This is a genomic window from Legionella sp. W05-934-2, assembly GCF_964199965.1.
Taxonomy (GTDB): Bacteria; Pseudomonadota; Gammaproteobacteria; order Legionellales; family Legionellaceae; genus JAFIFT01.
Window position 1 is genome coordinate 1 of record NZ_CAXMZT010000004.1, and the last position, 57,671, is coordinate 57,671.

Sequence of the window (57,671 nt, forward strand, 5' to 3'; positions counted from 1 at the left end):
TCTGTTCAATTTTTGTAGGGATCACTTAGCCCCAACCCTCTCCCGCGAGCAAGATTTTACCCCTGGTTAAAATTCTAGCGCGGGCGAGGGTCTCTTTGGTTTTGCCAATTTTTTCTTATTGAACAAAAATATATCAGAATTCCTCAGAGTGAAGCGGAATGCGGGAAATAACGCTATGGGCACGGGCACGGTAAGTTTAGTGATTTTCTGTCCGTTTAAAGCCTACGCCTTTTCATGCTTTGCGCCACTCTGTCCCATTGGGCGTATCTTCTAATATGACCCCCATTGCGGTTAGTTGGTCGCGAATTGTATCGGCTTTTTGATAATTTTTTTCTTGTTTTGCCTGCAGCCGTTCTAAAATGAGATTGTCGATTGCTTCTTTATCATCGCTACTCACCCCTGCTTGTAAAAACTGGGCTGGGTCTTGTTGTAATAAGCCGAAAATACCCGCTAAATATTTCAGCGTATTCGCCAATTGACCTGATTTTAATCGGTTGACTTCATGACTTAATTGAAACAGCACAGCTAATGCCTCTGGGGTATTAAAATCATCGTCCATCGCAGTATTAAAATCTGCTAACCATTTTTCATCAACTTTTGCATCAACAGGAGGAACTTCTTTCAAACAGTTATACAAACGCGTCAACGCTTTTTGTGAATATTCAATCGTGTCTTTTGAATAATTTAATGGACTTCGATAATGACTGCTTAATAAGAAATAGCGAATGATCTCTGGATTAAACTGGCTAAGCACATCGCTCAAGGTAAAGAAATTACCCAATGACTTAGACATTTTTTCTTCATTTACTTGTAACAAACCAAAATGAATCCAGTGATTGGCAAATGGCTTGCCTGTTGCAGCTTCACTTTGAGCGATTTCGTTTTCATGATGGGGGAATTTGAGATCCATCCCGCCTGCATGGATATCAAAATGATCGCCTAATTCTTTTGTTGCCATTGCCGAACATTCTATATGCCATCCAGGACGCCCCTCGCCCCAAGGCGATGGCCAAGCTGGCTCATCGGGTTTCGCCCTTTTCCATAAAACAAAATCAAGCGGTGAGCGTTTAGAAGCAACGACATCAACTCGCGCTCCCGAAAGCAATTTGTCGATGTCTTTATTGGAAAGTTTACCGTAAGTTTGATATTTACTCACCTCAAAGCAAACATCGCCATCATCCGAGAGGTAAGCATAGCCTTTATCCAACAACGATTGAATCATGGTTTGAATTTCAGCGATATATTGAGTTGCCCGAGGTTCAATGTCAGGCGATAACATACCCAGTTGTTTTATCTCACCATGCATTTCATCGATAAAATGGCTCGTAAGCTTTTCAATGCTTACCCCTTTTTCATTTGCTCGTTGGATAATCTTATCGTCAATATCGGTGATGTTGCGTACAAATGTCACATCAAAACCACAATGTCTTAAATAACGGATAATCACATCCGTGCATACCATTGAGCGCCCATGACCTAGATGACTATGATCATAAACCGTGTTGCCACACACATAAAAACCAATTTTACCCGGCACCAGGGGTACAAAGGGTGCTTTTTCACCAGTTAAAGAATTATAAATCGTTAACATTTGTTTTTAACCTTAGGCGATTTTTCCCCAACTATCTCTTAAATTGACGACACGATGAAAGACCTTCGCCACCCCATTGTCGCACTGATTGACACAATAATAACCCGTTCGCTCAAATTGGCATACATCACCCTCTTGCCAGTTTGCCAGATCGGGTTCAGCCAGTGCTTGTTTAATTTCAATCGACTCTGTATTTAAAAATTGTAAAAAATCCGTTTCTCGGCCTGGGTTTTCATCGAGAAACAACCGATCGTATTCGATGACTTTAATCGGGTGCGCATGCTTAGCAGATACCCAATGGATCACTCCTTTGACCTTACGATCAGGGGGATTCTTCCCTAATGTGTCTTTGTCATAGTGGCAATGCAATTCAATCACTTCGCCAGCTGCGTTTTTGATGACTTGTTCACAGCGAATAACATAAGCATGGCGGAGTCTGACTTCTTGGCCAGGTGCTAACCGGAAGAATTTTTTGGGTGGATCTTCCATAAAATCAGCCTTTTCAATAAAGATCTCTTTCGAAAAGGGTAAAATCCTCGAGTCCTCACCTTCGTTTTGCGGATAATAGCCAGCGTTTAATTGCTCAACTTGATCCTCTGGATAATTGGTAATAACCACTTTCAGGGGATCTATTACACAAAGAGCACGCTTACTCGTTCGATTTAGCTCATCACGAACACATTCTTCCAAAACACCAACATCAATCACAGAATCTGCTCGTGAAATACCCACTTGCTCACAAAAATTACGGATTGCCGCCGGTGGATATCCTCTTTTTCGCATGCCACAAATGGTTGGCATTCGCGGATCGTCCCACCCTTCAACGTGCCTTTCTTCGACGAGTTGTCTTAATTTACGCTTGCTAGTGACTGTATGTGATAAATTCAAGCGGGAAAACTCAGTTTGTTCTGGCTTTGAAGGCACGGAACAATGCTCAATGAACCAGTCGTATAATGGTCGATGATCTTGGAATTCCAACGTGCATAAAGAATGAGTAATATATTCTTCCGCATCGGATAGTGGATGGGCAAAATCATACATGGGATAAATGCACCACTCATCACCCGTTCGTTGGTGATGCGCATAGCGAATGCGATAAATAACCGGGTCACGCAGGTTAATATTCGCAGCGTTCATATCAATTTTTGCACGAAGCACATGTTGACCTTCCTCAAACTCACCGGCGCGCATTCGCTGAAATAAGTTTAAGTTTTCATCCATACTGCGATCGCGATAAGGACTATTTTTCCCAGGCTCTTGCAAGGTGCCACGCGTTTGTCTGATTTCTTCAACCGTTTGACTATCAACAAAAGCCAACCCTTTATTGATTAATTCAATTGCATATTGATACAGCTTTTCATAATAATCCGATGAATAGGTAATATCACACCATTCATAGCCTAACCAAGCCACATCGTTGATGATTGCTTTAACAAAGGCATCTTCCTCCTTCATTGGGTTGGTATCATCAAACCGTAAATAGCATTTCCCTTTAAATTCATCAGCCAAACCAAAATTTAAACATATTGATTTGGCGTGGCCAACGTGTAAAAATCCATTTGGCTCAGGCGGAAACCGGGTTATCACCTCAGTATGCTTGCCCGAAGACAAATCTTGTTCGATCATTTGTCGTATAAAATGAACTCGTTTTTCTGTGATTTCTGACATTCTATGATTCCACTGCATTCATTGAATGACGCATGTCAGCCATGAGACGTTTTGCCGCAGCACAGGGATCGTCTCCTGCTTGCCAAGTGTCATAAACTGTTTCAATTAGCGCCGCACCTACTATCACACCATCAGCAAATGAAGCAATTTCTGCCGCAATTTCTGGCGTTTTGATTCCAAACCCAACCAATAAGGGTAATGAAACTTGCTGCTTACGGCGCTGGTAGAGATCGCGAACGTTATCGATTGATAACGTCGACGCTCCTGTGACGCCCTTTAAAGAGACATAGTATAAATAACCACTCGCCACTTCGGCAATGGCATTTAGCCGCTTATCGGAAGTAGTTGGTGAACAGAGTAATATGGCATGGAGTTTGTGCTGTTGCCATATGGGTAATATTTCCCCTGCCTCTTCAGGCGGCATATCTACTAATATGGTGCCATCCACACCGGCTTTATTTGCATTCTTTGCAAACCGCTCATACCCATACATTTCAATGGGGTTTAAATAGCCCATGATGACAATAGGCGTTTGATTATCCTTTTGGCGAAATGCCGTGATTTGCTTAAACACATCATCCACACTAACGCCTTGGGCTAATGCTCTTTCCATCGCATGTTGTATCACGGGACCTTCTGCCATCGGATCGGAAAAAGGGATACCGAGTTCAAGAATATCGGCTCCTCCTTCAACCAAGGCATGCATCAAAGGCACCGTTAATTCAAGGTTCGGATCACCTGCCGTCAGATAAGGGCTTAATATTTTTTGCTTATTTTTCGATAGCTTTGCTATGGTTTGATCAATGCGATTGCTCATCTATACCACCCCTAATCTAATTTGATATTTTCAATGGCAGCGACGGTATTCATGTCTTTATCCCCTCGCCCAGATAAATTCACAACAATAATTTGATCCGGTTTCATTCGTTTTGCCAGGGTCATCGCATAGGCAACCGCATGCGAGGATTCAAGGGCAGGTATAATGCCTTCAACGCGAGTCAACTGATGAAATCCATACATGGCTTGCTTATCGTCACAGGGCACATAATGTGCCCGACCAATGTCTTTTAAATAGGCATGCTCTGGACCGACACCAGGATAATCAAGACCCGCAGAAATCGAATGGGTGTCTTTCACCTGTCCGTTTTCATCACAAAGTAAATAAGTGCGATTACCATGCAGTACACCGGGTTTGCCAGCAATTAAGGAGGCTGCATGTTCGCCCGTTTCAATACCTTTGCCCGCTGCTTCTACACCATAGATAGCGACGTCTTTATCTTCAATAAAAGGATAAAATAGGCCAATCGCATTGGACCCCCCTCCCACACATGCAACCAAGGCATCGGGTAAACGATGAAAGCGTTGTAGGCATTGTTCTTTTGCTTCCCGACCGATAACCGATTGAAAATCGCGTACCATTTGCGGATAAGGATGCGGGCCTGCGACTGTGCCAATGATATAGAAAGTGTCATCCACGTTGCTAACCCAATCTCGCATCGCTTCGTTTAGGGCATCTTTCAATGTTTTGCTGCCGCAGGTTACTGGCACTACTTTGGCACCAAGCAATTTCATGCGATACACATTGGGTGATTGGCGTTTGATGTCTTCTTCGCCCATATACACAACACATTCTAACCCCAATTTAGCCGCCACCGTTGCCGTTGCAACACCATGCTGCCCTGCCCCTGTCTCAGCAATAATGCGTTTTTTTCCCATTCGTTTTGCAAGCAATGCTTGACCAACCGTATTATTGACTTTGTGAGCACCTGTATGGCATAAATCTTCCCGTTTTAAATAGATTTGCGCGCCACCAATTTGTTGTGAAAGCCTCTGAGCATGGTATAAAGGGGTAGGACGACCGACAAAATCCTTCAGCTCTATCTCTAATTCGGCAAGAAAACCCGGTTCGTTTCGATATTGCTGGTAAGCTTGATTCAATGCTTCCAAAGCATGGATTAAGGTATCGGCAACAAATACACCACCGTATATGCCAAAATGACCGTGCTTATCTGGCAAGTCGTACATGACTATTCCCCTCGAACTTGTTTAATAAATTGTCGCATTAATGTTTCATCTTTTATGCCGGGCGCTGATTCAACACCACTACAGCAATCGACCATCTTTGGATTCACTTGCTTTATCGCTTCCAAAACATTTTCCACCGTCAAGCCCCCAGCTAAAATAACGGGCTTGCTTGTCTTGTTTGGGACAACCTGCCAGTCAAATGACTGACCTGTTCCCCCGTAATTCTCTTGAGCGGGCGTGTCAATTAAAATTGCTTTTGCCAGAGAATAGCGATGGCTAGCATCGATGATTGACTTCGTTGACGTGGCCGCAATTGCTTTGATATAAGGATAGCCAAATTGTTGGCAAAATTCAGGTGTTTCATCGCCATGAAATTGTATCACAGTTGGCTGAAAATCCTTTAGCATTTGTTTTAGCCATTGAGGTGATGGATTGACAACTACGGCGTATCTTGCAATGGAAGAAGGCACATTTTGACTGATTTTTATGGCCGTTTCTATATCAATAGCACGCTTGCTTTTGGGAAAAAAAATAAAGCCAAGTGCATTGACCCCCAATTGGCATGCCATTTCAACATCTTCCGCTCGCTTCATGCCACAGAATTTTATCTCAGTATCAATGCTCATTTTACACCCATCAGCAGTAAACTATGATGCTTCTCTTCAGGAAATTCTAGGTGTTCTGGGTAGATGACTTTTGTTAAGTAAAGGCCATAAGGTGGCGCCGTTTCAGCGCCTTTCTTTCTATCTTTGGCTTCAAGGACTTCCGCTACCCACGTAGGTCCTTGTTTACCTGAGCCCACTGCAATAAGAACCCCCGCAATATTTCTCACCATATGATGTAAGAAAGCATTTGCTTCGATGTCAATAAACACAAAATCACCTTGTCGTGAAACTGACAATGTATTAATGCATCTCATGGGCGTATTGGATTGACATTCGATGGAACGGAAGGATGTAAAATCGTTTTCACCAATCAAGCATTGCGCCGCCTCATGCATAATATCATGATTCAATTCACGGTAATGCCAGGTCACATTCGCTCGCAGCAAAGCAGGCCGAATCGGCTTATTGTAGATGATGTATCGATATTGCCGAGCAATGGCTGAATAACGTGCATGGAATTCATCATCCACAAAATGAGCCCATTTCACACAGACATCTTTGGGTAGATTCGCATTGGCACCGTGTGCCCAAGCACGGGTTGTCCTATCCTTGTTCGTATCAAAATGAATGATTTGATTAATAGCATGCACACCCGTATCAGTGCGACCTGCGCAGACAATCGAAATCGGTTCATTGGCGACTAAGCTTAAAGCATGTTCTAGGACAGATTGAACGGTATGTAAGCCAGTTTGTGATTGCCATCCATGATATTGACTGCCGTCATATTCCACATTCAAGGCAATACGCATGGAAACCTCTTTATAAAAGGTTCAATGTATAATACATTATGGCGAAAGTCTAGGGTCCAATGGCATTTTACCCCGGGCAATCGCTCTAAAAACTGGGCAAGAGCACGCACCTCTTCACGTGAGTGAGCACACAATCGCGTGCCAAGTTTTTAAATTGTTTAAAGGGTATTAAGGAATATCCCTAATTCAACCTGTCGCTTAGAGCCTTTCAAAAATAGCTGCAGCGCCCATACCCGTCCCAATGCACATGGTCACCATGCCATAGCGACCTTTACTGTGTTTAAGTCCATTTAATAACGTTGCAGTACGAATCGCACCCGTGGCACCTAGTGGGTGCCCCAGGGCAATCGCTCCGCCATTAGGGTTCACTTTTTCATGCGGTAAATGCAGTTCCTTCATCACAGCAAGCGCTTGGGCGGCAAAGGCTTCATTTAGCTCAATCCAATCAATTTGTTCCAGCGTTAGTCCAGCCTGAGCTAACGCCTTGGGAATGGCTTTGATTGGGCCAATCCCCATAATCTCGGGCGGTACACCAGCCACAGAAAACCCTAGGAAGCGACCAATCGGTTGTAGTTGATATTTCTTAACCATTGCTTCACTGGCTAGAAAAGCAAGGCCAGCGCCATCTGACATTTGCGAACTATTGCCTGCTGTGACAGTTCCTTTGGCAGCAAACACTGGTTTTAACCGTGAAACTGCTTCTATCGAGGTATCTGCTCTTGGGCCTTCATCGTTGGTAACCACAACTTCAGATATCGCGACTTCATGGGTTGCCTCATTGGCTCGACGATGATGCACCGTAAATGGAACAATTTCATCCTCAAATAAACCTGCTTTCTGTGCCTTAAGCGCACGTTGATGACTTTCAACAGCAAACTCATCTTGCATCTGCCGATTAATACCCCATTGTTTAGCAACATTTTCTGCTGTAATCCCCATCCCATAGGCAATCGCAACATGTTCTTCACAAAAGATAGCTGGATTTGCGGTATATTTATTGCCCCCCATGGGCACCTTTGACATGCTCTCAACGCCCCCTGCAAACGCCATATCGATTTCACCGTTGGCTATTGAGGATGCAGCGGTAGCAATGGTTTGAACGCCCGAAGAACAAAAGCGGTTGATGGTCATTGCCGGAACGGTATCTGGCAATCCACCGAGTAATGAGGCAATGCGAGCAACATTCATGCCTTGTTCTGCTTCAGGCATCGCACAGCCAATGATCACATCACCTAGCTGATTCCAATCCACTTGAGGATAACGTTGGCACATTGAACGAATACAATGCGCAAGTAAATCATCTGGCAATACTTGTTTAAATACTCCGCGTGGCGCTTTGCCAACTGGCGTTCTGAGTGCATCGATTATATAAACGTTGTTGAACATAAATGAATCCCCTATTAATTACGCAGTGGCTTACCAGTTTCTAAAAAGTGCTTAATCCGTGCCTGTGTTTGTTCCTTATGGAGTAAGTCCATGAATAATTGACGCTCGAGATTTAAGTACCACCATTCATTAACAGATTGTCCCGCATCAATATCACCACCACACATTGCTTCGGCTAAATGAGACGCTAAGGTATAGTCGTATTCAGAAATAAAGCCACCTTCCAACCAATTGACCAATCCTACTTTTAACCGAGCAACGCCATCTCTTCCCACTGGTTGAATGGAGGTCGGTAACGGGGGACGATAATTTGCTGCGTGCATAAATTTGACTTGCTCACAAGCCACTTTCAACACCTCATTGGCATGCATCACGACGGTATCTTTTGGTTGCAGAAAATGACGTTCCCTTGCCTCCAAAGCACTTCCCGCAACGGCGGCCATCGCCACTTGCTGGTAATAAGGCTGTAGAAAGGTCATTAAATCGGAGCCCACCTGGTTTTCACTAGCGCGGAGAGCAAACTCCTTGCACCCACCACCTGCTGGTATCACACCAACACCTAATTCCACTAAACCAATATAGGACTCAAAAGCTGCAACAACGGATGCACAGTGCAATAACAACTCGCAGCCGCCTCCTAATGCTTTTCCTCTCAACGCAGCCACAACGGGAATTGGCGAATATTTAATGCGCATCATCAACTGTTGAAAACGTTCTATCATGCTTTCAATTTTTCCAAACTGATTCGTCATGATATTTTCGGCAACCCCTTTCAGATCAGCACCCGCGCAGAAAAGGTCGGGATTGTCCTGATAAATCACGAGCCCTTGATAATCGTTACCAATTTTATTTAATGCTTCATCAAATCCATCAATTACCGCATTACTAATGCTATTGGCCTTACTATTAAACCCTAATATAGCCACATTATCGATTGCCCAGACACTAACGCCTTCATGCTCAAACACCGTGGTCTTTTGGGGGGGCTTAGACATGATGTTATGCTCAGGGAAATACTGGCGCTTATATACTGGTAGGTTAGAAGGTGCTTGATAGTCGTTGAGATGCGCTGAAAACGCCATGCCTTGATGATAGAAACTTTCGAGCTGATTTGTCCATTGGGGCAGCGAAACGGATGCTAACGTTTGCCCTGCTTCAATCTGATGTCTTAAGTAGGAATCAACCTCTTTAACACCTGCCATTTGCCAACTCACAAACGGTCCTTGTTTCCAGCCAAATCCCCAACACATCGCCAAATCGATATCTCGGCAATTATTGGCAATCGTTTGTAGATGGTAAGCACTGTAGTGATATAAATCACCGAAACAGGCACTCAAAAACCGCGCTTGTTTACTATCACATCGGGCTAGTTTATCTAACATGCCATGTTGATTTTTATCCTTTAAAATAGCGAGCACGGCTTCGTCCACTTTCGCGGTTTGTGGACGATATTCATTTTGGTGGTAATCATACACTTCGATGATTTTACCTTGTTTACGATATAAGCCTTGCCCTGTTTTTTGGCCAAGATGCCCAGCGTCGATCATCGCATCTAACCATTTTGGCAGATGAAATAAGTGATGCCATGGATCATCTTGTAGTTGTTCTGCCATCGTTTGGATAACATGACGCATCGTATCAAGGCCAACAACATCCATGGTACGCATGGTTGCTGACTTTGGCCGTCCTAACAATGGTCCCGTCAAGGCATCCACTTCATCGAGACCTAAATCAAAGTTGACCGCATGATGGAGCGCAGACAACAGCGAGAAGACACCGATACGATTGGCAATGAAATTGGGTGTGTCTTTCGCTCGAACAACCCCTTTTCCAAGGTACTGCGTTAGCCAAGTTTCCAAATAATCGAGTAATTCAACGTTTGTGGTATTGGCAGGGATTAGTTCAGCTAAATGCATATAGCGCGGCGGGTTAAAAAAGTGCACCCCACAGAATTGATGACGATGTTTTTCCGGGACGGCTTGTGCCAAATGATTAATGCTTAACCCGGATGTATTGGTCACTAAAATAGCGTTTTTATGCAGGTGTGGACTAATTTTTTCATATAAAGATAGCTTCCAATCCATGCGCTCGCCGATAGCCTCAATGATTAAATCACACTGCTGTAATTCAGCCAGATTTTCTTGATAATTTCTGGGCTGTATACCACTTGCGATATGCTTATCCCCTAAAGGTGATGGCTTTAACTTTTCTAACCGCTTAATTGCCTCATTCACTATTGCATTATGATTTGAACCTTCTGCAGGCAGTTCATAAAGCTTCGTTGGAAAGCCAGCATTGACACAATGCGCAGCAATTTGCGCACCCATTACACCTGCTCCTAGAACAGCAACTTGTTCAATCTGATAAGTACGTGCCATATATCTATCCTATAGGGTTGTGTTTAAAAGGGAGGATTGATCTTCCTGTTGATGATTAAAGCTATCCTGCTTTATGAGTAATTGAGTAAATCGATTGGATAACCATGATTGAAAATCGAGTGTTTCTTGGGCGATTAAGCCTTGATAGCGGTGAGGGCTTTGGCAAATCATATCAACAACGGAAGCAATGCCAATTGCCGTACTAATTTGCAGGGAGGAAAGTTGATAGTGAGCAATTGAGATTGGCTGAATGACTTGTTTAAAGCTTAAGGTTTTAGGTAAGGACTGGCTCTTTCCTGTGCATTTAATACGAACCCAAAGCGCATCCTTAGGCTGGCGATTAAACACTGATGCCAACAGTTGGCGCATATTTTCGGCTTGTTCATGCAAGCGTAATGCCTGGATTAAAAATTGAATCTTTTCTGCCATACCCACTGGCATCAAGGTTTGATAAACAAGGTTGGACGCTTTGTTTTGCCATAAAGACATTAAATGACCATACCCATTCGCTGCATGAGTCGTTTCAAAGGTCCGGCCATCAATTTGAAGCATGCTTACCTCACTTAATGGCATCCGCTGTATTAACCGACCTTGCTCAATAATAGAAGCGTATTCAGTGAGCTCATGGATAAACCGCTTGGCAGATCCAGACAGACTATGCGTCATCTCATCGGCAATAACACCCACTTGTACCTGGCAAGAAATTGCTTCTTCCATCTGTTGCATAAAGGCGTTAGCAATGATCCCTGTCCAGCCTGGTGCAAGACCACAATTAGGCAAAAAAGCTGACTTGCTGTTTAGAATATCCCCATGTTTTTGCTCATCAATGTCAACGATTTTTGGACTGCAATCCACATAATGAATTTGGCAAGCGATAGCTGTCTCAATGATGGATTTGTTCATCCCTGCGACCAGCGTCGAAACGATCACATCGATGGCATGTTTTTTACAGTATTCAATCAACGACTCTGTTTGTTTGACATCGATGGCAATGGTGCGAATTTTCGCTTGTTTCTGCAACCACTGATTGACGTCAAGGTCATCAAATTGGTTGTCAGCAAGATAGACATCATAATCAGGAAATTGGGAAAAAACCGCCGCGGTTGCAACCCCAACTTTTCCAGCCCCACAAATTAATACGCGTGTCATTCCTTAACCCCCTGATGTTCTTGAGCGTCGATATGTCAGACCTCGGCCATATCCTACACTAATTTCCAGCTATGGTCATCTCATTCACCAAAATAGAGCCACACCGCGTTGAGTAGTTTGGATTGATATCATTGCCGATTGCTTCAATACCTTGGAAGATAGCGCCTAAATTACCAGCAATTGTCACCTCTTCAACCGGGTGAATAATTTCCCCCTCTTCAATCCAATAGCCAAATGCACCGACCGAATAATCGCCCGTTAAAATATTCACACCCTGCCCCATTGTTTCAGTCACTAACAGCCCCTTTTTCAACGATTTAGCAATCATGTTGACATCCCCGGTGGTAGCATCGACTGTCATGTTATGAACACCATCCGCATTGCCTGTTGTTTTCATCTTTAGACGATTAGCTGAATAATGGCCTAATACGTATTGCTCAACTTTACCATCGACCACAAAGTGATTATCTCGGGTGTTGACTCCATCCGAATCCATGGGTGTGCTACCCAATCCACCCAAGAGCAAGGGCTGTTCATATACTTGGACAAATTGAGGAAAAATTACCTTACCAAGGCTATCCAGTAAAAAAGACCGTTTTCGGTATAAATTACTACCACTGATAGCTGAGATGAAATACCCCATTAACCGCGAGGATAAGCGGTTCGAGAACAACACAGGTGCCTTCTGGGTTTTGATTTTTCGTGCGCCTAATCGACTTAACGTTCTTTCAGCAGCACTTTCGCCTAATTGATTAACCGAGACTAAATCCTTTGGTTTTCGGGCTGTTGTGTAGTCATAGTCTCGTTGCATTTTTCCATCTTGCTCTGCGATTAATGAACAACTCATGCCATGACGGGACGAATAAATGACCCCCTTAGCACCCGCCGTGTTCATATAAGCAGAACAATGACTCACGGTCGATAGCCCAACTCCATCAGAGTTCACCAAGCGTTTATCAAGCCCTAAAGCATGCTTTTCGCATTGCAAAGCTCTTTCAATCGCCTCGTCGGTTTGGATATCCCAGGGATGAAACAGATCTAATGAATCCGGGTTGGAGCACATTAACGACTTATCCGCTAACCCAAAACAAGGATCTGAGGCGCTTACGGAGGCAATATCACATGCTGCATTGACCATGTTATCAAGGGCTGCTTCACTGGTATCTGTACTACTCGCAGATCCTTTCTGCTTTCCAATATACACTGTGACACTAACCCCTTTATCCTCATTAAATGTTACGGTATCTACTTGTCCCATACGCACTTCAACACTGATTCCTTGGCTATGACTAAATGATACTGCAACATCCGTTGCCCCGCCTTTCGTTGCTCTAACCAGCACTTTATCCAATATTTCCAAGGCCTGTTCAGGCGACTTCAATAATAGATTTTTATCTTTTTTTGTTATTTGCGTCATGACAACCCTTTTATTCATGGTGGTGTTTTGGTTTAATGGTTAAGATTAACCTGAAAGCTAGTGAACGTCTTTTAAATTTCGCTTGTGCAAAAAAATGAATATTGAAGCTAAATTTATCACTTTTTGCCCTGCGATCTCATGATGGTGATGTTTCCTAACTTCAAGCATTAAAGGATACAGAGAATGGTTGCTGCATACAATAATATGCGTTACTTTAAGCCCTTTTTTTTCAGCATTATCCTGCTGTTTTGGTTTTCGCATGGGTATGCGCAATGGCAAACCATATCGCCTGGCATCGAATTTCAGGATTTAGGCGGCAAAATTACCACCCCTTGGTCACATATATATGTGTTTAGAATCGATTTAACCGAGAATGACTTTTCATTAAAATTGGCCTCCGAACTGGATGCTGAACATGCGTCTGTCCCAAGACTCGGCCAAGACCCGGATGTAATACTCGCAATTAATGGTGGTTTTTTTGATAAACAATTTCACCCGTTAGGCTTGCGTATTAGTGACGGACAGAAAAAAAATCACCTTAAACGTATTAGTTGGTGGGGTGTTTTCTATATCGATCACGACAAACCTTATATAGCTAGCCCTTTTCAATATATTCCTAAACACACCACGTTTGCTGTCCAAAGCGGTCCAAGATTGGTGGTTAATCGCCGTATTCCGTCATTAAAGATGGGTGTCGCGGAGCGCTCAGCTATCGGCATCACGGAGGACAAGCATGTCATCTTGTTAGTTACCGACAATAACAGACTAACAACCGAGCAACTTGCTGAAATTATGGCATCACCACCGTTGGATTGTCGGGATGCACTCAATTTGGATGGAGGAAGCTCCAGCCAATTAATTGCCAAAACGCACGATTTTAACCTGACTGTTCATGGGTTTTCCAATGTCAGTGATGCGATTATCGTAAAAAGAAAAAAAAATTAGGGCAAATTTTCTTGTTATAGCAAGCGTTTATAAGTACTCACAAATTATCCACAGGAATTAATCAAGTTATCCACTTGATTAAACGCCAAAAACACACTATCTTGTTAGTAGTAGTCAGCAATAACACAATATATTGGGTTTTGTTCAAAATTCATCAGCCTATGTAGCGAACAAAATTTTCAGAACTTGTAGAAAACTATCTTCATTTGACTCCTCTTAACATGGGGAGAAGATGCCCAAAGGGCGGATGAGCGGTTGTTGATTCGAAGTTATTTGTTTGATGTGAAGCATGGTGTGTTTGTAAAACCTCTGTAAAACGCCAAAACCTTGGCAAACGTGATGTTAAAGTAATTTTGACAAGCGAGTTTAGATTGACTAACGAGGGAACGTCCCTAACTTAGTTAAAATTATCGTTAACACTTCGATTGGCGTTTTGCATAAATTTAGTACTTGATAGATTATGATTCCTTGGAGAAAACAATGTCGGAAAACGTCGAAACCGTAAAAAGTTCCCGGCCCTTTCCCAGTCAGATGGAACTGACTGTGACTGCACCTGGAACAATTAAAGTGATTAAACGCAATGGCAAAGCGGTTAGCTTTGATCCCACCAAAATAAAGGTTGCTATTACAAAAGCCTTTAACGCTCAAGAAGGCGTGAATGCGGCTATTTCTAACCGAATTCACGAATTGGTCGAAAAAATTACCGCGCAAGTCGCAGAAACCCTAAACAAGCGCTTACCCACCGGCGGCTCAATTGGGATAGAAGATATTCAAGACCAAGTCGAATTAGCGTTAATGCGTGACGGTCACTATAAAGTCGCACGCGGCTATGTCCTTTACCGTGAAGAGCATCGTAAACAACGACAACAAGAATTAGCCAAACAGGCCGAAGACAATAAAGTCCCACTGATAACCATGCCTGATGGCGAGCTTAAACCACTCGACACACAACGCATCCAAACGATTGTTAGCGAAGCGTGCCGTGATTTAGCAAACGTAAAAGCTGAACCCGTAATCAAGGATGCATTACGCAATCTCTATAACAAAGCAAACTTATCCGACGTTCATAAAGCACTCATTATGGCTGCCCGCGCATTAGTCGAAAAGGAGCCTAACTACACTTACGTTAGCGCACGACTATTGCTTGACGCTCTGCGCACTGAGGCGCTAGCTAAATTGGGTATTGCATCTGAAGCAACTTTTGATGAGATGGTTAAGCTTTACCCTGCCTATTTTACTTCGTATATTCAACATGGTATTAACCAAGGCATACTTGATAAAAAACTAGCCGATTTTGATCTGAAAAAGCTTGGCGAAGCATTGCTCGCGACACGTGACATGCAATTCACTTTCTTAAGCATGCAAACACTCTATGATCGCTATTTCTTACACGACCGTGGTATTCGCTATGAACTGCCTCAAGCCTTTTTCATGCGTGTCGCGATGGGACTGGCTATTCGTGAAGAAAATAAAAATGACAAAGCCATTGAGTTTTATCGGTTGTTATCTTCGTTCGATTACATGTCCTCCACACCGACACTATTTAACTCCGGAACAGTGAGACCACAATTATCCAGCTGTTACTTAACAACCGTTCCAGATGATTTACATGGCATCTATAGTGCTATCCGAGACAACGCATTATTATCTAAATTTGCTGGCGGCCTTGGCAATGACTGGACGCCTGTGCGTGCGATGGGTTCACATATTGAAGGAACAAATGGCAAATCACAAGGTGTTGTACCATTTTTGAATGTGGCAGATGCCACAGCCATAGCGGTTAATCAAGGCGGAAAGCGGAAAGGCGCTGTCTGTGCCTATCTTGAGTGCTGGCATAAAGATATTGAAGAGTTCCTTGAGCTACGCAAAAACACAGGCGATGATCGTCGTCGTACTCACGATATGAATACAGCCATTTGGGTGAATGATCTTTTAATGAAGCGTATTGAAGAAGACGCAGATTGGACATTATTCTCACCGGATGAAGTGCCCGAATTGCATGATCTATATGGCAAAGAGTTTGAAAAAGCCTATGTTGCTTATGAAGATAAAGCGAAGCGTGGGAAAATCATGAACTTCAAAACCATTCCTGCAGTGAAGCTTTGGCGCAAAATACTAAGCATGTTATTTGAAACAGGTCATCCCTGGGTTACGTTCAAAGATGCCTGTAATTTACGCTCGCCTCAACAACATGCGGGTGTGATTCATAGTTCAAATTTATGCACAGAAATCACCTTAAACACATCTGCTGAAGAAATTGCTGTCTGTAATTTAGGAAGCATCAATTTGCCTGCCCATATTGCTGACGGTAAACTCGACCAGGAGAAGCTACGTCGAACCATCCACACAGCGATTCGGATGTTGGATAATGTGATCGACATCAACTATTATTCCGTCCCACAAGCACGCAATTCAAACTTAAAGCATCGCCCCATTGGTCTTGGTTTGATGGGTTTCCAAGATGCGCTGTATGAATTAGGGATTGATTATGCGTCTGAAAAGGCGGTTAAGTTTGCTGATGAATCCATGGAAGCCATCAGTTATTATGCTATTGAAGCATCGGTTGCTCTTGCAAAAGAGCGTGGTAGCTATGAAAGCTTTGAAGGATCATTGTGGAGCAAAGGTATATTACCTATCGACTCAATTAGTCTTTTACAACAAGCACGTGATAACCATCTGGATCAAGATCGTTCACAAACGATGGACTGGGAAAGTTTACGGGTGAAAGTGCGTACCCAAGGCATTCGAAATTCAAATGTCATGGCCATAGCGCCCACAGCAACCATTTCCAACATCTGTGGGGTATCTCAATCCATTGAGCCAACCTACCAAAACTTATATGTGAAATCGAACTTATCAGGTGAGTTCACTGTCATCAACCCCTATTTAGTTAAAGAGCTGAAGGCACTCAAACTATGGGATGAAGTCATGGTGAATGACCTGAAATATTACAATGGCAGCGTTCAACCCATCACGCGTATTCCCGATGAGTTAAAGCGCCGATTTGCGACTGCGTTTGAAATTGATCCCATTTGGTTAGTCGAGGCTGCTTCAAGAAGACAAAAATGGATCGATCAAGCCCAATCACTCAATGTTTACATGGCCAAACCTTCCGGCAAAAAACTGGATAACCTGTATAAACACGCTTGGTTACGCGGCTTAAAAACAACCTATTACTTGCGCAGTATGGGTGCAACAAACGCAGAAAAATCAACTGTCACCGACGGTGCACTTAATGCAGTTAAACTAAGTGACGAACCCAAAGTCTGCTCGATTTTGGACCCTGACTGTGACGCATGCCAATAGGAGAAGAGATACATGTCAATCATACAAGAAGACATCATGAAAGCCAGTGCCATCGGGGTTACTGGCTTAGAAAACCTGGAGATGGGTGCCGCTCGGATTCATGTCGATGATAAAAAGATCATCAATTGCCGCGCCGATTTAAATCAATTAGTGCCCTTTAAATATACCTGGGCTTGGGATAAATACTTAGCGGGTTGTGCGAACCACTGGATGCCAAATGAAATCAGCATGAGCGCCGATGTCGCTTTATGGAAAGATCCAAATGGTTTGACGGAAGATGAGCGTTTGATCATTAAACGTAATCTTGGATTTTTCTCCACCGCTGATTCACTCGTGGCTAATAATTTGGTACTCGCTGTCTATCGACATATCACTAACCCAGAATGCCGCCAATATTTATTGCGCCAAGCATTCGAAGAAGCACTGCATACGCACGCTTACCAATACGTGATTGAAAGCCTTGGGCTTGATGAAGCAGAAGTATTTAATATGTATCGGGAAATCCCATCTGTTGCTACCAAAGCTGCTTGGGCCCTCCCCTTTACACAAAGCTTGGGCGACCCAACATTTAGTACAGGCACAACCGAAAATGATCAACGATTATTACGGGATTTGATTGCATTCTACGTCGTTTTTGAAGGTATTTTCTTCTATGTTGGCTTCACTCAAATTCTATCGATGGGACGTCGTAACAAAATGGTTGGAACCTCTGAACAGTTCCAATACATATTACGTGATGAGTCGATGCACATGAATTTTGGTATTGATGTGATTAACCAAATTAAAATCGAGAACCCCCATTTATGGACAAAAGAATTCCAGCAAGAAATGATTAATTTAATTAAACAAGGGGTTGATTTAGAAATACAATATGCCGTTGATACCATGCCTCATGGCATTTTGGGTATGAATGCGGACATGTTTGCTGAATATTTGCATTTCATTGCCAACCGTCGTCTAGCCCAAATCGGTTTACCTGAACAATACCCAGGCGCTGAAAACCCATTCCCTTGGATGAGCGAGATGATGGATTTGAAAAAAGAAAAGAACTTCTTTGAAACCCGTGTTATTGAATATCAGGCTGGCGGTACGCTTGATTGGGACGATGAAGAAGAATCATAACCTGTTTTACCTCCACTGTCCGGGCCCTTTTTAGGGCCTTTTTTATGGCTTGCCCTAATGTTAGTTAGAGGGCTTGATATCGGAATCTGGTGCTGCAGGCGCATCCGCAGATTGTAATGTTTGGTGGAACCGCTTCTTGTAGTGCTGACAGGTCTCTTTGGTGGATTGGGTCACATTTTCCTGAATCGGGGATAAATCTGCATTCGGCAGTAATCCACTTAATTTATGAAACGCTTGGTGATCCAGTGGTGGGGGCTGATTTTCGCTGCTTTTTAAGACATCGATTGTGTGTTTTAACACTTGAATCGCTTCCATGTCCGGTTCGGATGTTGTTTTATTCAATTCACTGTCATACTTTAGCGTGCATTGAGCAATCAAAGCAGCTTTTGCAAGCCCATACTCTTTGGTATAGGCAATTTCTAATAGCTTAGTATCTTGTTCTTGTAAAGCAAACGCCCGTACCCGAGCCATGTCAGTTTTTTCGAGTTCACTTCCTTTCAAAAAAGCGGTCACTGCAGCCAAGTCCTTCATACGCCTATGGGCCTTTTCTTCCTCTTTCTCTGGCAAACCGTGGGAAATTGCATCAATCGTTTTATTCAGTTCAGAACCATACTTTGCCAATAACGTTGCATTTTCTCGACTAATTCCTCTGTCTGTATACCTCGCTTTGGTTTGCACAACGGCTAGCTCGTCTTCTCGCCCATGAGGTGCCATTTTACTATCAAATGTTGCTAATGGTGCTGCGTATTGACCTGAAACCAGGTATAAATTGGGCTTAACAGGTAAATCTTCCCCTAAAAATTCATCCAAGTTTCTCATGCTATCATCGAAATAATCCACCTCAATTGCATCGTTGCTGCTGATCGGTAAGTTATTGATTAAAAACCGGTATTGGTTGACTTTTCCTTCGGGTATCAGGTTAGCCATGTTAACTCTTGGATCATTAATCCCCAATTGCTTTCGCATGCGCTCTGTGTCAGCTTCTATTTGAGGATTAAATTGTTTGGCATTAAAATCATCCATCGATTTACTTTTTGTCCGTGCCCGCAAAGCCTCTTCTTTCACAGCTTTCTCAAAGGGTGCGAGTGTTTCTTGATAATACGCGGTGGGCTGACCAAAAAACTGATCGACACTCGTTGACACGGCAACCGGTTTTCCAATAGCACCTGATAATTGCTCAACAGCATCAACAGTGGTAATCACTTGGTCTATATTGGGGATTGTATCGGCCATTGCATAGGCACGTGTGATTTGGGCTACTTGCAAAAAGGTATTTCGCTGAGTAAATAAAAAAACCTGGTCATACCCCCCTTTCCGAAGGATATCAACCATTGTTTGGTTTAATTTACCATCCTGGACAGCACATCCATCAATATCAACAAGCGCAACTTTCATTAATTCATCACTCAAGGACCTTTTATCAATATAGCTAATTCTGTGCTATCAAGTATCTCGTCTTGCAAAAAGGTGGGAATCTTTGAGAACATCCATTCTTCAACACCCACCCTCTTGTGAATGGGCGAATTCTATCAGACAAAGATTAACTAGACAACAAAAAGAAAAATTTATACACTTATCCGACAATAATTGCTCTTATTAAGTACAGCGGCAATTCCACTAACTAAGCAACCATCGCACTATGAAATCGTTTATTTCTAAAATATCTGTGTTCAAAGCAAATAAAAATCATTTTTTCTCAAGATTTAATCGACCTCATCGCCAAAAAAATCAACACCATTCAACGAGTAATGCCGTCAAATCCAACGCGATGGCAAACACTTCCACCACAACTCATAATGGATCAGTGATTAATAAAAGCAACACGTTGCATTTTACAAGTAGCGGGTTTCAACAACTGAGCCAAAATCATTATAATCGCTTTATGCCAAATAGCTCCATTATTGGTAATGCGGTTTTAACGTTTAATGGTAAACAAGTCACCGCAAGCCAATATGCCATGCCACCATGCAACCAAGGGGAACCTAACTGGGTCCCACTTGCTGATATTCAACCCATACAGCGATTTGGAAAAACAGCCTATCAAGCTAAAACGCCAAGCGGGGCAACTGTCTATTCTAATCAAAGCTATCGCTTTACCGATGAAACCAATCGTCACTTTGAAATTAGACCTTTTGCGCTTCCCCCTGCGAACAAATCCGAACCATTTTGGGGGAATTCTCAATTAATTGACATATCCAAGGAACGTAGGCTGCCGCCTTCTAATATCGTTAAAGGAGGTAACGAGCTATTAGTTGATTCCAAATCAGTCTTTGCACGCCTAGCAGAAAAACGATCACAAAGTCAGTTGCAAGTGATGGAGCGCCCTGCGGTAACATCCTATTTTGAGTTTTGGCTGAAGTATCAAACCATCTTGACCCCTGAGATGAACATTCTGTTATTAAGATCAATTTTTGCTGACAAACAACATCCCATGTCTAAAAATTTTTCTGCTGAGTGGCTGCATGCAGAAGCTTATTCGCTAACGCCAAAATGGATGAATCCCCAACGTAAAGAAAACTTAGGGAGTGGTCCTTATTGGGCTAATTCAGAGATGATGATCTTTGAGTATATGTGTCAATATTTTGCCTACCATTTCCCCACGGTATCGACCAGTATCAAATCGTCCTTATATATGCTGTTGATGACCGATTTGATTGAGTCGATTGACTATGAAGTACACCTTCGCCACGGTAACCGCTCATTGAATTTCTTTCATCGAATAGAACCGCTGCGTCAATTAAATCCTGTTATACCACAAGCAACCGATATTGCTCAGTTGACGGGAATAGCCTTAGCTAAGTTGTCAGGCGTTCCGCCGGCAGTCGAGTCAGTCGTCACGGTGAATGAATTGCTATTATAATCTAAGATCTTTAGGGCTTACGCTGATTTAAGCTGTAAATATCGGTTTGTTGCAAACGTTCACACCAGAGATTTTTCATACTGAGAACCGGCCCATCGGCTTGCCCAACCCGTTTGAAAATGCTAGCATCGAATGCTTTCCACCGCTGAATTTGACATGATGTCGTTTCAAGAAACTGCAAAACAAAGGCTCGCTGATTTTTCGCTCATTATCGGTAAAGCTTTATTCTATAGTGGTGGTCTAGCATTATTTCTGATGGCCTGTGTCGGCACTCTTTCGATTGATATCGTCATGTTAGCCTGTGCTGAAAAACACCATGATCAATTTCTAACAGGTATTATCCTTGGCTCTATGTTTGGAAGAGGATCGTATGATCCCATGCCACTCATAATGGCCTCGCCTATCACCTCCGCATTGGCCGTCGCGCTATCCGTTTATTTAGGCGTTCCGGGAGTGGGTGTCGCCATCGTAGCAGGATGGATTCTATCAACCACGATTTTCATCATGGGTTGTGGGTTATTCGCATTGTCAGAAACTCTCTCAAACAATGACGACTACCAAACCAACGCTTATCAGACAGCCGCTTTTGCGTAGTTCAACAATTTCAGAAAATATCCCACACCAATAATCCTTTTAGACTTGTCGGAAAACCAATTTTATGACTTAAAAGTTATCAAATGATAACAAGGGATAACCACCCCACAATATAATCCACAAGCGAATATCGTCTCGCTTCACCATTCTTCTCAAAAATATGCTTATCATCTCACAGGCTTGCGAAAATTCAGAATCCTTCTGGGATAGTTGACCTGCCCTAGTTGACGTGGCCTTATAAAATCGATAATTTGAAAGAGACAGGTTATTATCAAGGAGCGATATAACATGACAATTTCACCGATGTTAAAGCGGTATATTAAGGATTTCTTTCATGATCCTGCCCAGGAATTGGCTTTTTATGAAGGATTACGTCAATTCGAACAATCGAGCTCATCTAAGAACACAGCTATCATTGACGAACTGGATGAGATTATTCTTGATTTAAAAAATCAGGAAAACAGTCCTCATTTTTTTAGCCTAGCTAAGTAAAAAAAGGGACTCGCAAGTAAAACAAAAACATTGCTTTTTTTAATTTAGAAATATGCCACAGGGTATCCTAAATCACGCCCCTTATGAGGGGCAGATAAGATTGCCTACACCCCCCTATTCTCTTGTGTTTCCTCACACAAAACCGCCAGCATAACTCGATGATTTTCGAATTTTTTTTTAATAAAAAAAAGAGTTGTGATCAAAAATTAACGATGTTATGGTTTAAGGGCAGTGCAAAAAAATATGGAAATAATTGTTGTTGACTTTTAAAAGGATTTTATTATGGGAAATCAATCAAAGTCATCCAACAATGCACTTTGTAGTTCAGACTTAAGTCGCATTGGTGTTGGAAGTGCAGTATCTGAAGTACCCGATAGAAAGGAATTAACGTTTACGCAAGAAGATTATGGAAATCTCTGCGAAAATGAATACTACCGCTTTATTCCCAACAGTGATGTTATTGGTGGAGCAGTGGTTTTCTATAACGGAAAAAAAGTCGTTGCCCATCAATATGAGATGCCTAAGGTTGAAGGTGCCCCTACCTGGAAGCCACTCAAAGATATTACCCCCATTAATCGCTTCGGTAGACAAGTCTATCAAGCCCAAACCCTCGATGGAAATACCGTTTATGCCACGCGGAGTTATACATTCACCGACGAGCATAACAAAAAATATACGTTCCTACCCTTTGCACCACCACCAAAAGGGAAGAACGAACCATTTTGGGGCAGCACAAAATTAGTGCCCATTACCAAAAAACCAGTTAATTCGGACAAATATTATATTGGCGGCAGGGAGTTAAAAGTCGACCCAGAATCCGTTGTGGAACGCTCAGCAGTCACTCGACGAAACCCCGATCAAAACACCGTCATGGGTTATTCTGCCAAAGAAGCCTATGAATTTTACTATGAGCAAATGGCTGATAAGTTAACGCCTGAAATGAGAGAGATTTTTGAACGGGCGATTGAGGCCGATCTCCGCAATCCCTTTCAAAGCAACTACCGACCAGAATGGCTTCATGCGGAAGGCTATTCATTAACGCCCAGCTGGATCGATCCACAACGTCCCGATAATTTAGGCAGTGGTCCTAAATGGGCAAACACAATGATGATGGTGCTTGAGCGCGTTGCCAAATGGTATGCTCTACACTGCCCTAATAGTTACGTCACCATCAAGCCAACGTTTGAAATGCTGTTTGATACAGAACTCATTAAAACGCTTGATTTTGAAGTGCGTGTTGGCTTTAAAGACCATTTTCTCCGCTTCATGCAACACTTAGAGCCACTGCAACAGAAATATCCAGTTTTCCCCGTCGCCAGCGATATAGCGCAATTAACGGGTGTTTCGCAGGCAATATTAACCAATAAACAACCGACTGTGGTATCTGTGATTTCACAGGGCCGTTCTGCGGATAAATGGAATGCTTCTTTCAATAAATCCCAAGCAGCCTATCCTACTCGGCTCACCAGAGATTCGGATGATAGCCAGGCAGAGGAATCCCTTACAGCAGCAAACGATGAAGACATGGAAGAGTCTGCATCCGATGTGACTCATATGGCTAAGTCAAAAGAAAAAGGTAGGCAGAAGGATATACCCGATGCTCAAATGAACTCAACCAACGCGAAGTCAAGTCAGCTGGGTTTATTTGCTAATACCCAACATCGTTACCCCTTGCGAACAACGCCATCGAGACAGCACGCTATGTCTTGATGTGTTTTAGGAGAAAAATAACATGCCTGGCAACAACCGATTCAGCAATATAATAGAGAATGATGAAATAAGAGGATTTTTATCCATTATTTCCTATGACACTTCCGTCATTATATTCGATTTAGACAATACGGTGGGTTGGCCAGGCACTTATTTAGGCAGTGATCAGTGGTTTATGCGCCTATTTGAATACCTTGGACATGCCTTAACGGATAAATCAGAGATCACAAACCTTGCTGTAGCGCTTTATTATGAAGTTCAACGTCAAAGCAAAATGCAAGCTGTGGAAGATAAAGTGATTCTGTTGATTCGCTGCCTGCAATCCATAGGCTACCCCGTTATTGCACTAACATCCCGGGGTCAAGACATTGCAGAAGCCACAAGCCGCCAACTTGCATCCATTGGATTAAACTTTGATGATATTATCTTTTGTGATGGTAAGCCAAAAGGCAACGTATTAAAAAACTGGATTTCCTTAAACAAACCTGATTGGCAAAAAGCGGTGATGATTGACGATAAAGAAAAGCACTTATGTTGTGTTTCTGATGCACTCTCGCCATTAGGGATTTCATTTAAAGGACTTCGATATAGCCGCATGGATACCTTCTTTGCAAAAGACGATAACTGTAATCAGGTGCATCAAAGTTTAATGCAATTTACCTATTTCTCTGAACCGGTGAAGCGTTCATTGATGCCAATCCTTGATTCCTATCAGCCGCATTCACCCTGATGGTGGCTCATGCAAAATAATCGATCAAGCCTTTGGAAACCGTGATAGATTCTGAGTTGAGGCTTTCCTCTTGTGCATCATTAAAGCCATCTTCATGGGTGAGTGTTGTCGCTGAACTCATTTGGCTTTGATTTTTACTGTCATGCTGGTGTCTTGTTTGCACATTCACATCATCTAAATGAATGCCTTGCTCGTGCATCATGTCGCGCAGTTTTGGTAACGTCTGTTCAATCGCATCCCTAGCGCTATCATGATGTGTGGTCATCTGAATAATGGCATGATTTTTATCAATTTTTAAATTCACCTCTAAAGCACCCATCTCTTTGGGGTTTAAGCGTATGATGGCTGATTTAATCTGCTGTTGGCTTAGCCATACAATCTGTTGGTTAAATTGGTTCGCCCAATCTTGATTGGCCATTGGAGTAGGCAGTTGATAGGTTTTTGGACTATCTACTGAAGGAGTTGGATGTAAATTGGCTACTTGAGCGTTACTGGCAGTGATAACCTGGTTCGATAGGGATGTCGTTTGTGCCCCATTCAAAGGTGTTCCACCCTCATGTGTTGTGTTTTGAGCAAGGATTTTTTTTCCAACCAGTTCCGCAATTAACTGATTGGTTAAATCCTGTTTATTAGGAGAGGTTTGCGTTGCCGTTGTTAAATTAAGCGGCGAATCAATCTCAACATCCGTATTGATTATTTCCGGGGAATCGCCCATTTTTAAGTCCGGACCTTGCTTCACCCATGTTGCCGGATCGACTGGCAAATTATCAGATTGTAGAGGCTTTATTGGTAAATTTGTTTTTCCAGCGTTTGTTGCCATCAGCTCTGCTTGACTGACGCCTTTATCTGATTTTGCTAGTAAGGTAGCCAAGGTTTCTAATGTTATTTCAGTTTCAGAGCCCGCCTCACCTGAAAGTTGGCCTTCCTGATTTTCATCTCCCAAGCCAGCTGCATAACCGAGCCAATTTAGCACCAATGCTAATTGAGCTGTTTGGTCATCTTGGTCTCCGGCAACGGAGGCGGGTTCATTGATATTGCTCTCATCAGAGGTGGGTAAGGAGGAAGCTTCTGCCTCAAGGTCATTCGTGATGAATTTTTCCGGCACGGGAAACATTAATTGCATCAGCATTAAAAAGGTATTTTGCTCATCACCAGACTGGCTCACCTGCCCTGAAAGCTCAGTCGCCCTGCCGTTAATTGTTTGAGCATTAAATTGTATGCCTTCTCCCATCATGCATTCCTTTTAGTCGTGTATCACCCATTTATCACTTGTTAGGGCACCATCGTTTAAGTAAATATATGCAAATGCTATGCCAGTAAAACATGCTATGCTTGCAATGATTTTTTAAACAAAAATCCGGACACGAATTATTTTTCCCCATCGCAAGGGTTTATAGTAAGTTCTGTATTTTGACGTAACTTGGGTATATTATATAGCCTACTCAATACTAATGAATTTTGGAGTTTTGAATGAAAGTTGGAAATGACAGCCACTCAGTTTGTAAACAACTTGAAGTCGCCGGTAAAACCTACCATTACTACAGTTTACCTGAGCTCGAAAAGCAACATTATCCAGGCGTTAGTCGATTACCAAATTCACTGAAGGTTTTATTAGAAAACCTTTTACGCTTTGAAGACGGGGAAACGGTGACCAAAGCAGATATTAAAGCCATGATCGATTGGTTAGACACAAAATCCTCTCACCATGAAATTGCTTATCGACCAACCCGTGTATTGATGCAAGATTTTACAGGCGTCCCTGCCGTTGTCGATTTAGCCGCCATGCGCGATGCCATTGAAAAAATGGGAGGCGACCCAAATAAAATTTCACCATTATCACCGGTGGATTTAGTCATCGATCATTCGGTGATGGTCGATCAATTCGCTTCACCGGAAGCGATGAAATTCAACACTGACATCGAAATGAAGCGTAACCTCGAGCGCTATGAATTTTTGCGTTGGGGACAAACGGCTTTCGATAATTTTCGGGTTGTGCCTCCCGGCACAGGCATTTGCCACCAAGTAAACCTTGAGTATTTGGGTAAAACTGTGTGGTCGTCCGAGCACCAAGGAAAATGGTATGCTTACCCAGACACATTAGTCGGCACCGACTCACACACAACCATGATTAATGGGCTTGGTGTCCTTGGATGGGGCGTAGGCGGCATTGAAGCCGAGGCAGCGATGCTTGGCCAGCCCATTTCCATGCTCATACCAGAAGTTGTCGGCTTTGAACTGAACGGTCGGTTAAGAGAAGGCATCACCGCGACTGACTTAGTATTAACCGTGACGCAAATGTTGAGAAAACACGGGGTTGTTGGGAAATTCGTCGAGTTTTATGGCGCAGGATTAGCGGATCTACCCCTTGCTGACCGAGCCACGATTTCGAATATGGCCCCAGAATATGGCGCCACCTGCGGCTTTTTCCCGGTGGACAAAGAAACCCTTCGATACCTTGAATTAACAGGCCGGGATGCAGAGCAAATCAAACTGGTGGAAGCCTACTGCAAAGCGCAAGGCCTCTGGTATGACACCCAATCGACTCAACCCGAGTTTAGTGCCGTTCTATCACTTGATTTGGCTTCCGTTGAACCCTCGCTTGCCGGACCCAAAAGACCCCAAGACAAGGTGACCTTGAGCACATTACCCAACGCATTCAATGACATGCTTAATGAGGCTGTTGCAGCGAATAAACAAAACAAAGGATACCCGGTTAAAGGTGAAAATTTTGAACTCACTCACGGCGATGTTGTCATTGCTGCAATCACCTCTTGTACGAATACCTCCAACCCAAGTGTATTAATGGCAGCAGGTTTGGTCGCGAAAAAGGCCGTCGAAAAGGGTCTGACCCGTAAACCATGGGTAAAATCCTCGCTAGCACCTGGCTCTAAAGTGGTGACGGATTACCTCAAAGCGGCGGGATTGCAAACGTATTTGGATAAACTGGGTTTCAATTTAGTCGGTTATGGCTGCACAACATGTATTGGTAACTCAGGGCCATTACCCGATCACGTGAGCAAAACCATTAATGATCATGAGTTGGTTGTCAGCTCCGTGTTATCTGGAAACCGTAACTTTGAAGGACGAGTGCATCCCCTCGTACGAGCTAACTGGTTAGCTTCGCCACCGCTTGTTGTCGCATTCGCTTTGGCAGGCTCAACGAAGCTTGATTTAAATAAAGAGCCACTGGGTGAAGACAAACATGGCAAACCGGTATTTTTGAAAGATCTTTGGCCAACCAATGCGGAAGTGGCTGCGGAAGTTGAAAAAGTGACGGGCCAAATGTTTCGTAAAGAATATGCCGAAGTATTTGAAGGTGACGAACAATGGCGCGCCATCCAAGTTGGCACAGGCAAAACCTATGACTGGAAAGCGGATTCAACTTACATCCAACACCCACCATTTTTTGAGAATATCAGCGCAAAAGTACCCCCGATAAAGCCTATCAATCGCGCTAGAGTGTTGGCATTATTAGGTGATTCGATCACCACCGATCATATCTCCCCTGCTGGATCAATCAAAGCAAACTCACCTGCTGGAATATACTTAAAAAGCAAAGGCGTTCATGAAGTCGACTTTAACTCCTATGGTTCCCGCAGAGGTAACCATGAAGTGATGATGCGCGGAACATTTGCCAATATCCGTATTCGTAACGAGATGACCCCGGATGTTGAGGGTGGATTTACCAAATATATTCCAACGGGTGAAACCCTTTCTATTTTTGATGCATCGATGAAATATCAAAAAGATGGCTGTGACTTAGTGGTCATTGCGGGGAAAGAATATGGGACGGGTTCCTCACGGGATTGGGCGGCTAAGGGCACATTGCTGCTCGGCGTCAAAGCAGTCATCGCCGAGAGCTTTGAACGAATACATCGTTCCAATCTAATCGGCATGGGCGTTCTCCCGCTTCAATTTGATCAGGGCAGTACTCGAAAAACCTTGCATCTGACAGGGAATGAGTTTATCTCGATTGAAGTCAATGATAAGCTCAAGCCCGCTGATAGGCTGACCATGACCATTGAACGTGAAAATGGAACAAAAGATCACGTATCTGTCCTCTGTCGAATTGATACAGCCGACGAGCTGGCCTATTATAATAATGGGGGCATATTAAATTATGTCTTACGCCAACTCGCTAAATAAGTTGGTCAACTTCTCATTTTTCCAGATCAATAAGGAGATAATTTGGAAAAATGAGGACGCGTTACTATCTTGAAAGGCTAGGTGAAGATATGAAAAATGGATTTTCTTTAGTTGAACTAATGATTGTATTGGGAATAATTGGAATACTAGCAGCCATTGCTTATCCCAGTTATAATGAATATACCACGCGTGCTCACCGCGCTGATGGTCAGTCTGCGTTATTGGACTTGGCTACTCGAATGGAGCGGTATTATTCAGAAAACAACACCTATGCAACTGCCACTGTTGCAGCGGGCAACGGGGCAACCGATGTGCTTGGTACAAATATCTCGCCTGATGGCTGGTATACTTTATCAATCACTGCCCAAGGTGCAGGAACGTTTACCGTTCAAGCAACCCCGCGGTTGGAACAAGCAAACCGAGATACACGCTGTCAAAGTTTGACTTATAATAACTTAGGACAAAAAGGGATTGCAAACGGACCCGCTGGGGCACCGACGGGTACGGTCGCACAATGCTGGTAATGCAACGACATTATGAGCATTGTTTAACCAATTAATTTGGGTTATAATCAACCTATAACGTTCACTATTTGAGGCGCTAATGGCAACGATAGAACAACCAACACTACCCCCAGTGACATTGATGACAGCCGTTAGTCCAAATGGTAACCCGATTGCGTCTCCACAAATAGAAAAATTGCGCTTGCGTTTAATGGCAGCCTTTGGACTCGATACGCCAGCTGAAATTGAACAATATATGCAAACACCTGCTGGCATCGAAGCGGTCAATATGGTCGTTGAGCAAATTGAATTACAAGAAACCTACCAAAAACAGCACGAACTCGACAGAAGAGACGACCAAATACGACATAATCGTATGTTAGCTTTCCTATTGCTATCGTTACTTCATCGAGAAGCCAAAGCAAAAGAGCGCCTGCGTGAAGCATATCAAGAAATCGAAAAAATAATTAAAAGCGGTGAGGAGCATCTAATAAATGAGTCAAAACAGTTCACAGATCAAGCATCATCGATGTATGACTCAGCCGCGAAAGTACTCGAAAAACAATTAGATATGTACAACAAAGAAGCTGAGCAATTAGAAAAAGATCAAGAGAGTTTGGCAAAAGATGTGGCTTCGCTAGAAGATAAATATCAAGTGATTGATCGTCACATGGGCGAAGGCCTGAAATTAATCGAATCAGATGGGGATAAGCCCGATGCACTCAACAAACACGTCCATGAACTCAATGAAAAAATCGAAAAGCTAACCAATAAAATTGCTAAAAAAGTCGACGACAATGAAGATCCAACAAAGCAAATACACCGTTTAAACGCCCTAGCCTTAAAAAGAGCCATGCTACGATCGTTCATCGAAGATAATCTCTATACGGCGGAAGGTGAACTATTGCAAGGTGTAGCAAAGCGTGATCGCTATCATGAAGCAGCATTCTGCTTGAAACCGGATCTGCAGTTAGTCAAGCACGAAGGAGAGTTCATGGTGCTTGGTAAAGGGGAAAACGCAAAAGACCTTAGCCAGGAAAAGCGCGAGCAAGCGGTGAAGACGTTTAAAACTCATCAACTGCAATACTGCGAAGTATCGAAGCTTTGCGCCAGCAATAAAGCAGCAGAGCATGGCTTGTTATCCACACGCGCAGAAAAATTAGCCGGACGCGTTGAACAATTAAATAACCGCATGCTGCTATTAACCCACCAACTGGTTGCATTAGAAGAAAACAAGACCCAAGTGAATCAATTAAAGCAAACTCAACAAACGCGTCCCACCATTCAACAGGCGACTGCGCCAACGCCAAAACCGAATTCAGCCCAAGTAACGCAAACCTATCGTCATATTTTAAAACTAATGGGCAATCAAACACCAGACCCTGCTAAATTAATGACAATCGCTCAAGGCATGGCTAATTCTAAAAACACAGATGAGCAGCTCAGAACGTTATTCGTGCAACGATTAGAGCAGTCTGGCCTTGTCAAGCATAGTGACAAAGATAGCTTGCATCAACAGCTTTTATCAGGTGGTCAAATCCAGCCACAAACAGTCCGGGAACTGCAAGAGCGCATTAACCAACGCCCTGAAACTGCCAACACCTTGCAAGAGCGTTTCCACCCAAATCCATTTTCAATGACCCCGTTAAAATAACTGATAGAATAAGTTTTAAGCAAAATCAAAACACACGCGGTCATCGCCGATTAATTTACGGATTGCGTTAATGCAATTGTCATCTGGTAACACCGACCATTCTGCTCCCAAATCTAACTTAGCCTGCGCTTGTCCATTTTGATAGGCTAACTGGACCGGGCATTCTCCGGGGTATTGGCGAAAAATAGCGCTCAAAGCTGTAAGCTTCGCATGATCTCGCTCTTCAAATTGGACAACCAGCGATTTTGCCATCAAACTTCGCGCTTCGGCTATGGTGAATAGTCGGCTTGCCGTAATTTTAACACCACCGGAAAAATCATCTTGAGCAACATCCCCTTCTATGACGGTCATTTCTCCCGTTATGACAGCGTGGCTATGTTGATCAAATATCTCACCAAATACCACACAATCAATGCGCGCACTAGCATCATCGATGTTGACAATCACTAAGCGTTTTCCGCGCTTGGTGAGGATTTTACGAATGCTCATAACCTGACCGCAAATCCATGCTTTTTTACTCACAATAGGATTAAGTGAGATAATCCGAGTTATTCGATGATGGAACTCAAGGCAATATTGCTTAGCTGGGTGGCCGCTTAGATAAAACCCTAGTGTTTCTTTTTCACCATCTAAACTTTGTCGCTCTGGCCAAGGCTCAACTTCTGCGTATTGACTAGCCTCGTCTGCTTCTTCGCCATGATTAAATAAATCAAACATATCCTGTTGGCCAGTCAATGCATCCTTTTGCGCTTTCTCAGCAATTCTCATTGCTTTATCAATCGAAGCAAATAGCGTGGCGCGACTTGTCTGCCATTCATCAAACGTTCCTGATTTGATAAGCGCTTCAATCACACGACGATTGACTTTACGGGTTTCAACGCGACAACAAAAATCAAATAAATCATTAAATGGGCCGTTTTGCTGGCGCTGGCTGATTATTGATTCAATTGCTGCTTCCCCAACCCCTTTAATGGCCCCCAAGCCATAGACAATTTCACCTTGGTCATTCACGGTAAACTGCATCATCGACGCATTAATAGTAGGCGGAAGCACTTTTAATTTTAGCTGGGCACATTCATCTATGAAATTAACCACTTTGTCCGTATTATCCATATCAGACGACATGACAGCTGCCATAAATGCAGCTGGGTAGTGGGCCTTTATCCAGGCTGTTTGGTAGGCTACCAAAGCATAAGCCGCCGAATGTGACTTGTTGAATCCATAGCCAGCAAATTTTTCCATCAAATCGAAAATATAAGTCGCGGTGCCCTCATCAACGCCTCGGTCTTTAGCTCCTTCAGAAAAGATCGCTCGTTGTTTTGCCATTTCTTCTGGCTTTTTCTTACCCATAGCCCGACGCAACATGTCCGCAGCGCCCAGCGTATAATTTGCTAATACTTGCGCGATTTGCATGACTTGTTCTTGATATAAGATAACCCCATACGTTGGTTTCAAGATGGGTTCCAAATCAGGATGGGGATAAGCGACTTCCGCGCGCCCATGCTTTCTGTCAATAAAATCATCAACCATGCCAGACTGTAGAGGCCCCGGTCGAAACAAAGCCACTAATGCAACAATATCTTCAAAACAATCCGGCTGCAATCGACCTATCAACTCTTTCATACCACGTGATTCCAATTGGAATACTGCCGTCGTTTGACAGGCTTTAAGCAACTTGAAAGAGGCGTCATCGTCAAATGGGATCTGACTGATATCAATTGGTTCTAACCCTTGGGCTTGTCTTTGTTGATTAACGGTTTGCAATGCCCAATCAATGATAGTCAATGTTCTTAAACCAAGAAAGTCAAACTTGACCAAGCCAACTGCTTCAACATCATCTTTATCAAATTGACTTACGATTTGATTGGAGCCTTGTTCACAATAGACTGCTGTAAAATCGGTTAACTTGGAAGGGGCAATGACCACGCCCCCAGCATGCTTACCCGCATTTCGCGTAATACCTTCCAGTTTTAATGCTAATTCAAATAATGCTTTGACGTCTTCATCATTATCATGAAGTGATTTAAGTTCTGGTTCTTGCTCCAATGCTTTGGTTAACGTGATACCAATCTCAAAGGGAATGAGTTTGGCGATTTTATCAACAAATGGATAGGGATGACCTAAAACGCGGCCAACATCTCGAATCACCGCCTTTGCCGCCATAGAGCCAAAAGTGATGATCTGTGACACACTTTGGCGGCCATATTTTTCAGCGACATATTCGATAACGCGATCGCGCCCTTCCATACAAAAATCGATATCAAAATCCGGCATTGAAACCCGCTCAGGGTTTAAAAAGCGTTCAAAAAGCAAATCATAGGCTAGGGGGTCTAAATCGGTAATTTCCAGCGCATAAGCAACTAAAGATCCTGCACCCGATCCTCGACCAGGCCCAACCGGAACACCATGATTTTTAGCCCACTGAATAAAATCGGCAACAATCAAAAAATAGCCGGCAAACCCCATGCGATTAATCACATCTAACTCGATTTGCAGACGCTCATCATATGCAATACGAGTGGAAGCTAATGCTTCTGGCGTTAGATTAGGATAAAGTTGTACTAATCGCTCCTCTAATCCTTTTTTAGATTGAGAGGATAAAAAAGATTCAATATTGTCCCCCGCAGGAACGGGAAAATCCGGCAAGAAATTGTCGCCAAGATTTAATTTGACTGTGCACCGTTTACTAATTTCGACCGCATTTTCTATCGCACTCGGTAAATCAGCAAAAATAGTTTGCATTTCTTCTGCGCTTCGCAAGTATTGTTTCGCTTGATAATATTTGGGTCGGCGTGGATCCGCTATCACGACGCCTTGATTGATACATACTCTTGCCTCATGCGCATCAAAGTCGTCTTCATCAATAAAGCAAACCGAATTTGTTGCAACGAGTGGTAAACTTAAAATCTGTGCCAATTGGACTGTTCGTTCATTAAATGATTTTTCACCATCCCAACCGACTCGTTGTATTTCAAGGTAATATCGATCACCAAACAACTGCTGCCAAAAAGCCGCCCTTTCGTTAGCTTGGGCTTCATTACCATTAACCAGTGCCTGTCCAACGTCGCCATTTTGCGCACCCGATAATGCAATTAACCCTTCGTTATACTCGGAAAACCAGCTTTTTTGAACCCTCGGCGCACCTTGTATTTGGCCTTCTTGATAAGCTTTAGATATCAGGCATGTTAAGTTTCGATAACCTGTTTCGTTTTGACATAAAAGCAACATTGAATAGGCTTTATCTTGCTTTCCCGCCTCAACCCAAGGTATATCTGCGCCTAAAATGGGTTTGACACCTGCCCCCAATGCCGCTTTATACACTTTTACCGCAGCAAACAGATTACAATAGTCTGTGACTGCTACTGCCTTCATGCCACGTTCTTTGACAGCATCCATGAGCGGTTTGACGCGCACAAGCCCATCTACCAACGAATATTCACTGTGTAATCTTAAATGAACAAATTTTCCAGTCATGCAGAAACCTGTTGTAAGCGATTAATAAACCGTGTTTGCAACCCTTCAAACCCTTTATTCGACATGAACAATACCAAGTCGCCTGGTTTAACGGTTTCAACCAATTGACTCAGCAGCGTTTCAGAGTTTGTCTGAATATCCATCCCATCAATCTGAATTGAATCAGCACAATAGGCAAAAGCGATATCGGCTTGGGTAATAGCCATTGGCAAATTATAAGCATGTCCCCCTTGCTTCATTGTGTTCGACCCTATCTCAACGACAGCAATAATACGTTGATAGCGATTTAACTTTCGCACGGCGTCAATTGTACAGCGAATGGCTGTGGGGTGATGAGCAAAATCATCAATGACATCAATTTGCTGGATGGATGCTAACTTTTGTAACCGCCTTTTCACCGGCTTAAATTCTGATAGCGCCTTTTCCATGGCGCTTGATGCAATACCCGCATGGTGACCAGCTGCAATGGCCATTAGTGCATTTTTCGCATTAAATGCGCCTATGACAGGCCAATTGACCTGCATGAGGCGATGGTTTTGGTGATAAATATCAAACTGACTGCCATCTTCAACTCGCAAATCAGCATACCAATCATTGCGAGACAATAAGCTAATCTGCTGATGGTGGCAATAACATCCTTTGGCTAATACTTCCCCAACAGCCACGTCTTCATCCGGTGTTAGCAACAAGCTATTACTCGGTATTGTGCGGAGATAGTAGTGAAATTGCTGCACAATAGCAGCAAGATTGGGGTAAATATCCCCATGATCGAATTCGAGATTGTTGATAATAGCGATATGCGGACGATAGTGCATCATTTTGGGTCGTTTATCAAAAAATGCACTGTCATATTCATCCGACTCAATAATAAACCACTCCCCCTCACCTAATCGAGCGGATGTTTTCAAATTATTATCAACTCCGCCAATCAAAAAGCCAGGTTTCAGTCCTGCTTGGTCAAAAATATGCGTTATCATCGCCGTGGTGCTTGTCTTTCCGTGTGTGCCACAAACGGCGACTACTTTATAGTTTGGCAAGACATGATTGGCTAACCACTGTGGACCCGACCAGAGTTGTTTGTTGATGTTAAGTAAGTGCTCGATAACCGGCATGCCTCGCTTCACAACATTGCCTACGATGACAATATCAGCGTCGATTGCATCTTTCGTGATATCATAACCCTCATGCCATTGGATTTGCTTCTCAGTCAACATGTCGCTAACAGGCGGATAGCATTTGGCATCGCAACCGGTTACATAAAACCCCATCTCTCTTGCTAAAATAGCAATCGAGCTCATAAACGTCCCAGAAATCCCTAAAATATGCACATGCTGACTCATATCATTCCCCCGATAAAGAACAAAGACATTTGCGTGGCAATCAAACCTAACCAAACCAAAAATGCTCGCCCTTGAGAAATAGACAACGACTGTTGGTAAATATAAACATTCACAACTATCTGCCAAACGGCAAATATAAATAGCGCAAAAAATGCGGTTAACTGAGCAATTGCTACTGCCCCTGTCACTGTTGCTGAAGGATCTGCAGGCGGCGTTGGCAAGATTAAAAAAATCGGTATGGTCATTACCTCGATAAGAATAGCGCAAGCAAAAAGACAATTGATAGTTCGAATAAATCGGTTTGACATCGATTGGCTGTAGAGAATTAAATAAGTATACCCAAGCATTGAAATGGTCGTAATAATTAGCTGTCGAATCATTGTCATGGATTGATCGACCGCCACTTTTGGTATGACAGCAACCAGACCAAGTTTAACGAGCACATAGCCAATCACTAACAAGCCAGTTAGCAAGGTATTATTAGGTGTCTTTGCTGGCGAGATCTGCAATCGGCAAACCCGCCAATAGGTTTGAATTATCTTTGAAAACATATCATCCTCACAGCGGACTACTGCACTATAATTTCTTACAACAGCGTATACCTCAAAGGCAGGGGGCTTTTCGCCCATCTTTTCCGCTACCCCTAACTTATTAACCAAGTTTTACAGGGAAGTAGGGATAGCCCTTGAAGGCATCACCCGGCATAATGTCCATTATCTATTCGTTGTTTATCAATGTGAAGTTGCCGTACGTGGGGGTTATCCCATGGCCCATCGATTTTATAGCTATACCCCGTGACACGCTGCACTTCTTTTGTCAGCATTTTATTCACAACCCAAGTCACAGCCCCAGCAATGGGTCCACCTGCTAGGGTGGCAACAACTGGCAAGCTAGCTGTGATATGAGGGACAATTCGGAGATTAACATTATAGGTTTTTTTTATTAAGTTTAAACTTCCTTTTATCGCTGCATAGGCCACAGGCCCATCAATATCACTATTATCAGTCGTCAACATACCATTATTTAACTTAAACTTCCCTTCAAACTTGTCAAAACTATATCCCTTGTTAGATAAGTCACTGAAATCCAATTTCAGACGCCTTGGAATAGTCTGCAAGCTTAGGATAGATAGCATTTTTCCTAAACCAATTTTCTCCTCAGTCTCTTTGCTTAACTCCGTGACAACACCATGACGAAAACGGGCATTTAAACTAGCTGTTAGCTTTGAAAGCTCAATATCCATTAGTGATGTGGGCGATTGACTATTGAAGTCAACTTGCCCCCAATTTGCTGACACAACAGGCTTAATCTTCCATTGAGCGAGCGCCCGTCCTAAATGACTAAAGTGCATGCGACCCGATAGTCTCGTCAGATTATGATCATCTGGCCGACTCCAATCGCCACTCATATTCAATTCATAGAAGGGAGACTTCATCGATAACAGCTCAATCTGCCAGTGATCCGATAAATTATGCCCTTCAATTACCAGCTCGCCCAAAGGCACTTGATTCACCTTTAAAGATTGTATTTTTAAATTTATGTTAGGGATATCTGCGGGTCTTAATCCAGATGAAGCACTTGCTGGCGATACTTTTCGTTGCCAAGATAGGCGCTTGATTAACCCGGTTAATAGATTTTGTTCTTTAAGATAGGTGACATCCATATCCACATTAGCCTGCTTCATCTTCACCTGCCATTTCCCGGGATATGGTTGGGATATTTGACAAGCAGCATTATTCAAATTTTGGTCAAACATACTAAATTGGCGTAGGTGGATATCAATAAACTTCAATTTTTCAGTCAACTCGGATGACTGAGTATCTTTCGGAAATTTCGCGATGATATTCTGCCAAGGGGCTATGGTTAGATTCGGTAATGTTCCCACGATTTGTATGCCTGGCATATCAGGCAATAGTGCTTTGCCGCCCCCAAACCGGATTTCACCGCGATCCAGCGCTATGTGATTATCGCTAAAGGAGTACCACATATTAGTACTGACCACATCCCCCATGCTCACTTCTTTGCGAAACCCTAAACTCGGGTTGAAGGCGATATGCGTTTCAGTGGCTAAGGTTTCCTCTTTTGCCTTGTGTAAGGGCTCAGGAAGATCAATGCTCACGCCTTTTAAGTCGGAGCGAATGTAAAACTCATCTAAATCCGAAGGCTTGTCAGTAATTTTTAAGTCTGCATGGATATTTGTTGCGCCATGAATAAATTGCCAAAAAGGGGATGGTATGATTTTGGACATTTCTGTCGTAGAAGCTCGCCCATCCAACGTTACTTTTAAATAAGCATCTGGGCTAAGCTGGAGGGATTTGAGTTGGATATTCATTGGTTGACGCCACAATAACCCTTGAAGGGCGCCATTTGTTAAACCATGTTGATTAAAGAAAATATGACCATACCCATTAGCTAATGTAAAAGTAATCCCATCATGCGTGACATTGATATCATTATCTTTTAAGGTAACATCACCCAATAAATAGACTGCATGGTGAGCATCAAACAAGGGAATCTCCAGCTGCAAGTCTAAACCTATTGGGCCCGTTACTTGGAAACGTTTCAACTGCTGCAAATGTTTTGCAAGTGGTGTCGAGAATAAATAATCCAACACCGATTGTCCGAGTGATGTGACTTGGGTGTGAATACGAATCACTTCTTTGCTCGAACCTAAATCTGCCACACTTAGCTTGAATCGACTCACCGCGTTATTACCAAATTGACCTTGATACACTGCCGCATCGAGCGTTCTTCCATGCATAGTCAATGACCCACCTAATTGCGTGGCGACTGGCCATCCGGGAACAGGGGCTACGGAAACATCATTCAAGCTTGTTTCAATGAGAAACTGACCCGGTCCTTTTTCATAAGGAAAATCGGCTAGACGCCCTTTCAAAGTTAGCTCCCCCACGAGGCTTCCAATATGCTTAATATCATTGCTAAGCCAATTTTTTAACCCATCTTCCATGACATTATCAGGGATATATGTTTGCCAAAACTCACCTTCTCTTACGATAAATTGTGATTTGAGATCGATGATTGAATCACTTAGCTTGGGGCTAAGAAGCGCCTTGCCAGCAGAACTCATCAATAAATGCTCGTGCTTGATATTGCTATCGAATTGATTCACCAGCCACTTCTCTCCATGCCGCCGCCAGCTCGCTTCCGCTGCAATTGCGATGTTTTTTATTGGCGGATATTTATGTAAGGCAATATTAACTTGGGGTGAAGCAATTTTTAACTTGCCATTGTCTTGTTTCCAATCCAACACACCGGAAAAACCATCCATTTGCCAATTATCCTCAGAGTTGGCGAGTTTATTTAAGTTAAATTGCGTAAATAGATGCGTTAATCCTAGATGATTAAACCCAATATTGAGATGTTTTAAATTGCCTTGCAAATGATGATTAATGATAGGTTGCCATGTCTTAGGCCATAAAATTGGTAGCAAGTGCAACAATTTTAAATCAAGGTTTGGCGAAGCAAGTTGAAAATTGTTATGCTGACTGTCAAAGGTTAGGGAGATGGTTTGATTAGCAAATTTTTCGCCATGAATTTTAAACAAAATATCATTGCTGTTAATCAGCCAGCCAGTATTCGTTGGATGCCAAGCAAATTGGCTGGCAAATTTTTGGATAAAGTACAATCGTTCAGAATTTGGCAATTTGACCGCCGTTTTGGATAATTTAATTCTGCCCTGAAAATTTTGAAGATGTCCTTCTTTTAAATCAATCCATCCTTGAAAGCGTCCACTGCCAGACTCAAATTGATGATAGCTTGTCGGAAATAAAGACTGCCATTGAGTTAATAATATATGATTGATATCAACATAGATTGACCCATTTGATTGCCGCAAATCTTCTGCATTTAAATGCAAGGTTGCTAGAAATTTTAACTTAGATCTGACGGTTTGTCGGGTTATTGCGACGGCTTTAACTTTATATAAGCCTTGATCGTTTTCAATTGAAAGATTCTCCAACGATAATGGAATAATTGTACCACTCTGCAAATGCATGGTCATATTGGTATCTTTAAAATCAATGCGTTGCTGATTTAAAATCCAGCGTAAGATGGCTGGCATGGATTCAACTGAGAGACTATTGCTGCTGGTTTTGACCCTTTCGAGCCCTTTGACTTGCCACTCCCCCTGTTCTTGGTTAATGGCCATATTGAGGCCATCGGCAAGCAAAACCCCCGGTTGTAATTTCCATTGTCGCAAGGAAGACCACAGGTCAATCCCCACGATAAGCTGTTTGATTGTTAAATCCTGATTAACACCATGAGCTAATTCAACTTTATTGAGCCTTATGACCGGCTCAAACCAATACCACCCCGTTTCCATTGAATCAATGGTAATTTTTTCACCAAGCATAGAGGACAGCTCAGTTTCGATTTGACTTTTATATTGACTAATCCAAGGTGTAAGCCCACGGAACAAGCTAAAGACAAGGGCCATGCCTATCAAGATAAATGCAATGGTAAACCAGAGTCGTTTAATTAGCGTATTCACTCTTTTTCTTTGTCAAGTTGTGGGTCGTCATGAATTATCATTGTACCATTGCTTGCTTGCATACTCATCATTTTCTTTTTGTTCAAGCCTGTTTTCAGCTATAATTGCCGATTTTTTTCGAGCTTCAATCAATTTTTCAACTGACTGAACTTTCTTTTGTTTTTCGATGAGAACGAGTTCGCATTGCTTTCGTTGTTTTGCGATCACCGATAACTGGTGATTTAATTGTTTAATGCCCTCATCCAATTGTTCAATAAATAAGAGCCGATTTCTCATGCGGTTTATGTTGCAGCCCGCTTCGCCGATGGACGCTATTTGAGATTGATATTCTTGCCGATACTGCAACATTCTCTCTAACTGTCCCCTAAGATGGTTGAACTGTTTCCTTGCTTCAGCCAAATCCTTTAACGCAGCTTGCTTGTCAGCTTCTTTAATCTTAAGCAAGGTTAATAATTGCTGTATACGCTGCTCAACGTTAGACATGCGATGTTAACCTTCTTGAATAAGTTGGTTGAGTTCTGCAACGCTTTGTTCAAAGGATACCTTATCATTGAGATCCTGATTGATAAAGTCGGTTATTTTGGGTCTTAATTTAATGGATTTATCTATTTCGGGATCGCTTCCTTTTTGGTAAGCACCCATGGTGATTAAATCTTTATTTTTCTCATAAAGCGATAAATATTTTTTAACCCGCGTCAACATTTGAATTTGTGGTTCAGGAACGATAGTCTGCATCACTCTAGAAATGGATGACTCAATATCAATAGCGGGTAACTGTCCACTTTCTGCAAGTTGCCGGCTTAATACGATATGCCCGTCTAAAATGGCCCTAGAAGCATCTGCGATGGGATCATTATGGTCATCACCCTCGGTTAACACCGTATAGAAAGCGGTGATAGAACCACTCCCAGGCATGCCGTTTCCGGCCCTTTCTATCAATTGCGGTAATTTCGCAAATACGGAAGGCGGGTAGCCTTTTGTGGCAGGCGGTTCCCCAACGGAGAGTCCTATTTCACGCTGCGCTTGGGCAAAACGTGTCAATGAATCCATTAATAAGAGAACTTGCCTGCCTTGATCCCGAAAATACTCGGCAATGCTACTTGCCACCATTGCACCATGCAATCGCATCAACGGGCTTTCATCGGCAGGCGCTGCCACGACGACTGCTTTTTTTAATCCAGCTGTTCCTAATGTATTTTCTATAAACTCTTTGACTTCACGGCCCCGCTCACCAATGAGTCCAATGACCACCACATCCGCTGTTGTGAACTTGGTCATCATGCCTAAAAGAATCGATTTACCGACACCACTGCCTGCAAATAAGCCAATGCGTTGCCCCTGGCCAACGGTTAACATCGCATTGATAGCGCGCACGCCAACATCCAACGGTTTATCAATTACTGCGCGTTTTAATGGGTTACAGGGTTCACTGAATAACGAGTAGGTTTTACCATCTTTGATAGCCGTCTTATCATCGATTGGACGACCAGCACCATCCAAGACTCTTCCGAGTAATTTATCACTAACCTTCACTTCTGCAACCGAGCCAGAGGGTATAATGCGCATACCCGCAGCAATGCCACGTGTATTCCCAATGGACATGAGATAGGTCATATCCCCATCAAAGCCAACGACTTCTGCCTCTAAAAACGTACCGTCTGTTCTTTCCACCCAACATCGAGCACCTAACGGTTGATTAAACCCTTTGGCTTGCAGTGTTAATCCCACCGCTCGACTAATACGACCAATCCTGTCTAACCCGGTTCTTGGTTTACTAGTGATGCTTGCCAGCGTTTCTCTTATCGAATCATTCAAGTTAATCATATTCTGCTATCCCGGCATGCGCTATTTTCACCAATTGATTGATAAATGACGCTGCAATGAAGTCGTGAAGGCGTTTAATCATCAAACGCTCCTAACCTTTGGCTTTGTCGTCATTTTGAGGTAAGTGTTGTCGTAATATGTTATTTAGCCGTGTCTCCAATCGTCCATCTACTTCGCTTTGATCATCACGCATATAGAAATCCCCTCTTGCCAGAGTGGCATCCTTTGAGGCAACAGCAAGGATCATTTCCCTATCTTTTGGCAGTAATTGCTCTTCAATCCATTCCAAATCTTCATCATTTACAAAGAGTTTTTTGCCATCTCGTAGACTAGGTAACGCTTGAAGCGCATCTTCAACAATTTTTTGAATCTTCTCCGGGTTGATGGAAAGCTCCACTTGAATGCAATGTTTGCAAACCCAATAAATCGTATCAACAACCTCTGCTTTAATCGATTGTTCAATTTGCTCACTTGGATGGGAAAAAACATTTATCCAATATTGCAATTGTTCTTTTAAATCATCAATTTCTTTCTTTGCAGCTTCTTGGCCTTGAGTGAAGCCTTCAGCATAAGCTCTCTCGCGCATCTCATTTAATTCAGCTTCTTTCATAGCAGACGCAGAAAGCTCTTGCTTTTTAGCTGATTCAACTTGGCGATAATGAATTTCCCAGTTCTTAAATTCCGTTTTTTTCAACTTATCTTCGACTGATTTGAATTCTTTGCTCATAAATGATTCTCATTAACTTGGTATGGTAAGTGGCATTAAATCATTTCTTCGCCACCTTTATTACCCAATGCAATCTTGCCTTCCTCAGCTAGGTTGCGTGCTACGGCTAAAATTTCTCGTTGTGCTTTTTCGACGTCACTCACTTTCACAGGCCCTTGCATTGCCAGATCATCCCGTAATAGATCCCCTGCTCGCTTTGACATATTTTTGAAGATCTTTTCTTTGACAGGCTCAGTAGTCCCTTTCATAGCCAACAACAATTGTTCGGAAGTAACATCGCGAAGCAAGGTCTGAACACTGCGATCATCCATATCGACCAAGTTCTCAAAGACAAACATTTTATCTTTAATTTGCTCACAAATTTCATCATCCCACTCGCCGATTTTATCTAACACTTCCGTTTCCATCGTGCCATCCAGAAAGTTAATCACATCAGCAACCGTTTTGATGCCCCCGACTGTTGCGGATTTAGTGACTTTCTGCCCGCTTAATTGTTTTTCAATTACCTTGCCTAGTTCTGAAATAGCTTCCGGTTTGACCGTATCGATCGTACACATGCGTAAGAGAACTTCTGAGCGTTTTTCAGAATTAAAGTAACTGACAACTTCAGCGGCTTGTTCACTATCCAAATGAATTAATATGGTCGCGATGATTTGTGGATGTTCATTACGAATTAAGTCAGCAATTAAGCGTGCATCTAACCATTTAAGCCGGTTGATACCTGTTTCTTTATCAGTCCCTAGGATACGTTCGATAAATGGTAACGCTTTATCTTCACCCAGGCCATTGATTAAAACTGTTTTCAAATAGTTTTCGTTATCCACCGTCAGGCTTGTTTGATCTTCAATCGAATTGAGAAATTCAGACAATACCTCTTGCATTTTCATTTTTGACACCGTAGACATCGTGGATATCGCTGTCCCGACTTTTTGAACTTGTCTGGGTTCTAAATGCTTCATCACTTCAGAAGCATTATCTTCTCCCATGCCCAACAGAAGGATTGCGGCTCGCTCTATTCCGTCCATACGTTACCCCTTCTCTACCCAGTTCTTAACGACTTGTGCCACACGTTTCGGCTCTTTACCAACAATTTGTCTTAACAATGCAATCTGTCCATCATAATCAACGGGCGTAGGAAGTGCTTTGGTATCTTCATCATCGCCATCGCGGCCACCGGCATATTGTCCCAACCGTTTCCTATCTTTTTCATCTGTGACCAAATTTCTAAACAACGGTCTGAGTAGGCCAAAGATCAAAATCAACACGATAATCGCACCAACAACCTGTTTGATTATCGACCACACCATAGGCTTATTCCAGAAGCTCTCCGAAGGCATTGGTGCAATCGGTTCTGGTTGAACAAAATGAGAGTTAATAACATTTAAGCTGTCGCCACGCTTTAAGTCAATGCCGATTGCATCGGATACCAACGCTTTGATTTGATCGATTTCCTCTTTAGTCAATGGTTTTTTCACCATCTTCTTCTCTTTTTCATCCATGACTTGACGATCATCCACCAAAACAGCAACCGATAACCGTTTTATTGCACCTGGACTATTGCGTGTATGACTGATGGTTTTGTCCACTTCAAAATTTTTGGTGCTTTGCTTACGATAGGATGAGGACGTTTCCTGTTCATTATTGCTGACATTCCCTTGCTCTGCCTTACCCTGATTTGGTCTTAAACTCGCCGCGTTAGGAGGAGAGTTTGATAACGATCCTGGAACGCCTGATGCATCCGTTTCAGAACCTGTTTTCTCTTCCATGCTTTGTTCAGAGCGAATAGCCGCTTGATCTGGATTAAAAATTTCTTGCGTTTGTTCATGCGATGTAAAATCGATATCTGCGGACACTTTGGCATTAACACGGCCAAACCCTAAGATGGGAGTCAAAATATCTTCAATTTTTCGTGCGTATTGCTGTTCAATTGTTTGCCGGTAATCCAAATACCTGTCCGTTTGAGTAAACAAACTCGCACCAGCACCTTCACTTAACAACTTTCCATTTTGATCCACCACAGTAACACGACTAGCAGACATACTGGGAATGCTGGAAGCAACCAAGTTAATAATCGAAGAAACGGTTTGTTTGTGTAAGTCGCGGTTAGAATAAGTATCCACAAAAACAGAAGCGCTTGGCTCTTTAGCATCGCGAACAAACGCTGACTCGCGAGGAATGGCTAAATGAACTCTGGCTGCTTTAATATCATGAAATTGTCCAATCGTGCGCGCCAACTCCTTTTCTAAAGCAAGCTTATAACGCGCGCTTTCCATAAATTGACTGTAATTAAAACTATTGCTATTGCTTAGAAAATCATAAGCAGCACCTTGATTTTCTCTTGGCAAGCCTTCCGATGCCAATTTCAATCTTGCCGACTGAACTTTGGCGGCTGGGACAAGTAATTGCCCGGTGTTACTGTCAATTTTAAATTCAATCCCCTCTTTATGTAGGGTATCCATAATATCACCGGCATCTCGCTGATCAAGCTGGCTATATAAAGGCATATAATTGGGATCACGTGACCAAAGCACCACCCCCACGCCAATCGCGACACTTGCAGCCAAACCGAGCATCAACCCTAATTGGCGTGGAAATGATAAATTTGCAATTCTATCAGCTGCATTTTGAATATTATTCGTAACAGCCATCGGTCACTCCTTTGCTCTTATTATTTTGACCTTAAATAGGCATATTCATGACATCGTGATACGCTTGTAACAATTTATTTCTAACTTGAATCGTCGCTTCAGTGGCTAGATTTGATTTCTGAGATGCAATCATCACTTGACTCAAACTAACTTGATCATCCCCTAGCTCATAGCTTGTCCTTAAAGCATCCGTTTGCTGCGACAAATTATTGACGCCTTCAATGGCATTTTTAAAGGCGGTGCTGAACGTTGGTTGTGTTGATTGAACCTCTAATGCATTCCCACCGTTAGCTTGTGAAGCCATGATACGCATTTGATTAACCAAGGACACCATATTCACTTCGCTCATTGATAATCCCCCTTTAAGATAACTTATTTTTCAGGCTTAAATCACCCGTTTGAGATAAGTTATGCAAATGGCATGCCTGAATGACATCTTGCTCGCATAAAACGAGCGATCGTTGTATCACATTATCTAATTCACGCACGTTTCCTGGCCAGGAATGCTGCATCAACAACGCTTCCGCCTCTTTTGAAAGTGACGGAACAACCGGCCTATTTTGATGGCAATATTTGCTGATTAAGTAATTAGCCAGGGGAATAATATCGGCTTGTCTTTCTCTTAGGGGCAGGCAAGTCAGGGGGAAAACATTCAGTCTAAAATATAAATCTTCGCGAAAACTCCCTTCTTGTACGGCCATTTGTAGTTTACGATTGGTGGTAGCAATCACTCGGACATCCAAAGGGATCATTGCTTGACCACCTAAGCGCTCGACTTCTTTTTCTTGCAATACCCGTAGCAATTTGGCCTGTAGAGCCAGCGGCATTTCACTGACTTCATCCAGTAATAAAGTACCGCCATTGGCCTGTTCAAATTTACCAGGTGCACTTTTGTATGCGCCCGTAAAGGCCCCCTTTTCGTATCCAAATAACATGGCCTCTAACATGTTATCCGGTATGGCGGCACAATTCACAGCGATAAATGGCTTATCGGAGCGGCTGGATTGAAGGTGAATAAATTGAGCAACGACTTCCTTGCCACTGCCACTTTCTCCTTCAATGAGAACGCTAACATCACTGGCTGCTACTTTTGCAGCGAGTTGCATTAGTCCGCGACTTGACTGGCATTCAGCGATTGGATCAAACCCTTTTCCATCAAAAGTGGGCTTTAAAAACCGGTTTATTTTATCCAACAAAAATTCGCCGGAAAATGGCTTTTGTAAATAATCCACAGCGCCAAGTTGCATTGCTCTCACCGCGTCATCTACTTCACTATAGGCTGTCATTAATATGACTGGCGTGGCTGGCATTTTCTCATGGATGGATTGCAGAAACTCAATTCCACTCACCCCATCCATTCGCACATCGGAGAGAATTAAATCAGGGTGCATTTGAGTTGCTAGCTGGAACGCTTGTTTTCCATTGTTGGCATGTTGGCACGTAAAGCCCGCTTCCTCGATTGTTTCTACGAGTAAATCAGCTAACGTTTTATCATCTTCAACAATTAATATTTGCCGCATATTCTTTCCCTGTATGATGACTGACCGGTAAAATGAGTCGTATTGTGGTGCCTATATCCGGTGTTGAATCAATGGTGACTGTCCCGGCGTGTTGATGGATAATTGACTCAACAATGGCCAAACCCAACCCTGTTCCCTTTGCTTTCGTCGTAAAAAACGGATCACATACTTTCTCTAACATCGATTTAGGCATACCACAGCCGTTATCTTCAATATCAATGGCAATGAGCGTGTCCCAAATAGGATAAACCTTTATCTTGATATAGCTTGCTTTGGCTTGCAAGGCATTATCCAATAAATTGAATAAACAACCCGTTAGCGCTTCAGCATTCGCTATCATTTGCCAATGCTCATCCACAAGACTCTCACAGATTAACTCAACGGGGTTATCGTGCACATATGTCTTTGCATGATTTTGCCATTGAGAAAACCAGTCGGTGAGATGGATGGACTCTTTCTTCAATTGTTCACCACGGCAGTAAGCAAGTAAATCATGAATTTGCCGCTCAATGGATAGATGGCATTGCTTCAACTTTTCCATCAATCCTTGTCGTTTATCTTCGGTCGTGGTTGTATTTAAACGCTCCGTCAATAGCATGGCAGACGCCAAAGGGGTTCTAAGTTGATGTGCCAGTTGGGCCGTCATCTGTCCGATGGCCGATAATCGTCTTTGATGTGCTAAATGACGTTGTAACGTTCGAGAAGGGGTGACATCCACTAAGGTAATTAATTGTCCAGGATGATCTTCGATGGTAGACAAGGATACCTGCAACAACCGACCATCTTGAGTAGCCACTTCCAAGCCATCGGGTTGCATTTGCTGAAAACAATGCTGCATGACGGCATCCCAAGGGCTTCCTTGCCAATCTTTCCCTAATATCAGCTTTGCGGCGGCATTTAACCAATCGACCTTGCCATGATTATTGACCCAAATCACAGCAAATGGCATTGTTTCTAGTATCGCATCATTTAACATATTGTTTTTATTGAAGTCTGTGTTATAACTTTATGTTACTCCAAGATGCAGGGGATGAAAATTACTCGACGCAAAAAATAATACCCCTCGCACAGGTCGATGAGATAAAACGATGTTTAAAGTGTTGAAAAGTATTATGTATTGTTGCTATTTTGCTTAAATTCAGGCATTATCCATATCTTTTATAACAATGGTTAACAATAATAGAGGACCCATGGCGAAAGAAGAAAGTATTGAAATGCAAGGTACTGTTGTTGATACATTACCTAACACCATGTTTCGAGTGGAATTGGAAAATGGGCATGTCATAATAGCCCACATTTCAGGTCGAATGCGCAAAAACTATATCCGCATTCTCACTGGTGATAAAGTCACTGTTGAGCTGACACCGTATGATTTAACCAAAGGACGAATAATTTTCCGAGACAAAGGTTAAACCCCTTATCCCTTCTCGCCGAAAATACCTGTTTATGGAACGTAGTAATAGGGATTTGGCATCTTAAAACCTTTCAGCGTATACCCACCTGTGATATCGCTCTCTTGGTCTCCGATACTGGCAATAATGGTATAACCCAAATCAGAGATTTCCCGTCGAGCTTGCGTCTTAAAGGGGATGATGGACTCTTGAAGATAGCGATCAGGGCGCATATATAAACCTGTCCATTTCTTATAGCCTGCTTCCTTCAAGTTTTTTATGGTAGCCATTTTTTCAGACTCAGTGCGACCTGTGACAAAAAAAACTGCCACGCCCTGCTTGCGTGCTTCATCGTATAACGCCAACATGGGAGGAATCGCAGGCGATCCGCCTGACATGATTTCACGATGAACGGTTTCTCTATCGCCGATAAAACTTCGTGCTTCCAGTTTGCTATAGTTGCTTAAACTTGTTTCATCAATATCTAAGACAATCGCCAGTTTTTTGTGTTTATTTTGTATTCGGTTAATTTGTAATTTAATGTACTTCCTAGCTTTCTCAACAACCGATTTTGCATCTTGCATATAAGCGCCCGAATGATAATAGCGGGTCACCTTATGACGGAGCGTTGCTAAATTGGATGGCTCTTGGGCAAATGCATAAGAAGTAAACAACAAACAAATGGTTGGTATGATGAAAGATAAAATTCGGCCCACAGTGACTTCAATGGTTTAAAAATTTGCTCAATTGTATCATTGAATTAACAGTTTGAAAATAGACTATTTTCCCAAGAAACAACTTTTAAATATATTCAACCGCAATAATATCATACTCAACCACACCATCGGGTGTATGCACTTGCACGGTATCGTCAATCTCTTTACCAACTAAAGAACGACCAATCGGTGAACTGTAGGAAATTTTACGATGCTTGAGATCGGCCTCATCTTCACCGACTATTTGATAAGTAACCTCTTTATCCGTCTCATTATTAATGACCGTCACTGTGGAACCAAATATCACTTTCCCATTATTTTCCATCGTCTTAACATCGATAATATGTGCAACGGATAACTTTGCTTCTAGCTCCTGAATGCGGCCTTCATTAAAGCTCTGCTGTTCTCTTGCCGCATGGTATTCAGCGTTCTCTTTTAAATCGCCATGAGCTCTCGCCGTGGCGATTGCCTCAATAATACGCGGTCTTTCAACTTGCTTTAATCGGGTTAATTCTTCTTTAAGAGCATTTGCTCCGGCAACCGTCATCGGATGTTTTTTCATATTTCCCTCAGTGTAAATCTTGTAATTTAGTCACGGTTTGGCGATCTTCATACTTTAATGCCAAAGCCGCGGCTTCTGCCCCAGATAGGGTTGTCGTGTAGCTAATTTTTTGTTGCAAGGCGCATCGTCGAATAGCAAAGGAATCAGCTGTCGCCTTTTTCCCTTCAACCGTATTGACAATGAAGTCAATTTCATTATTTTTTATCAAGTCAACAATGTGAGGGCGACCTTCTGCGACCTTATACACTCGCCGGCAATTAATTCCAGCAGCTTGAATCACTAGAGCCGTCCCTCTGGTCGCAACGATTTCAAAACCCAATTCAATTAAACGCCTTGCAATTTCCCCAATGCGAGTTTTATCAGCATCTTTAACAGAGACAAATGCACGGCGACGCTTAGAAATTTGGCCATCGGCACCACGTTGGGCTTTTGCATAAGCTTGACCAAAGCGACGAGCAATGCCCATGACTTCACCGGTTGATTTCATTTCTGGCCCTAAAATTGAGTCAACCCCAGAAAATTTAATAAAGGGAAATACGGGCATTTTGATGGAATAAAAAGCAGGCATGGGATAAGTCGGGCCTAGGCCTTGGTCTTTTAAACTTTCACCCGCCATGCACCTAGCACCAATTTTTGCTAGTGGTAGTCCCGTTGCTTTGGAGACAAAAGGCACGGTTCTTGACGCCCTTGGATTGACTTCCAAGACATAAATATCATCACCTTGGATTGCAAATTGAGCGTTTATCAAACCCACAACCCCTAATTCTAGGGCTAACCGTCTCATTTGATCGATTAAATCATGCTGCACGACGGAGCTTAGGCTAAAGGGTGGTAATGTACAAGCCGAATCACCGGAGTGAACCCCTGCTTGCTCAATATGCTCCATGATGCCACCAACCATCACTTCCTTCCCATCACAAACCGCATCGACATCCACTTCGGTGGCGTCATTTAAGAATCGATCTAATAACACTGGCGAATCGGGTGATACATGAACCGCATGTTCTAAATAATGGGCAAGATCATCGGGATGATACACCACTTCCATCGCTCGTCCTCCCAGCACATAAGAGGGGCGTACAACCAGCGGGTAGCCGATTTTTTCAGCCACTTTAAACGCTTCATCCATGCTTCTTACAGTGCCGTTTGGTGGTTGATTGAGACCCAGTTTGTTAACCACCTGCTGAAACCGCTCTCTGTCTTCTGCTCGGTCAATGGCATCGGGTGAGGTCCCAATGATAGGCACACCGTTATCAGCCAGCGCCTTGGCTAATTTTAACGGCGTTTGTCCACCATAGTGAACGATAACGCCAAAAGGTTTTTCCAGTGCTACGATGGCAAGCACGCTTTCTAAGGTTAACGGTTCAAAATACAGTCTGTCAGAAATATCAAAATCCGTTGAAACCGTTTCTGGGTTGCAATTAACCATGATGGTTTCAAACCCTTTTTCCCGCAATGCCATGGAAGCATGCACACAACAATAATCAAACTCAATGCCTTGCCCAATACGATTTGGACCGCCGCCCAGAATCATGATTTTCTTCTCATTCGTGGTAGGCTTTGCTTCGCAGTTAGGCCAATAGCTTGCATATAAATAAGCCGTATCCGTCGGAAACTCGCCCGCACACGTATCAATTCGCTTATAGGAAGGAAGGATGTCCAGCTTGTTGCGAAGGTCGCGAACGGTTTGCTCATCGGTTTGCAGCAGGCGGGAAAGTGTTTTATCAGAAAACCCTTTCAGCTTGTATTCCCGCATTGTGACAGCATCTATTTTGTCTATTTTATGCCCTTGTAATTGTTTTTCCATCTCAATGATCTGCTCAATTTGACGTAAAAACCAAGGATCGACTTTCGCTTCTTGGTGGATTTCTTCGATTGACATGCCTAGTCGAAATGCATCGGCGATGTACCAGAGCCTATCAGGCCGTGGTTCTCTTAATAAGCCAGGGAGTCTTGCCATATCCTGCTCATTTAACAGCGGTGTTAAGCCAGCACGGCCTGTTTCAAGCCCTTGAATTGCCTTTTGTAAAGCAGCACAAAAATTATCTCCAATCGCCATGACTTCGCCAACCGATTTCATTTGAGTCGTCAATGTTTGCGGTGTTTGCGGGAATTTATCAAAGTTAAAGCGAGGAATCTTAACCACCACATAATCGATACTCGGTTCAAACGATGCAGGCGTTAGTCCGCCGGTGATTTCATTTTCTAGTTCGTCTAAGGTATAACCCACTGCCAGCTTTGCAGCAATTTTAGCAATGGGAAAACCCGTGGCCTTTGAAGCAAGTGCTGAGCTTCTTGAGACCCTTGGATTCATTTCCACCACCAGGACGCGTCCATCTTCAGGGTTTATTGCAAACTGAACATTCGCACCACCCGTTTCAACACCGACCGCCTTTAATACTTTAATAGCCGCATCTCGTAAGCGCTGATACTCTTTATCAGTTAGCGTCTGTGCCGGAGCGACAGTAATGGAGTCACCCGTATGGACTCCCATGGGATCAAAATTTTCGATTGAGCAAATAATAATACAATTATCGTTCTTATCGCGCACCACTTCTAACTCATATTCTTTCCATCCTAACACTGACTCATCCAGTAAAAGTTCTCGAGTCGGTGAAAGATCTAAGCCTTGCTGGCAAATCTCCTCAAATTCTTCTTTGTTATAGGCAATGCCACCGCCGCTGCCACCCATGGTAAACGAAGGACGAATGATGGTGGGGAAACCCAGTTGATCTTGTACTTGAAGCGCTTCTTCCATACTGTGAGCGATATGAGACCGAGGCATTTCCAATTTATTTTTTTCCATCAGTTGGCGGAACTTTTCTCTATCTTCGGCCTTATCAATCGCCTCTTTGGTTGCACCAATCATTTCAACGTTGTGTGTTTCCAAAACGCCATGTCGATGTAAATCAAGGGCACAGTTTAAAGCCGTTTGACCACCCATGGTGGGCAAAAGGGCATCGGGCTTTTCCAGTTCAATGATGCGAGCAACTTCTTGCCACTGCACTGGCTCAATATAGGTTGCATCCGCCAGGCCAGGGTCTGTCATGATTGTCGCAGGATTTGAGTTCACCAGAATAATACGATAACCCTCTTCTTTCAGAGCCCGTACCGCCTGGGTACCAGAGTAATCAAATTCACACGCTTGGCCAATAACAATGGGGCCGGCACCAAGAATGAGGATAGATTTTATATCGGTACGTTTTGGCATAATGCTATCTATTCAATGAAAGTGCCCTATTCTAACGATTTATGGGTCAATTTTACAGTGTATTGTTACGATAATTTGTATTAAACCGACTCATTTGCTGCCAAATTGCGAAATTAACGATAAAATATTCAAACAAATTCTAAAAAATAGAAAGTTATAAAGGCCTCATCAAATCCCATTTCCTGATTCATTCGAGTTTGAAACGAGATTAAGCATTTAAAACAGGCCTGATATATCAATTGCTTCATATATCCATCTTCGAAGTGCTTTGGATGCAGACCACCTGTTTAGTTTGGATTGATTACTACTTAGGGCATCTGGAAGTTCAGTATCGGCTGTGGGTAAGTCGATATCGAACCATAATTTTCTTTGGTTGATGCCTTAAATAACCCAAACTTCACCTGGCTGAGTTCACTTAAAGACTTTGCCTCAATCACATCCTTGGCGCTAAGCGCTACTTGTTGTTTCTTAGGGAAAAAAAGTAAGGGGTTATTATCAGGCTCTGTTGGCTTTTGCTTCTCGATTAAATGATTTAGCCAAAACAGACTCAAGCTAAAGACGACGGTAACACCCACCATCGGGCCAATTGGCAAGTTTAGCGCAAGAAGAAGCATCAGCGGTGCGCCAAGCAAGAGCAAGCCTTGAAACATTTTCTTGTTTTTTTGATAAATTATCATTTGCTGATAGAACATTTTTTTTTCGATTAAAGCCGCTTTATGGTCATCCGTCTCACTCTCGGATAGCGCTAATAACTTTTCATTGATAGTCTGAATATACTGACCATACAGTTTGGCATCATCGTCAATTTGGGCTAACGTTTGATAAACGGTAAGCCCAAGTGCTAGCGCCCCTCCACCCATCAAGATCCAAGGGGCGGCAGGGGAAAAAATCGTTAAGTAAAAGGCAAAATCTGGCGCAAACATCATCATCATTGCAGGAATAAACATCAAACTCACCGCCACATTTCGCTTTAGCTGATGCTGTTTAATCTGCCACTCATGGGAATTTAGGCATAATTGTTGTTGCTGAATATAAAGCTCGACTACGGCTAATTCTATTTTTTCTTTATATTTAACAGACAAAAGAGGTAACGTGTTTTGATTATCTTGTTCATGACTTTCTAATTTTTGTTTTAAATCACTAAAAGCGCTCTCAAGCAACTGAAGTTTTGTTTCTATCGCCTGCTTTTGCTTTTCATAATCGGCTTTCGCTTCATTAAGCTCATAAATCGCACTGCCCACATCAAACACCATCAAAAATACGTTTAATAGCGCACCACCTAACGCATGGAAGGGCGAAACACGTCCGTTTAGCCAGAAGTAAGACAAGAAGTTAACTAAACCCCACACGATATCATTAAGTATTTGAAATTTTCGGTTTTTCCACTCAGTTAAAATTTTAGCATGGGTGTCAAGCGAATTGTCATCATCAACCACAACACTTGAGTCCATAAAGTGTCTTAGCAACATAAAGAGGTTGAGTGACAGCCTAAAGCCGTATAAAGAAAAACTCACCACGCTTAAGAAATTTGAAGGGATATTGAGTCGTTGATTAAACCGCTCAAAATCAATGTCTGGGAAGCAATCACTGATATTTGGTAGGTGATAAATACTATCAAGCAGGCCGCCATTGCCACCCACCCAAAGCCAATAAAGACGCCAGTAGTTTGCGTCTGTCGCCTTATCAATCACCTCATCGATAAGCAAGTAGGTGTAAGCATTAAAGTCAGAAGCAGCTGCATCAACCTTACCAAGCGACGGGGTATTATCTACGATGCTTATTTCAGTTGATTCTGTTTGACTGGCCATAATTACCTACCTCATTTCATATTACTACCTGCCTCCCTACTTAATTTCCATTGGCAGCTTTAAAAAAAGCCGTCCTCACTCGTTTATACCACATTCTAACACAGGCTGAGATTATAATAGACAGTTTGTTGGTGCTTTTTTGCTAAAAGGCATGCTTTCCACCAAAATTTATAGGTAACCAACCAATCTATCATTCCATTTAGACTTTTCGAATAATCACGAGTAGATAAATCGACTTAATTTAAACAAATTTTCCACCATCCAATTTGAGTTCCTTGGCCGTGAAGGATGTCGAATGGTTAATAATTGTTTACCAATATTTTTGCCTTCAAACAATCGTTGTAAGGTTTGAGGGATATTATCAAAGCCTTCTTGCATATCAATAAGTTGTTTGATTTTCCCACTATTTTGCCAGTGGTAGAGTGTCATTAATGCCTTAGGTAAATCTCGCATATAATCTAATATGACAAAGCCGTGCATGCTGGCACTTTGCGCAATTAAATTGAAGATATTTTTCGTTCCTGGGGCTTCTGCTTTAGCAATGCTCTCTTCCGTCAATAGATTATATTGGGAGATGGCGCCACATAATATAACGCGGGCAAATTTGTTCAGGTGAGTTAAGGCTATCTCCAGCGTTTCACCGCCAACATTATCAAAATAAATATCGATACCATCGCCAACAGCGTCTTTAATTTGTTTGACCAAATCCCCTGATTGATAATCAATGGCTCTATCAACGCCTAGATCATCCAAGAGAAATTGGCATTTTTTCTTACCTCCAGCAATGCCAATGACGGTGGCCCCTTTGAGTTTAGCAATTTGACAAGCCATTGAACCAACAGCACCAGCGGCTCCGCTAACAAGCACCGTGTCTTTTGCATTAACTTTAGCAATTTTATGCATTCCTAACCATGCTGTCACACCGGTGATACTGAGTGCTGCGACCATAACAGGATCCAAAAAACCGGGAATAATTTGCGGCTTTGCGAAATCTTTTTCTTGCGGGTCATACAGTTTATAGTCCTGCCAACCTAAATTACCATAAACAAAATCGCCAACCTTAAATTTGGAATTTTTTGATTCGACAACTTGGCCAATCCCAAATGCTCGCATCACCGAATTTAAGGGAATTTTAGGGACATAACTATCAATGATTGCCCAGATTCGTTGCGTCGGATCAAACGACAAATAATTAGTCTCAACCAACACCTGCCCGTCGTTCAATGTATCTATTTGCTCAGTGACTTGCGAGAAATTGTCTTGTGAAAACATCCCTGTTGGCCTTGAAACAAGCTGCCATTGTCGATTGGTATATATTGATGTCATGGTATGTCCTTATCATTGGGTATATTCCCGTGATCATTCAAAAAGCGAGTTTTCTGCATGTTGAATGAACACAGATATAAGTTTCAACTATCACCTTTAGTTTGTTTTTCGAAAGAAACTAATTTTCGAAGATATCGCTCAAGAAGCCCAAGGTATTCATGCAATGCAATATCGGTATATACTAAATTATGAGCATTGGGAATATAGCGTTTTTGCCACCGCTCATCCTGCCAGTAATAGGTTAGGTCAGCTGGCGCAGCGATGGGATGGAGACCTTGATCTTGAAATAAAGCCATACTCCTTGGCATATGAGCAGCCGATGTCACTAAATAAAAGCGTTCCTTTCCTAATGTTTGTTTCAATAACCTGGCTTGGTCTGCTGTGTTGAGCGATTGGTTCTCAATTTTAATATTCAGCAAAGGCACACCACATTGTATCGCTAAGTTTTTTAGTAGCTCTGCTTCAGGAATTTGACGCTTATAGCCCCCACCCGAGAGCAAAAGTGTCGATTCAGGAATCGCTTTCCACAGACGAATAGCGGTAAGTAGTCGCTTTATGCTTGCACTGTTAAGCACTATATCCGCTGGTTGGCTTGCTTCATCTGCCTGACCACCACTTAATACCACAATGGTTTTAATCGATTGATCCACATTTGCAATTGGCGGATAGATAGATTCCAGTTTTTTCGTTAATAGGGCAGGAAAAAATGCGGTAGAAAATAAAATAAACAGCATGATGCCAAGCAGTAACAATCGTCTTGCCCAAACAATTTGCCAACTGAAATAGAGCGCAATGATAACGCAGAGTAAAGCAAGGAAAAAAGGACTAACCAGCGCTTCTATCGTGTGTCGTATGTCAGTCATTTATGCCACCCTTCGCATTAGCATCAAAGCAATTAGCGCAAATATACACGTGGGTGCTATCGCAGCGATGATGGGCGATAATTGGAAAACTTGACTTAATGGCCCAAAAAATTTATTTAATAAATGGAAGCCAAATCCTGCCGTTGCACCAGCTAGAAATTTCGACCCCATCGTTGAGCTCCGAAGCGGCCCAAAAATAAAGGGGATAGCCAAAATAATCATCACAATCGCACTAAAGGGTTGCATGAGCCGCTGCCAAAACGCTAACTTATAAACTAATGTATTTTCGCGGGCGACTTTTTTTACTTGAATAAACCGCCAAAGCGTTTTCAGACTCATCTCATCAGGCTCAGCAGAAGTCACCTTTAAAATCTTAGGTTGAACAGGGATATCCCATGTCATTTGTTTGTGGTGCTGTGTGGCAGTGTGATCGGTGTTAAAAACCGTTTCTTGAACCTGATGAGCAATCCACTGCCCACCCTCAAAAACGATTTCCCCCATATGCCTCGCCATGATTAATTCATTCTGCTCATCAAATCGATATTGAAAAACATTTTTCAAGGTCATGGGTTCAACAACAGAGCCGATGCTAATGTATTCATTCTTATGTCGTATCCATACTCCCTGGGAAGTCCGCAACGTTTGACCACCACTGAGGGCT

The 57,671-nt window shown here is 42.7% G+C and carries 43 protein-coding genes (1 of these 43 running past the window's edge); 12 read left to right on the plus strand and 31 right to left on the minus strand.

Annotated elements, in window-relative coordinates; translation table 11 throughout:
• Positions 1 to 232 precede the first annotated feature (232 nt).
• From cysS to pmbA, 10 genes are all read right to left on the minus strand, one after another.
• Entirely contained in the window at positions 233 to 1,591 is a 1,359-nt protein-coding gene (gene cysS, locus AB3348_RS05350; RefSeq protein WP_367606546.1) for a cysteine--tRNA ligase, read from the minus strand.
• 12 nt (positions 1,592 to 1,603) lie between these two features.
• Positions 1,604 to 3,259 (minus strand): glutamine--tRNA ligase/YqeY domain fusion protein, encoded by a 1,656-nt coding sequence (locus tag AB3348_RS05355; RefSeq protein WP_367606547.1) that lies wholly within the window; start codon positions 3,257 to 3,259, stop codon positions 1,604 to 1,606.
• A gap of 1 nt (position 3,260) precedes the next feature.
• On the minus strand, positions 3,261 to 4,076 hold the full coding sequence (gene trpA, locus AB3348_RS05360) for a tryptophan synthase subunit alpha (protein WP_367606548.1): 816 nt from the start codon (positions 4,074 to 4,076) through the stop codon (positions 3,261 to 3,263).
• Positions 4,077 to 4,087: 11 nt separating this feature from the next.
• Positions 4,088 to 5,284 carry a tryptophan synthase subunit beta gene (trpB, locus tag AB3348_RS05365; RefSeq protein ID WP_367606549.1) on the minus strand — a complete coding sequence of 399 codons (1,197 nt, stop codon included), beginning with the start codon at positions 5,282 to 5,284 and terminating at the stop codon, positions 4,088 to 4,090.
• A 2-nt stretch (positions 5,285 to 5,286) separates the two neighbouring features.
• Positions 5,287 to 5,910: a phosphoribosylanthranilate isomerase gene (locus AB3348_RS05370; RefSeq protein ID WP_367606550.1), complete on the minus strand. Its 624-nt coding sequence runs from the start codon at positions 5,908 to 5,910 to the stop codon at positions 5,287 to 5,289.
• The gene (gene truA, locus AB3348_RS05375) at positions 5,907 to 6,698 is read right to left on the minus strand and encodes a tRNA pseudouridine(38-40) synthase TruA (protein ID WP_367606551.1); all 792 of its coding nucleotides are present in this window, start codon (positions 6,696 to 6,698) and stop codon (positions 5,907 to 5,909) included. The genes AB3348_RS05370 and truA overlap by 4 nt, the downstream gene beginning before the upstream one ends.
• Positions 6,699 to 6,896: 198 nt before the next feature.
• Positions 6,897 to 8,084: an acetyl-CoA C-acyltransferase gene (locus AB3348_RS05380; protein WP_367606552.1), complete on the minus strand. Its 1,188-nt coding sequence runs from the start codon at positions 8,082 to 8,084 to the stop codon at positions 6,897 to 6,899.
• Between the two features lie 14 nt (positions 8,085 to 8,098).
• Entirely contained in the window at positions 8,099 to 10,462 is a 2,364-nt protein-coding gene (locus AB3348_RS05385; protein ID WP_367606553.1) for a 3-hydroxyacyl-CoA dehydrogenase/enoyl-CoA hydratase family protein, read from the minus strand.
• A gap of 9 nt (positions 10,463 to 10,471) precedes the next feature.
• Positions 10,472 to 11,611, minus strand: a complete 1,140-nt coding sequence (locus AB3348_RS05390) for a saccharopine dehydrogenase family protein (RefSeq protein WP_367606554.1) — start codon at positions 11,609 to 11,611, stop codon at positions 10,472 to 10,474.
• Positions 11,612 to 11,669: 58 nt separating this feature from the next.
• Positions 11,670 to 13,028 carry a metalloprotease PmbA gene (gene pmbA / locus AB3348_RS05395; protein WP_367606555.1) on the minus strand — a complete coding sequence of 453 codons (1,359 nt, stop codon included), beginning with the start codon at positions 13,026 to 13,028 and terminating at the stop codon, positions 11,670 to 11,672.
• A gap of 183 nt (positions 13,029 to 13,211) precedes the next feature.
• On the opposite strand from pmbA, the gene AB3348_RS05400 reads away from it, so the two are divergent.
• The 3 genes from AB3348_RS05400 to AB3348_RS05410 all read left to right on the plus strand — a co-directional run bounded on the left by AB3348_RS05400 (position 13,212) and on the right by AB3348_RS05410 (position 18,401).
• Positions 13,212 to 13,973, plus strand: coding sequence for a phosphodiester glycosidase family protein (locus tag AB3348_RS05400; protein WP_367606556.1), 762 nt, complete (start codon positions 13,212 to 13,214; stop codon positions 13,971 to 13,973).
• Between the two features lie 480 nt (positions 13,974 to 14,453).
• Positions 14,454 to 17,279 carry a ribonucleoside-diphosphate reductase subunit alpha gene (locus AB3348_RS05405; RefSeq protein WP_367606557.1) on the plus strand — a complete coding sequence of 942 codons (2,826 nt, stop codon included), beginning with the start codon at positions 14,454 to 14,456 and terminating at the stop codon, positions 17,277 to 17,279.
• Positions 17,280 to 17,291: 12 nt separating this feature from the next.
• A complete protein-coding gene (locus tag AB3348_RS05410; protein ID WP_367606558.1) occupies positions 17,292 to 18,401 on the plus strand; it encodes a ribonucleotide-diphosphate reductase subunit beta in 1,110 nt (369 codons plus the stop codon).
• Positions 18,402 to 18,461: 60 nt separating this feature from the next.
• Here the strand turns inward: AB3348_RS05410 and AB3348_RS05415 are convergent, their stop codons facing one another.
• Complete coding sequence (locus tag AB3348_RS05415; protein WP_367606559.1) at positions 18,462 to 19,811, minus strand: hypothetical protein; 1,350 nt, start codon at positions 19,809 to 19,811, stop codon at positions 18,462 to 18,464.
• Positions 19,812 to 20,040: 229 nt separating this feature from the next.
• Here AB3348_RS05415 and AB3348_RS05420 point away from each other — a divergent pair, with 229 nt between their 5' ends.
• The 5 genes from AB3348_RS05420 to AB3348_RS05440 all read left to right on the plus strand — a co-directional run bounded on the left by AB3348_RS05420 (position 20,041) and on the right by AB3348_RS05440 (position 24,787).
• Positions 20,041 to 21,261, plus strand: a complete 1,221-nt coding sequence (locus AB3348_RS05420; RefSeq protein WP_367606560.1) for a hypothetical protein — start codon at positions 20,041 to 20,043, stop codon at positions 21,259 to 21,261.
• Positions 21,262 to 21,417: 156 nt separating this feature from the next.
• Positions 21,418 to 21,855, plus strand: a complete 438-nt coding sequence (locus AB3348_RS05425; protein WP_367606561.1) for a hypothetical protein — start codon at positions 21,418 to 21,420, stop codon at positions 21,853 to 21,855.
• Between the two features lie 288 nt (positions 21,856 to 22,143).
• Positions 22,144 to 22,347 (plus strand): hypothetical protein, encoded by a 204-nt coding sequence (locus AB3348_RS05430; RefSeq protein WP_367606562.1) that lies wholly within the window; start codon positions 22,144 to 22,146, stop codon positions 22,345 to 22,347.
• A gap of 282 nt (positions 22,348 to 22,629) precedes the next feature.
• Positions 22,630 to 24,057: a hypothetical protein gene (locus AB3348_RS05435; protein WP_367606563.1), complete on the plus strand. Its 1,428-nt coding sequence runs from the start codon at positions 22,630 to 22,632 to the stop codon at positions 24,055 to 24,057.
• A 22-nt stretch (positions 24,058 to 24,079) separates the two neighbouring features.
• On the plus strand, positions 24,080 to 24,787 hold the full coding sequence (locus AB3348_RS05440) for a DUF2608 domain-containing protein (protein ID WP_367606564.1): 708 nt from the start codon (positions 24,080 to 24,082) through the stop codon (positions 24,785 to 24,787).
• A gap of 7 nt (positions 24,788 to 24,794) precedes the next feature.
• Here AB3348_RS05440 and AB3348_RS05445 read toward each other — a convergent pair whose 3' ends face one another.
• Positions 24,795 to 26,021, minus strand: a complete 1,227-nt coding sequence (locus AB3348_RS05445; protein WP_367606565.1) for a flagellar hook-length control protein FliK — start codon at positions 26,019 to 26,021, stop codon at positions 24,795 to 24,797.
• Between the two features lie 236 nt (positions 26,022 to 26,257).
• Between AB3348_RS05445 and acnA the strand changes: the two genes are divergently transcribed.
• From acnA to AB3348_RS05460, 3 genes are all read left to right on the plus strand, one after another.
• Complete coding sequence (gene acnA, locus AB3348_RS05450; RefSeq protein WP_367606566.1) at positions 26,258 to 28,933, plus strand: aconitate hydratase AcnA; 2,676 nt, start codon at positions 26,258 to 26,260, stop codon at positions 28,931 to 28,933.
• A gap of 89 nt (positions 28,934 to 29,022) precedes the next feature.
• Positions 29,023 to 29,457: a type IV pilin protein gene (locus AB3348_RS05455; RefSeq protein ID WP_367606567.1), complete on the plus strand. Its 435-nt coding sequence runs from the start codon at positions 29,023 to 29,025 to the stop codon at positions 29,455 to 29,457.
• A gap of 79 nt (positions 29,458 to 29,536) precedes the next feature.
• Positions 29,537 to 31,090 carry a hypothetical protein gene (locus AB3348_RS05460; RefSeq protein ID WP_367606568.1) on the plus strand — a complete coding sequence of 518 codons (1,554 nt, stop codon included), beginning with the start codon at positions 29,537 to 29,539 and terminating at the stop codon, positions 31,088 to 31,090.
• Between the two features lie 15 nt (positions 31,091 to 31,105).
• On the opposite strand, the gene dnaE is transcribed toward AB3348_RS05460, so the two are convergent.
• From dnaE to AB3348_RS05520, 12 genes are all read right to left on the minus strand, one after another.
• Positions 31,106 to 34,564, minus strand: a complete 3,459-nt coding sequence (dnaE, locus tag AB3348_RS05465; protein ID WP_367606569.1) for a DNA polymerase III subunit alpha — start codon at positions 34,562 to 34,564, stop codon at positions 31,106 to 31,108.
• The gene (mpl, locus tag AB3348_RS05470) at positions 34,561 to 35,904 is read right to left on the minus strand and encodes a UDP-N-acetylmuramate:L-alanyl-gamma-D-glutamyl-meso-diaminopimelate ligase (protein WP_367606570.1); all 1,344 of its coding nucleotides are present in this window, start codon (positions 35,902 to 35,904) and stop codon (positions 34,561 to 34,563) included. Before mpl ends, dnaE begins: the two co-directional genes overlap by 4 nt.
• Positions 35,901 to 36,455: a hypothetical protein gene (locus AB3348_RS05475; protein WP_367606571.1), complete on the minus strand. Its 555-nt coding sequence runs from the start codon at positions 36,453 to 36,455 to the stop codon at positions 35,901 to 35,903. The genes mpl and AB3348_RS05475 overlap by 4 nt, the downstream gene beginning before the upstream one ends.
• A 143-nt stretch (positions 36,456 to 36,598) precedes the next feature.
• Positions 36,599 to 40,414 carry a YhdP family protein gene (locus AB3348_RS05480; protein ID WP_367606572.1) on the minus strand — a complete coding sequence of 1,272 codons (3,816 nt, stop codon included), beginning with the start codon at positions 40,412 to 40,414 and terminating at the stop codon, positions 36,599 to 36,601.
• Positions 40,415 to 40,441: 27 nt separating this feature from the next.
• A complete protein-coding gene (gene fliJ, locus AB3348_RS05485) occupies positions 40,442 to 40,897 on the minus strand; it encodes a flagellar export protein FliJ (protein ID WP_367606573.1) in 456 nt (151 codons plus the stop codon).
• Between the two features lie 6 nt (positions 40,898 to 40,903).
• Positions 40,904 to 42,238: a flagellar protein export ATPase FliI gene (fliI, locus tag AB3348_RS05490; RefSeq protein WP_367606574.1), complete on the minus strand. Its 1,335-nt coding sequence runs from the start codon at positions 42,236 to 42,238 to the stop codon at positions 40,904 to 40,906.
• Between the two features lie 91 nt (positions 42,239 to 42,329).
• Positions 42,330 to 42,965 (minus strand): FliH/SctL family protein, encoded by a 636-nt coding sequence (locus tag AB3348_RS05495; RefSeq protein WP_367606575.1) that lies wholly within the window; start codon positions 42,963 to 42,965, stop codon positions 42,330 to 42,332.
• Positions 42,966 to 43,000: 35 nt separating this feature from the next.
• Positions 43,001 to 43,990, minus strand: a complete 990-nt coding sequence (gene fliG, locus AB3348_RS05500; RefSeq protein ID WP_367606576.1) for a flagellar motor switch protein FliG — start codon at positions 43,988 to 43,990, stop codon at positions 43,001 to 43,003.
• Positions 43,991 to 43,993: 3 nt separating this feature from the next.
• Positions 43,994 to 45,613, minus strand: a complete 1,620-nt coding sequence (gene fliF, locus AB3348_RS05505; RefSeq protein ID WP_367606577.1) for a flagellar basal-body MS-ring/collar protein FliF — start codon at positions 45,611 to 45,613, stop codon at positions 43,994 to 43,996.
• A 31-nt stretch (positions 45,614 to 45,644) separates the two neighbouring features.
• Positions 45,645 to 45,962 (minus strand): flagellar hook-basal body complex protein FliE, encoded by a 318-nt coding sequence (gene fliE / locus AB3348_RS05510; RefSeq protein ID WP_367606578.1) that lies wholly within the window; start codon positions 45,960 to 45,962, stop codon positions 45,645 to 45,647.
• A gap of 13 nt (positions 45,963 to 45,975) precedes the next feature.
• Positions 45,976 to 47,133: a sigma-54-dependent transcriptional regulator gene (locus AB3348_RS05515; RefSeq protein WP_367606579.1), complete on the minus strand. Its 1,158-nt coding sequence runs from the start codon at positions 47,131 to 47,133 to the stop codon at positions 45,976 to 45,978.
• Complete coding sequence (locus tag AB3348_RS05520) at positions 47,111 to 48,109, minus strand: PAS domain-containing sensor histidine kinase (RefSeq protein WP_367606580.1); 999 nt, start codon at positions 48,107 to 48,109, stop codon at positions 47,111 to 47,113. Before AB3348_RS05520 ends, AB3348_RS05515 begins: the two co-directional genes overlap by 23 nt.
• A gap of 214 nt (positions 48,110 to 48,323) precedes the next feature.
• On the opposite strand from AB3348_RS05520, the gene infA reads away from it, so the two are divergent.
• The gene (gene infA / locus AB3348_RS05525) at positions 48,324 to 48,545 is read left to right on the plus strand and encodes a translation initiation factor IF-1 (RefSeq protein ID WP_367606581.1); all 222 of its coding nucleotides are present in this window, start codon (positions 48,324 to 48,326) and stop codon (positions 48,543 to 48,545) included.
• 32 nt (positions 48,546 to 48,577) lie between these two features.
• On the opposite strand, the gene AB3348_RS05530 is transcribed toward infA, so the two are convergent.
• The 7 genes from AB3348_RS05530 to lptG form a co-directional block, all read right to left on the minus strand.
• Positions 48,578 to 49,240 (minus strand): HAD family acid phosphatase, encoded by a 663-nt coding sequence (locus AB3348_RS05530; protein ID WP_367606582.1) that lies wholly within the window; start codon positions 49,238 to 49,240, stop codon positions 48,578 to 48,580.
• 85 nt (positions 49,241 to 49,325) lie between these two features.
• Positions 49,326 to 49,802 (minus strand): transcription elongation factor GreA, encoded by a 477-nt coding sequence (gene greA, locus AB3348_RS05535; protein WP_367606583.1) that lies wholly within the window; start codon positions 49,800 to 49,802, stop codon positions 49,326 to 49,328.
• A 7-nt stretch (positions 49,803 to 49,809) separates the two neighbouring features.
• Positions 49,810 to 53,013 carry a carbamoyl-phosphate synthase large subunit gene (gene carB / locus AB3348_RS05540; protein WP_367606584.1) on the minus strand — a complete coding sequence of 1,068 codons (3,204 nt, stop codon included), beginning with the start codon at positions 53,011 to 53,013 and terminating at the stop codon, positions 49,810 to 49,812.
• 308 nt (positions 53,014 to 53,321) lie between these two features.
• The gene (locus AB3348_RS05545) at positions 53,322 to 54,821 is read right to left on the minus strand and encodes a hypothetical protein (RefSeq protein WP_367606585.1); all 1,500 of its coding nucleotides are present in this window, start codon (positions 54,819 to 54,821) and stop codon (positions 53,322 to 53,324) included.
• Positions 54,822 to 55,037: 216 nt separating this feature from the next.
• The gene (locus AB3348_RS05550; protein ID WP_367606586.1) at positions 55,038 to 56,147 is read right to left on the minus strand and encodes an NADP-dependent oxidoreductase; all 1,110 of its coding nucleotides are present in this window, start codon (positions 56,145 to 56,147) and stop codon (positions 55,038 to 55,040) included.
• A gap of 83 nt (positions 56,148 to 56,230) precedes the next feature.
• Complete coding sequence (locus tag AB3348_RS05555; RefSeq protein ID WP_367606587.1) at positions 56,231 to 57,010, minus strand: YdcF family protein; 780 nt, start codon at positions 57,008 to 57,010, stop codon at positions 56,231 to 56,233.
• On the minus strand, positions 57,011 to 57,671 hold the 3' portion of the coding sequence (lptG, locus tag AB3348_RS05560; protein WP_367606588.1) for an LPS export ABC transporter permease LptG. 404 nt of this gene lie beyond the right edge of the window; only the last 661 of its 1,065 coding nucleotides appear in the window; its start codon lies off the right edge, out of view — the gene reads right to left on this strand; the stop codon is at positions 57,011 to 57,013.

Excerpts from the sequence above, each read along its gene's own strand:
- AB3348_RS05380 (WP_367606552.1), bottom strand. The coding sequence starts at position 8,084 with ATGTTCAACAACGTTTATATAATCGATGCACTCAGAACGCCAGTTGGC.
- fliF (WP_367606577.1), bottom strand. The coding sequence starts at position 45,613 with ATGGCTGTTACGAATAATATTCAAAATGCAGCTGATAGAATTGCAAAT.
- AB3348_RS05405 (WP_367606557.1), top strand. The coding sequence starts at position 14,454 with ATGTCGGAAAACGTCGAAACCGTAAAAAGTTCCCGGCCCTTTCCCAGT.
- fliG (WP_367606576.1), bottom strand. The coding sequence starts at position 43,990 with ATGGACGGAATAGAGCGAGCCGCAATCCTTCTGTTGGGCATGGGAGAA.
- AB3348_RS05355 (WP_367606547.1), bottom strand. The coding sequence starts at position 3,259 with ATGTCAGAAATCACAGAAAAACGAGTTCATTTTATACGACAAATGATC.
- AB3348_RS05440 (WP_367606564.1), top strand. The coding sequence starts at position 24,080 with ATGCCTGGCAACAACCGATTCAGCAATATAATAGAGAATGATGAAATA.
- mpl (WP_367606570.1), bottom strand. The coding sequence starts at position 35,904 with ATGAGTCAGCATGTGCATATTTTAGGGATTTCTGGGACGTTTATGAGC.
- AB3348_RS05495 (WP_367606575.1), bottom strand. The coding sequence starts at position 42,965 with ATGAGCAAAGAATTCAAATCAGTCGAAGATAAGTTGAAAAAAACGGAA.
- pmbA (WP_367606555.1), bottom strand. The coding sequence starts at position 13,028 with ATGACGCAAATAACAAAAAAAGATAAAAATCTATTATTGAAGTCGCCT.
- AB3348_RS05390 (WP_367606554.1), bottom strand. The coding sequence starts at position 11,611 with ATGACACGCGTATTAATTTGTGGGGCTGGAAAAGTTGGGGTTGCAACC.
- AB3348_RS05385 (WP_367606553.1), bottom strand. The coding sequence starts at position 10,462 with ATGGCACGTACTTATCAGATTGAACAAGTTGCTGTTCTAGGAGCAGGT.
- AB3348_RS05475 (WP_367606571.1), bottom strand. The coding sequence starts at position 36,455 with ATGTTTTCAAAGATAATTCAAACCTATTGGCGGGTTTGCCGATTGCAG.
- trpA (WP_367606548.1), bottom strand. The coding sequence starts at position 4,076 with ATGAGCAATCGCATTGATCAAACCATAGCAAAGCTATCGAAAAATAAG.
- AB3348_RS05515 (WP_367606579.1), bottom strand. The coding sequence starts at position 47,133 with ATGCGGCAAATATTAATTGTTGAAGATGATAAAACGTTAGCTGATTTA.
- AB3348_RS05425 (WP_367606561.1), top strand. The coding sequence starts at position 21,418 with ATGATGTCGTTTCAAGAAACTGCAAAACAAAGGCTCGCTGATTTTTCG.
- AB3348_RS05430 (WP_367606562.1), top strand. The coding sequence starts at position 22,144 with ATGACAATTTCACCGATGTTAAAGCGGTATATTAAGGATTTCTTTCAT.
- AB3348_RS05555 (WP_367606587.1), bottom strand. The coding sequence starts at position 57,010 with ATGACTGACATACGACACACGATAGAAGCGCTGGTTAGTCCTTTTTTC.
- fliI (WP_367606574.1), bottom strand. The coding sequence starts at position 42,238 with ATGATTAACTTGAATGATTCGATAAGAGAAACGCTGGCAAGCATCACT.
- AB3348_RS05370 (WP_367606550.1), bottom strand. The coding sequence starts at position 5,910 with ATGAGCATTGATACTGAGATAAAATTCTGTGGCATGAAGCGAGCGGAA.
- carB (WP_367606584.1), bottom strand. The coding sequence starts at position 53,013 with ATGCCAAAACGTACCGATATAAAATCTATCCTCATTCTTGGTGCCGGC.
- AB3348_RS05550 (WP_367606586.1), bottom strand. The coding sequence starts at position 56,147 with ATGACATCAATATATACCAATCGACAATGGCAGCTTGTTTCAAGGCCA.
- cysS (WP_367606546.1), bottom strand. The coding sequence starts at position 1,591 with ATGTTAACGATTTATAATTCTTTAACTGGTGAAAAAGCACCCTTTGTA.
- AB3348_RS05410 (WP_367606558.1), top strand. The coding sequence starts at position 17,292 with ATGTCAATCATACAAGAAGACATCATGAAAGCCAGTGCCATCGGGGTT.
- fliE (WP_367606578.1), bottom strand. The coding sequence starts at position 45,962 with ATGAGCGAAGTGAATATGGTGTCCTTGGTTAATCAAATGCGTATCATG.
- AB3348_RS05520 (WP_367606580.1), bottom strand. The coding sequence starts at position 48,109 with ATGTTAAATGATGCGATACTAGAAACAATGCCATTTGCTGTGATTTGG.
- AB3348_RS05445 (WP_367606565.1), bottom strand. The coding sequence starts at position 26,021 with ATGATGGGAGAAGGCATACAATTTAATGCTCAAACAATTAACGGCAGG.
- AB3348_RS05455 (WP_367606567.1), top strand. The coding sequence starts at position 29,023 with ATGAAAAATGGATTTTCTTTAGTTGAACTAATGATTGTATTGGGAATA.
- AB3348_RS05420 (WP_367606560.1), top strand. The coding sequence starts at position 20,041 with ATGAAATCGTTTATTTCTAAAATATCTGTGTTCAAAGCAAATAAAAAT.
- trpB (WP_367606549.1), bottom strand. The coding sequence starts at position 5,284 with ATGTACGACTTGCCAGATAAGCACGGTCATTTTGGCATATACGGTGGT.
- acnA (WP_367606566.1), top strand. The coding sequence starts at position 26,258 with ATGAAAGTTGGAAATGACAGCCACTCAGTTTGTAAACAACTTGAAGTC.
- fliJ (WP_367606573.1), bottom strand. The coding sequence starts at position 40,897 with ATGTCTAACGTTGAGCAGCGTATACAGCAATTATTAACCTTGCTTAAG.
- greA (WP_367606583.1), bottom strand. The coding sequence starts at position 49,802 with ATGAAAAAACATCCGATGACGGTTGCCGGAGCAAATGCTCTTAAAGAA.
- AB3348_RS05545 (WP_367606585.1), bottom strand. The coding sequence starts at position 54,821 with ATGGCCAGTCAAACAGAATCAACTGAAATAAGCATCGTAGATAATACC.
- infA (WP_367606581.1), top strand. The coding sequence starts at position 48,324 with ATGGCGAAAGAAGAAAGTATTGAAATGCAAGGTACTGTTGTTGATACA.
- dnaE (WP_367606569.1), bottom strand. The coding sequence starts at position 34,564 with ATGACTGGAAAATTTGTTCATTTAAGATTACACAGTGAATATTCGTTG.
- AB3348_RS05435 (WP_367606563.1), top strand. The coding sequence starts at position 22,630 with ATGGGAAATCAATCAAAGTCATCCAACAATGCACTTTGTAGTTCAGAC.
- AB3348_RS05400 (WP_367606556.1), top strand. The coding sequence starts at position 13,212 with ATGGTTGCTGCATACAATAATATGCGTTACTTTAAGCCCTTTTTTTTC.
- truA (WP_367606551.1), bottom strand. The coding sequence starts at position 6,698 with ATGCGTATTGCCTTGAATGTGGAATATGACGGCAGTCAATATCATGGA.
- AB3348_RS05460 (WP_367606568.1), top strand. The coding sequence starts at position 29,537 with ATGGCAACGATAGAACAACCAACACTACCCCCAGTGACATTGATGACA.